A 56,360-nucleotide genomic window follows, 5' to 3' on the forward strand; every position below is an offset into this window, starting at 1 on the left:
GTCGTCCACGGTGATGGCGATCCGGATGGGGCGGCCGCACTCACGGCTGAGCGCGTCACTGATCAGTGGGGCGAGGCGGCCCTCCAGGACGCGCTTGCCCCATTCATTGGGGACGGCCAGCAGTGCGGTGTCGGCGACGAGTGCCAGGGGTTGACACCGCTCGACCCACTGCTTGTCCTTGGGCTCGATCCCCGGCTGTCCCTCTCCGAGGAGCTTTTCGAGCACCCTTGGCCACACTGCGGCAAGATCGGCAGGTACGTCAGCCACAGAGCACGCTCTCTCACAGGGGTCCCACGAATGTGTGGTTCTTTGGGACGGTCGGGACAAAAAATCCGGGGTCAGGCAACGGTAGTCAGGCCAGCGGGTACGGTTCAAGTCGTTGTCCACAGCCTGTGCACAGTGTGGGGCCCCGCCGGCTCGGTTTGACCGGATGGCGTAGCCGCGCGTACCGTAACGAGGTCGAGTTGTCGATGGCTGCTGCCGCCTGCCTACCGATGGGCGAAGGTCACTGATAGTGATCATTTAGCGGTGCCACTCGGGCGAACACGCGAGTTTCCTCGTGGGCGCACGGTGACAGCCAGGCGATGTCCCGCCACAACGATTCATTCTCTGGAGCCCCCGAGTGAGCAAGCGCACCTTCCAGCCGAACAACCGCCGTCGTGCCAAGACCCACGGCTTCCGCCTGCGGATGCGTACCCGTGCCGGTCGCGCGATCCTCGCGAACCGTCGTGGCAAGGGCCGCGCCGCCCTTTCCGCGTAACAACACGCAGGTCGTGACGTCGTGCTGTCTCCCGAGAATCGGCTGAGGCGGCGCGAGGACTTCGCGAGCGCGGTACGTCGAGGTCGTCGGGCTGGTCGCCCGCTCCTCGTCGTCCATCTACGTACAAGCGGTGCAACGGACCCGCACGAGTCGGGGGAGATCGATCCCTCGTCGCGTGCGGGTTTCGTCGTCAGCAAGGCTGTCGGCAACGCCGTCGTACGTAACCGGGTCAAGCGCCGTCTCCGCCATCTGGTCCGCGAGCGGCTGTCCCAGCTGCCCGCCGGTAGCCTGGTGGTGGTACGCGCGTTGCCCGGAGCGGGTGATGCCGGCCCCGACGAGCTGGCCCGGGACCTGGATGCCGCTCTGGTGCGGCTCCTGGGAGGCGTGGCTCGATGAAGTACCCGCTGCTCGCTTTGATCAAGCTGTACCAGTGGACGATCAGTCCGCTGCTCGGGCCGGTGTGCCGCTACTACCCGTCGTGTTCGCACTACGGGTACACGGCCATCGACCGGCATGGTGCGGTGAAGGGGACGGTCCTGACCGCCTGGCGGATCCTGCGGTGCAATCCGTGGTCCCCGGGTGGCGTGGACCATGTCCCACCCCGTAAACGCCCGCGTTGGCACGAGCAGCTGCGCAGTGCGTTGCGTAGATCTCGCAATGCTCAAGGAGCCTGATTAGTGGACACGATTGCCAGTCTGTTCAGCTTTATCACTTACCCCGTCTCGTGGATCATCGTCCAGTTCCACTCGATGTACGGGGCGATCTTCGGTGAGTCGAGTGGGTGGGCCTGGGGCCTGTCCATCGTGTCCCTTGTGATCTTGATCCGTATCTGTCTGATCCCGCTCTTCGTGAAGCAGATCAAGGCGACGCGGGGTATGCAGGCGCTCCAGCCGAAGATGAAGGCGATCCAGGAGCGCTACAAGAACGACAAGCAGCGCCAGTCCGAAGAGATGATGAAGCTGTACAAGGAGACGGGTACCAACCCGCTCTCCTCGTGCCTGCCCATCCTGGCGCAGTCCCCGTTCTTCTTCGCGCTGTACCACGTGCTGTCGAACATCGCCGACGGCAAGGCGGTCGGCGCGATGGACCAGCAGCTGGTCGACAGCGCCCGCGCGGCCAAGATCTTCGGTGCCCCGATCGCCGCGAAGTTCATGGACAGCCCGGAGAAGGTCGCCGCTCTCGGTGCCACCCTGACGGACGTCCGGATCGTGACCGCAGTCATGATCATCATGATGTCGCTGTCGCAGTTCTACACCCAGCGTCAGCTGATGCAGAAGAACGTCGACCTCTCGGTCAAGACGCCGTTCATGCAGCAGCAGAAGATGCTGATGTACATCTTCCCGGTGATCTTCGCGGTCATGGGCATCAACTTCCCCGTCGGTGTTCTCGTCTACTGGCTGACCACGAACGTGTGGACCATGGGCCAGCAGATGTACGTGATCAACCAGAACCCGACGCCGGGCAGCAAGGCGCAGGACCAGTACCTGACCCGCCTGCTGAAGCAGATCACCTCGCACGGTGAGCTCAAGGGCCGGGGCAAGAAGCGGGTCGTCTCGGCGATCGTCGCCAAGGGCCCGGACCGCAACGACAACGAGCGCAAGTTCATCGCCGCCCTCAGCAAGCAGGGCATGGCCGCCCAGGCCGACGGCTCCGTGATCAAGAGTGTCGAGGCCACGGCAGACTCGGATGCGGCGAGCGGTGGTGCCGCGAAGCGGCAGCAGCCGAAGCGCCAGTCGAAGTCGCAGCGTCAGACTCCCAGCAAGCCCGCTCCCAAGAAGTAAGAAGGAGTCCCTCCCGTGACGGAAGGCACCACCACCGCCGCCGCTGAGAGTGGCGACACCCTGACCCGCCTCGAACAGGAGGGTGAGATCGCGGCCGACTACCTCGAGGGTCTGCTGGACATCGCCGACCTGGACGGTGACATCGACATGGACGTCGAGGCCGACCGGGCTGCGGTGTCGATCGTCAGTGACTCCGCCGGCCGTGATCTGCAGAAGCTCGTGGGCCGCGACGGTGAGGTCCTGGAGGCTCTGCAGGAGCTGACCCGCCTCGCCGTGCACCGGGAGACCGGGGACCGCAGCCGGCTCATGCTGGACATCGCCGGGTTCCGCGCGAAGAAGCGTGAGGAGCTGGCGGCGCTGGGCGCCCAGGCCGCGGCGGACGTGAAGGCGTCCGGCGAGCCGCTGAAGCTGGCTCCGATGACCCCGTTCGAGCGGAAGGTCGTCCACGACGCCGTGGCGGCCGCCGGTCTGCGCAGCGAGTCCGAGGGCGAGGAGCCGCAGCGCTTCGTCGTTGTGCTCCCGGCCTGATCGTCGACGCGAGTTGTTTCGGCCCCGTCTGTGTCGCAGGCGGGGCCGATGTTTGTCAGCCTGGCCTGACAGGTGAACGACGCCTCATCTTGAAGACGTGGTTTTTTCAGAACCATGCGGTACGGAAGGACGGTCCCCGTGACGGAGGCAGCTGAGCTTCCCCCGGCGCCTGAAGAGGCGCGCGCGGTGTTCGGTGAGTTTTTCCCGGAAGCTGTGCGGTATGCGGAGCTGCTGGCGGACGCAGGAGTCAAGCGGGGCCTGATCGGGCCGCGTGAGGTGCCGCGCCTGTGGGAGCGGCACCTGCTGAACTGCGCTGTGCTGTCGGAGGTGGTGCCGCAGGGCGTCACCGTGTGCGACGTGGGCTCGGGTGCGGGTCTGCCCGGTATCCCGCTCGCCCTGGTGCGTCGGGATCTCAAGATCACGCTGCTCGAACCGCTGCTGCGGCGTACGACCTTCCTCCAGGAGGCCGTGGAGCTGCTGGGCCTCGACCACGTGACGGTGGTGCGCGGGCGGGCCGAGGAGGTCCTGGGCAAGCTGCAGCCGGTGCATGTGGTGACCGCGCGGGCGGTGGCTCCGCTGGACCGGCTGGCCGGCTGGGGCGTGCCCCTGCTGCGGCCGTACGGCGAGATGCTGGCCCTGAAGGGCGACACCGCGGACGACGAACTGGTGTCGGCGAAGACCGCGCTGGCGAAGCTGGGTGTGGTGAAGACCTCGGTGCTGCACGTGGGCGAGGGTCTGGTGGATCCTCTGTCGACGGTCGTGCGGGTCGAGGTCGGAGAGAGCCCCGGAGGGGTGAGGTTCGCGGCCAAGCGGGCTAAGGCGGCGCGGGTGGGGCGTACCCGCCGACGCCGGTGATCTTCCGCTGATTCGCCGAAAGCCGGGGCCCACACGGGAGATTTCATCCGTGTTGGGCCCTATAGGTATGGATTTCGGAGTGTCGTAGGGGCCGGGAGACTCCCTCCGGGCATCGTGTTTCACGTGAAACGTCGCTCTCTGCTGCACGGAATCATCAGCCGCGGTCGTGCGGCTGCGTCCCCCCTCCAGCGCAAGGACGCAAGGGGGACAGAGTTGTCCACAACGGTGGATTCATCCACAGGAGTACGGGCCCCGCTGGTTCGCGACCCGGGTGACATGGGAGGCTCTGTTCATCGCGAGCCTGATGTCGAGGAGAGTGACACCGTGCGGTCCGACGCCAACCTCGCGGGGCCGATGGCCGATCCGGTCCCCGGTCCCCGCTCTGAATCAGCGGGTGAGGATGTTTCACGTGAAACATCCCCTCCGCCTCTTGTGGACAACGACACCCCCATCGGCCGGGCTGCCCAGCAGGCGGTCGAGGCAATGGGGCGTGCCGGTGAGAGGCTGCCCCGGCCGAATCAGACCCGGGTGATCGTGGTCGCCAACCAGAAGGGCGGCGTGGGTAAGACCACGACGACCGTGAACCTGGCGGCCTCACTCGCGCTGCACGGTGCACGGGTCCTGGTCGTCGACCTCGATCCGCAGGGCAACGCGTCCACGGCGCTGGGTATCGACCACCACGCCGATGTGCCGTCCATCTACGACGTGCTCGTGGACAGCCGGCCCCTGCTGGAGGTCGTCCAGCCGGTGGTGGACGTGGAGGGGCTCTTCTGCGCCCCGGCCACGATCGACCTGGCGGGCGCCGAGATCGAGCTGGTGTCGCTCGTGGCGCGGGAGAGCCGCCTGCAGCGGGCGATCCAGGCGTATGACCAGCCCCTCGACTACATCCTGATCGACTGCCCTCCCTCGCTGGGGCTGCTGACGGTGAACGCACTGGTGGCCGGCGCGGAGGTGCTGATCCCGATCCAGTGCGAGTACTACGCGCTGGAGGGCCTGGGGCAGCTGCTGCGCAATGTCGATCTGGTGCGGGCCCACCTCAACCCGAGCCTCCACGTGTCGACCATCCTGCTGACGATGTACGACGGCAGGACGCGGCTGGCCTCGCAGGTGGCGGAGGAGGTGCGCAGCCACTTCGGCAACGAGGTGCTGCGGACGAGCATCCCCCGGTCGGTGCGCATCTCCGAGGCACCGAGCTATGGGCAGACGGTGCTCACGTACGACCCGGGTTCCAGTGGTTCCCTCTCCTACCTGGAGGCAGCGCGAGAGATCGCGTATCGGGGGGTCGGTATTCAGTACGAGGCTCGGCATGCCCATCTGGGCCCGGGCACGAACAGCACGCACAGTGTGGCGGAGGGGATCCAGTGAGTGAGCGACGTAGGGGTCTGGGGCGGGGGCTCGGTGCGCTGATTCCCGCGGCTCCGCAGGAGAAGACGCCCCCGGTGATCGGTGCCGGTTCGACGTCTCCGTCGGCGGTGCCGACGCTGGCTTCGGAGCGGGGGGTGGCGGCGGCGAAGCTCGCTGCGCTCGTACAGGCCGATGTTTCACGTGAAACATCGCTCGCGATCGTTCCGGAGGCCGATCCGGAGCCTCGGCCCGAGAACGAGACCGAGAGCAACACGGTCGCGGGGGCGACGTTCGCCGAGCTCCCGATGGACGCGATCACGCCGAACCCGCGCCAGCCGCGCGAGGTGTTCGACGAGGACGCGCTCGCCGAGCTGGTGACCTCCATCCAGGAGGTGGGCCTGCTTCAGCCGGTGGTGGTGCGGCAGTCGGCCCCCGGTCGCTATGAGCTGATCATGGGTGAGCGGCGCTGGCGTGCCTGCCGTGAGGCCGGACTGGAGGCCATCCCGGCGATCATCCGGGCGACGGACGACGAGAAGCTGCTGCTGGACGCGCTGCTGGAGAACCTGCACCGGGCTCAGCTGAACCCGCTGGAAGAAGCCGCGGCCTACGACCAGCTGCTGCGTGACTTCAAGTGCACCCACGACCAGCTGGCCGACCGGATCGGGCGCTCGCGTCCTCAGGTGTCGAACACGCTGCGACTGCTGAAGCTGTCCCCCTCGGTGCAGCGGCGGGTGGCCGCCGGCGTGCTGTCGGCGGGGCACGCGCGTGCGCTGCTCTCGGTGGACGACTCCGAGGCGCAGGACAAGCTGGCGCACCGGATCGTGGCCGAGGGGCTGTCGGTGCGCGCGGTCGAGGAGATCGTGACGCTGATGGCCTCGGAGCCGTCGAGCGTGGTGAAGCCGAAGGGTCCGCGTGCGGGTGCGCGGGTGGCTCCGGCGCTCAACGAACTGGCGACGCGGCTGTCGGACCGGTTCGAGACGCGGGTGAAGGTGGATCTGGGCCAGAAGAAGGGCAAGATCACCGTCGAGTTCGCCTCGATGGAGGATCTGGAGCGGATTCTGGGGACGCTGGCGCCGGGCGAGGGCCGGGTGCTGGATCAGGGTCTTGCCGGGGAGTGATTCCCGGGCCGCCGAGGGGCGGATCGCATCGGTGTGAACCGGCGCGATCCGCCCCTTCGCTTTGCTGTCGAAGAACGATGGGCCAGTGGATACGATGCGGTCATGGGTCGTCGGCTGGTACCGCTCACGCTGGACAACCTCCAGGACCTGCCGCGTCGTTGCCGGTCCTGTGTCTTCTGGGAATTGGACCCGGTCAGCGGCGAGGCCGCCGTGAAGGCCGGTACTCCGGCACAGGAGAAGGAAGCCTGGATCTCCGCCGTCCTGCTGGAGTGGGGATCCTGCGGCCGAGTGGTCTACGTGGACGAGGTGCCGGTGGGCTTCGTCCTCTACGCGCCACCGGCGTACGTTCCTCGGGCCACTTCGTTTCCGACCAGCCCGGTCTCGCCCGATGCCGTGCAGCTGATCACCGCCTGGATCATGCCGGGGTATCAGGGACAGGGGCTGGGGCGGGTCATGGTCCAGACGGTGGCCAAGGATCTGCTGCGGCGTGGATTCCGGGCGATCGAGGCGTTCGGGGACGCGCACTGGGAGGGCCCGGCCTGTCTGCTGCCGGCGGACCATCTCCTGGCGGTGGGCTTCAAGACCGTACGGCCGCATCCGGTGCATCCACGGCTGCGGCTGGAGCTCCGCTCGACGTTGTCCTGGAAGGAAGACGTGGAGCTGGCGCTGGATCGGCTGCTGGGCGCGGCGCGCAAGGAACCCGCGCTGCGGCCGCTGTGAGCACGAGACGCGGAACGGGGCCACCCCCTGGAGGGGCGGCCCCGTTTCACGTGAAACGTCGAGCGTGTCAGGCGGTCTTGACCTCGATGAACTCGGAGAGGTCGCGCAGGATGGCGGCCTTCGGCTTCGCACCGACGATGGTCTTGGCGACCTCGCCGCCTTGGTAGACGTTCAGGGTCGGGATGGACATGACGCCGTACTTGGCTGCCGTGGCCGGGTTCTCGTCGATGTTGAGCTTGACGATCTCGATGTCGTCGCCGTACTCGGCGGCGATGGCCTCGAGCGACGGCGCGATCTGGCGGCAGGGTCCGCACCAGGCGGCCCAGAAGTCCACCAGTACGGGCTTGTCGCTCCTGAGGACCTGCTCGTCGAAGTCAGCGTCGGTCACGTTCTTGAGGGTGCCGGCCACAGCGGCCTCCTTCTTCATTCCTGCGGGGTGTGGGGTGGGGCAGTGTGGGGGTCAGACCGGTCAGACCGCTGCGTGGACCTTCTCGGCGTCCGCGAGCGCCGCGAGGAAGCGCTCGGCGTCGAGGGCGGCGGAGCAGCCGGTGCCCGCAGCGGTGATGGCCTGACGGTAGGTGTGGTCCACGACGTCGCCGGCGCCGAACACGCCGGTGGCGCTGGTTCGGGTGGAGGGGGCCTCGACCTTGAGGTAACCCTCCTCGTCGAGGTCGAGCTGGCCCTTGAAGAGCTCGGTGCGCGGGTCGTGTCCGACGGCGATGAAGAGGCCGGTCACGGGCAGCTCGGAGGTCTCACCGGTCTTGGTGTTGCGCAGGGTGAGGCCGGAGAGCTTCTGGTCGCCGTGGATCTCCGCGACCTCGCTGTCCCAGGCGAACTTGATCTTCGGGTCGGCGAAGGCGCGGTCCTGCATGGCCTTCGAGGCACGCAGGCTGTCGCGGCGGTGGACGATCGTGACGGACTTGGCGAAGCGCGAGAGGAAGGTGGCCTCCTCGATCGCGGTGTCGCCGCCGCCGACGACGGCGATGTCGTGGTCCTTGAAGAAGAACCCGTCGCAGGTGGCGCACCAGGAGACACCGCGGCCGGAGAGGGCGTCCTCGTTGGGCAGGCCGAGCTTGCGGTGCTGCGAACCGGTGGTGACGATGACGGCCTTGGCGCGGTGCACGGTGCCGGCGGTGTCGGTGACGGTCTTGATCTCACCGCTGAGGTCCACGGCCACGACGTCGTCCGAGATCAGCTCGGCGCCGAAGCGCTCGGCCTGGGCGCGCATGTTGTCCATGAGGTCGGGGCCCATGATGCCGTCCTGGAAACCGGGGAAGTTCTCCACCTCGGTGGTGTTCATCAGGGCACCACCGGCGGTGACGGCTCCTTCGAAGACCAGCGGCTTGAGCGAAGCGCGTGCGGTGTACAGGGCGGCGGTGTAACCGGCCGGCCCGGAGCCGATGATGATCACGTTTCGAACGTCGCTCACGGGTTTCTTCCTCGTCTCTGCGGACTGCGTACTGCCTACCGGGGGCCGGTGCGGACTCTCACCCCACCCAACGGATCCTACGGCGCATGCATTCCCCGCCTGGCCCACCACGGCCCTGAACGCCTCGGCTACCGCGCGTAGGTGTGCGTCAGAAGGACCTTTCCGGGGCCGTCCGAACCGCTCTGCTCGCATGTGGTGTCGACGAGGTAGGCGTCCACGCGGGCGGAGTCGGCAGGGTGCGGCAGGACAAGGAGGTAGACGGGGGTGCCCTGGTAGCTGCCGCGTTCTGCGGCGAGCGGTGTGTCGGGCCGGCCGGTGGCCTGCTGGACACAGACGGGGACGGAGGCCGCTCCCCGCTTGTCACCCGGGGCGGGGGCGGTGTTCTCCAGACCGAGGGTGTTGTTCTGTTCCCCAGGAACGTTCTTGGCCCCTTGGCCGCCCGCGATGAGCTGCCGGACGCTGTCCTGAAGCCCCTGAGCGGTGTACGTGTCCTCGCCCGAGGCAGCGGCGGACGGCCGCGCGGCGGAATCGGACGCCTGGCCACTCGTGGCGGTCTCGTGGGTCGACGTGCCCGAGAAGTCGCCGAACAGGAAGACACCCAGGGCGCAGGCCGCGGCTCCGACCAGACCGGTGAGGACGGCGATCCGGCGACGCGCGCGGCGTCGCCCGGGCCCGGTTGGGCCGGTCGGGTGACCGGCGGGCGCGGTTCCACGTGAAACATCGCGGTCCGGCGTGCGGGGCCGGTCGGCGGGCGCGTCCTTGACCCGCGGCTGGGTGGAGTCGAGAAGGGCCTCCGCGGCGAGGGCCGCGTCGATGCGTCCGGCGATGTCGGCGGGCATCCGGGCCGGGCCGGGCAGGGTGCCGAGGAGCGAGCGGATCTCCTCCAGGGAGGCACGGACATCGGCGCACAGGGCGCAGTCGTCGAGATGGCGCCGGATCTCGGAGGTACGGGACGGGGAGAGGAGGCCTTCGGTCAGGTCGGAGATCTCCGAGACGTCCGGGTGCCGGATCGTGCCGGTCGTGCCGGACATGCCAGTGGGCGGGGTCATGATCGTCCACCTCCGCCCTTCACAGCGTCTGGGTCTGGATGCCTGGGTTCTGCCGCTGGTGGGACGGGTGGGCCCGGCGTCCGGTTCCTTCCCCGCTCGACGGCGGTGTTATCCCCGGCATTCGTGCGCAGATGAGTGAGGAGCGGCACGAGTTTCGCGCGGCCGCGCGCACACCGGCTCTTGACGGTGCCGGTGGGCACGTCGAGGACCCGGGCGGCCTCGGCGACGGGGTATCCCTGCATGTCGACGAGGACCAGCGCGGCCCGCTGGTCGGCCGGGAGGGTGCTCAGAGCGGCCAGGAGCTGGCGATGGAGGTCTTGGCGCTCCGCAGGGGCCTCCGCGGACTCGTGGGGCTCCAGAAGGCGCTCCAGGCGGTCCGTGTCGTCGATCGGCGAGGTCCGGCGTGAGGCGGCCTTGCGGGCCCGGTCCAGACAGGCATTGACAGTGATCCGGTGCAGCCAGGTGGTGACGGCTGAATCCCCGCGGAAGGTGTGGGCGGCCCGATAGGCGGAGACCAGGGCGTCCTGGACGGCGTCCGCGGCCTCCTCCCGATCCCCGAGGGTCCGCAGCGCCACGGCCCACAACCGGTCCCGGTGCCGCCGCACGAGCTCACCGAAGGCCTCGGGATCCCCGGCCACGTGCTGCGCCAGGAGCTCCTGGTCGCTGCGGCCCTCCGTGGTTCCTTCTCGCATCACACCCCTGCTTCCTCCCCGGACGGAGCCTAGGCGCGCCGGGCGGGCCGCGTAAAGAATCACGCGGCCCGCCCGGCGAGCGGGCCGCGCGCGGCCGATGGGAGTGCACTCAGGAAGACGAGCCGAGCACCTTGATCTCGTTGATCCCGCCCCGGTAGCCGCCGCCGGAAGAGGGCAGCTCGGTGATGTGGATCAGCACGTAGCGGGCACGGATCGGGGTGTCGAGCGTGGTCTGGATCTTCTTGTCGGTGCGCTTCAGCTCGGTGATCCGCTGGGCGAAGGCGGAGACGGAGCTGGGGGCGGCGCTGTCCGGGGAGGCGGCGAGGATCTCGACCGTCTGACCGGGCAGATACATGTCGATGTCGAGCCCGGACACATACCGGACCTCACCCAGGTCGACGATGATCCCGCTGCCGTCGTTCTCCGTCTCCAGACGGCCGAAGTTGGCGTAGTTGTAGTACTCGGGGGTGATCCAGGCGGATCCGGGGTCCCCATCGACGGTCTTCGGAGCCAAGGCGGGTTTCACCGAACCCCCGAGCACGGAGACGTCCCGGATCTTCAGTTCCTTGCCGGGTTCGGGCTGCTTCGGGTTGTCCCCGGTACCGGTCTGCGGGTTGTTGTTGGTGCCGCTGTTGCCCTGCTGGCCGCTGTGGTCCAGGAGGGTGTCGGCCAGCTGCCAGCTGCCCAGGCCGAGGGCGGCGATGAGCAGGGCGGCGACGCCCCACTTGAGGGCCCGGCCGGTACGGCTCTGCAGCGGGGGCGGCGGGGGCGCGACGGGCCGACTCTGGGTCGGGTTCACGCCAGGAGGCGTGGGACGGCCGTAGATCCCCTGCTGGTAGGTGGTGTGCTGGTACTCCGGCGGGGCGGTGAAGGCCGGCTCCGGCGGCCGGATGCGGGGCATCGCGGCCACGGCCTTGGCCAGCTCGTCAGGAGTGGTGCAGGCGGGCTCCTGACGGGAGGCGGTGGCCCCGTCGTTGGCGAGCGCGCGCATGGCGAGCTCGCCCAGGCCCCGGTGGACACCGGCGCGTACCTGGTCGGGGGCGATCAGGCCGACGCCCTTGGGCAGCCCGGTGAGGCCGTACGCGTCGCTCTCGTACGGCCAGCGCTGGGTGAGAGCGGCGTACAGCAGGGCGCCGATGGCCTCGGTGTCGGCCCGCTGCGGGGTCTCGCTGGTGATGCCGCGCAGGGCGGCGTTCACGGCGAGGCCACGGATCCGGTACTGACCCGTGGACGTGCGCAGTATCGCGCTGGGCGTCAGCCGCAGATGGGCGAGACCCTCACGGTGCGCGGCGGCCATCGCCTGGGAGACCTGGCTGACGAGCTGGTAGGCCTCGTGGGCCTCCAGGGGGCCGACGGCGAGCAGCGCGGTGAGTTCGGTGGCGTCGGGCAGCCACTCGTGGACGACGTAGACGAGGTCGTTCTCCTCCACGGCGTCCAGGACCTGGACGAACCGTGGGTCGCCGAGCAGGGCGGAGGACCGTGCGGCGGCCAGGACGGAGCGAGCGCGCGCGTGGTCGGCAGGCATCAGGTGCACACCCACGGCCCGGCGCAGCTTCTCGTCCATCGCGCGCCAACTGCTGAATCCGTCCACACGGGTGACGCACTCTTCCAGCCGATAGCGTCTGGCGAGCTTGTGTCCGCTGTGGAGTTCGGGTGCGGCCGCAGGGGCCGGGTTGGTGCGTTCGCCGTCCTTGTCGGGCATGGGTCCGTCCGCGGCTCGTCCGTTCTGGGTGTCCACCCCGTCGGACGTGGCCTGTGCCGCCTGAGCGGTCAGCGGCTCATTGCCGCTGTTGTCGGCCACGTCGACGGCAGCCGTGCTACGTTCCGCCACCGTCGTTCCCGCCTCCCCATCCGTTGCGCGCTGTCGGCCAGTCTGCGAAGCCATGCCAATTGTGCCCACAGTCCGACGCTAAGCACGACACACGAAAGGGGGCGACGGTTGTGCGCATCAGCGCCCCAAACGTCCGCGGACCATTCCGACCATCGCGTTGAGCTCCTCGATCCGCATCCGCTTGGCGGCGATGAGGAACACCGCTGCCAGGGCGATCCCACCGGCGACGAGGGCCGCGGCGGAGCCGGTGACTCCGCTGCCCAGCCACTGGGTGACCCCGTAGGCGGCCGCGCCGCCCACGGCGGCAGCGGGGACGCAGGCACCGGTGAGACGGGCGTAGGTGCGCATCACGTGCGCTCCGTCGAGGTCGCCACCGAGCCGGGCACGCAGTCGGCGCCAGGCGACGCCGACACCGACGGCGTAACCGAGGCCGTAGGCCGCGGCCATGCCGACCACCGCCCACCGGGCGGGGAGCACGAAGAACGACAGCGTGGAGACGGCCGCGTTGACGGCGGCGACGATCACGGTGTTGTAGAAGGGCGTGCGGGTGTCCTCGTAGGCGTAGAAGCCGCGCAGGACCACGTACTGGATGGAGTACGGGATCAGGCCGAGGCCGAACGCCATCAGGATGTAGCCGATGTTCTGGGCGCCCGAACCCGAGCCGGCGTAGAGCAGGGTGGCCATCGGGACGCCGAGGGCGAGGAACGCGAAGGCGCAGGGCACGATCGCGACGGCCGAGGTGCGCAGCCCGTAGGAGATGTCGTCGCGGACCGCGGCGGCGTCGCCGTCGTGCGCGGAGCGGGAGATGCGGGGCAGGACGGCCGTCATGACGGAGACGGTGATGATGGCCTGCGGCATCTGCCACAGCAGCAGCGCGTAGTTGTAGGCGGTGATACCGGTACCGGGGTGACCCTGCTTCTCGGCCACGGACCCGGCCCAGGTGGCGAGCTGGGTGACGACCACGAGGCCGACCTGGTTGGCGAGGACGAAGAAGAACGTCCACTTGGCCAGGCGGGCGGCCTTGCCGAGGCCGTGGCCCCGCCAGTCGAAGCGCAGGCGCGGCTTGAAGCCCGCGTCGCGCAGGTACGGCAGCATCGCGAGGGCCTGGACGGTGAGGCCGAGCAGGGTGCCCAGGCCCAGCAGGCGCACGCCCTCGGGGGTCACGGTGGTGGCATTGACACCGGAGGTGGTGAAGCCGCCGAAGGCCCAGATGAAGGCGCCGAAGGTGGCGATGACCACGATGTTGTTGAGGACCGGGGTCCACATCATCGCGCCGAAGCGACCACGGGCGTTGAGGATCTGGCCCAGGACCACGTGGATGCCCATGAAGAACATGGTGGGCAGGCAGTAGCGGGCGAAGGCGACCGCGACGTCCATCTGTTGGGGGTCGGAGGCGATCTTCGGCGACATCATCGTGATGAACACCGGTGCGGCCAGGACGCAGATGGTGGTGATGCCCGCCAGCAGCACCACGACGAGGGTGAGCAGCCGGTTGGCGTAGGCCTGCCCGCCGTCGCTGTCGTTCTTCATGGCCCGGACGAGCTGCGGGATGAAGACGGCGTTCAGGGCGCCGCCGCCGACCAGCACGTAGATCATCGTGGGCAGGGTGTTGGCGATCTGGTACGTGTCGTTGAAGGTGCCGACACCGATGGCACCGGCGATGACCAGGGTCCGCAGGAAGCCGGTGATGCGGGAGACGATCGTGCCCGCGGCCATCAGCGCGCTGGACTTCAGCAGGCTGGAGGCCCGCCCGGCGGGCTTGCTCGGCGCCGGTGCGGCGACGGGCGCCTCCTCGGCGGGGGTGCGGGGCGCCGCCTCCTGGTCCCGGTACAGGTGCGCGAAGGCGTCCGGTTCGGGCTGCTCGTCCGAGGCATTGGTGACGAGGGAGTCCACGCCGACGAACTGGGTGGTGGTGGCGTGGTCGCCGTACGGCAGGTGGCGCGAGGGCCCGTCGGGCTCGGGCGGCGGGGTCTGGGCCCAGACGCGCGGGTCGGGAGAGTACGAGGGCGCGGTCGGCGCGGCGTAGAGCGGACCGGGCTCCTGGTAGGTGCCGGGCGGCGGCGGCGGGTGCGAGGCCCGGTCGTAGAGCACCTCGGCGACGGGGTCCTGGGCCGACAGGTCCTGGGACCGGTACGGGTCGTGGTCGTAGGCGTCCTGGACATACGGGTCACGCTCCGGCGCGGGCGCAGGCGCGGGAACCTGCCCGGGCACCGGGGTGCCCGGGGCAGTGCCCTGGGAGGGCGCAGGCCCACCAGTGCCCTGCGCGCGGTCACCGTCGTACGGCGCGTTCATCGAAACCCCACCTCATCGTCCCCAGGCCGACCGGCCACGGCGTCAATCAACGGTCCACTGTCTCACTCGTGCCGGACCCCTCGGTGCTTTGCGCTCCGGTGTCCGGGGACTCGTCACTCGGCTGCGTGCTCTCCTCGGCGGCCGCGCGTGCTGCGACGCGCTTGCGACTGGCGTACATCTTGATGCCTGCCAGGACCAGGAGGAGCACACCGCCGGCGATGACGAGCATCACGGTGGGCGTGACCTCGGTCGCCTCGACGGTGAACTTGCGTTCCTTGCCGTAGGGGATGCCGTCCTTGGTGAACAGCTGCGCCGTGACCTCGACGGGGCCGCTCGCCGTGGCGTTGGCGGTGAACTTGACCGTCTGGGTGTGGTCGCCCTGGACGGTGACCTGCTGTTCGGCCTCGCCCTTGTCGCCGAACATCAGGCGGGTCGGGTTGGCGGACTTCACGCGCAGGACGAGGTCGTGGACGTCCTGGACCAGGCTGTTCTGCACGCTGACCGGGATGGTGGCGCTGTGTCCGGACAAGGTGGCGTCGGACTTGGGGATGACCTTGACCTTCTCGGTGAGACCGATCAGGTAGTCCTGCACCTCGTCCCGGTAGAGGCGGGCCTCGTCGGGGCGGCCGCGCCAGGACGTGGACATCTCCCGGTTGGTGGTGTTGCCGAAGGGGATCTCCACGCGGTCGGGCGCGGCGAGGATCACCTTGAAGCGGTCGAGCGTGTTCTGCGTGGTGCGGATCTTCTCGAACGCCGACACCGGCAGCTCCTGCTTGCGCAGGGCCTCGGGGTACTGGCCGGCGCCCGGCACCTGGGTGGTGGCTCCGGGGTCGGGCTTGGCGGCGGCCGCGGCTTCGAGGTCCGCCGGCTGGGTCCAGCGGCCCGCCTGGAGGCCGCGTACGGCTGCGGCCATCGACTGGACCTGGCTGACGCTGGGCGTCCGCTGCGGGGCGACCACGAAGCTGCGCGGCTCGTCGGTCCCCTGCAGGTTCAGGGCGAGGCTGTGGGCGAGGAACCGCTGCACGGCGAGCGTGGAGGTCCCGGCGTTCAGCATGTCGCCCTCGAAGGCGGTGGACAGGTCGGCGTCGGCGACGACGGCGGTGGTGCCGGCGCCGATGGGCCGGGCGGCCGAGGGGGTGTAGCCGAGGGCGCCGCTCTCCACGAGGCTGTCACTGCGGGTGAGGACGTTGTGGGCGCCGGCCGAGGTGGCGACGTTCACGATCGAGGGATCGATGGCGCCGTCCACGGGCCAGGAGAAGTCGGTGGACGCGGGGACGTGCAGGACCGTCTCGACGGCCTGCTTCGCTTTGTCGGTGGCGGGGCGCAGCTGACCCAGGGTGCCCGAGACGTCCTTGCCGTGGTGGGCGAGGGAGGCGAGGTCCGGGTCGGCGAACGGCAGGGCGACGACCTTCTTGCCCTGGACGGCCGCCTCCAAGGAACTCAGCCACTGCTCGGCGATGGCCTTGCTCTTGCCCTGGACGGGCTTGCCGCCCGGGCTGCGGACCCGGTAGCCCTTGGTCATCGCGTCGACCGTGTAGAGCAGGTCGGGGTCGATGACCCAGGTGATCGGCAGGTCCTTGCCGAGGGTGACCATCTGCTCCAGGCGCCCGCCCGGCCGCAGCTCGTCGGCGAGGGAGTCGTCGAGGAAGACGGGGGTCTGGAGCTCGTCGGAGCCGGTCTCCGCCGTCACACGGGTGCGGGAGATCAGCGGCCAGGCGTAGGTGAGCTGGGAGCGCTTGGCGGCGGCTTCCGGCTGCCAGGGCAGGAAGGTCCGCTTGATGCCCATCACCTGCTCGGACGGCCTGCTGTCGGTCACCCCGGACAGGGAGACTCCGAGCGGGTAGACGCCGTCCTTGTCCAGCTCCAGCTTGTTCACCGGGATGGTGAGCGTGAACTCCTGGCTGACCTTCGACGGCAGGGAGTCGATCTTCACCGCGTAGGCCGGGTCGATCTCGCCCGGGTCGGCGCCGGCCCGGAAGCCGGTCCGCTCCGCCGTCTCGTCGATGGACGAGCGGTCCGCGAGCGCCGGCCCGACCCGCAGGCCGACATGCGCACCGGTGATCTTCTCGGGACCGGTGTTGAGGACGGTGCCCTTGATGGTCAGGGTGTCGCCCTTGACCGGTGCCGTGGGGGCCATGGAGGTCAGCTGGACGTCCACGGACGAGGCCTGGGCGGCCTCGGCCCGGGGGGCGGGCGAGTAGATCAGGGCAGCCAGCACGGGCGTCCCGGCGAGCAGGACGATCGCCCGCCGCAGCCACCTACGCGGGGCAGGAGCGGGGGACGCCCCCTGGTTTTCTGCCGCCTCGGCCACGCGCTAGCCCGTCCCTCGAAGTGTCAGTGGTCGTCTTTTGTGCGTCCACGCATGGTAACGAGGCCCGCTGTGTGCGAGTGCCGCGCCTTGCTCCACATGATCGGCTCAGGGGCCCGGTGGCCGGGTACCGGGGTGGCCGCAAAACGGGGCGGCCCCTGGGGGGACGGGCACGTACCCTTTTCAGTTGTGCCGAACGCCAACGAAGACAACCCCAGTGCCCTGAGTCAGGTGCAGCGCCGCGCGGTCAGTGAACTGCTGCGGGTCGCTCCTGTCGCCGACGAGCTCGGCCGCCGTTTCCAGGAGGCGGGCTTCCGCCTCGCCCTGGTCGGTGGGTCCGTCCGCGACGCGCTGCTGGGGCGTCTCGGCAACGATCTCGACTTCACCACCGATGCCCGGCCCGAGGACGTACTGAAGATCGTCCGGCCGTGGGCGGACTCGGTGTGGGACGTCGGTATCGCTTTCGGCACCGTCGGGGCGCAGAAGAGCGCCCGCTCCGGCGACGCCGTACGGAATTTCCAGATCGAGGTGACGACGTACCGCTCGGAGGCCTACGACCGTACGTCCCGCAAGCCCGAGGTCTCCTACGGCGACTCGATCGACGAGGACCTCGTCCGGCGTGACTTCACGGTCAACGCCATGGCCCTGGCTCTGCCCGAGCAGGAGTTCATCGACCCGCACGGCGGTCTGGAGGACCTGGCCGCCGGCGTGCTGCGTACGCCCGGAACGCCGGAGGAATCTTTCTCCGACGACCCGCTGCGGATGCTGCGGGCGGCACGGTTCGCCGCGCAGCTGGACTTCGAGGTCGCTCCCGAGGTCGTCGCGGCCATGAAGGCGATGTCCGAGCGGATCGAGATCGTTTCCGCGGAGCGGATCCAGGGTGAGCTGAACAAGCTGATCCTGTCCGCCCACCCGCGCAAGGGTCTGGGTCTGCTGGTGGACACGGGACTGGCCGACCGGGTGCTCCCCGAGCTGCCCGCGCTGCGGCTGGAGAGTGATGAGCACCACCGGCACAAGGACGTCTACGACCACTCGCTGATCGTGCTGGAGCAGGCGATCGCGCTGGAGGAGGACGGCCCGGACCTGGTCCTGCGGCTCGCGGCCCTGCTGCACGACATCGGCAAGCCCCGCACCCGCCGGTTCGAGAGCGACGGCCGGGTCTCCTTCCACCACCACGAGGTGGTGGGCGCGAAGATGACCAAGAAGCGGCTCACCGCCCTGAAGTACTCCAACGACATGATCAAGGACGTGTCCCGGCTGGTGGAGCTGCACCTGCGCTTCCACGGCTACGGCGACGGGGAGTGGACCGACTCCGCGGTCCGGCGCTACGTCCGCGACGCGGGTCCGCTGCTGGAGCGTCTGCACAAACTGACCCGATCCGACTGCACCACCCGCAACAAGCGCAAGGCCAATGCGCTCTCCCGGACTTACGACGGGTTGGAGGAGCGCATCGCGCAGCTGCAGGAGCAGGAGGAGCTGGACGCGATCCGGCCCGATCTGGACGGCAACGAGATCATGCAGGTGCTCGACGTGGGCCCCGGCCCGGTGATCGGCAAGGCCTACGCCTTCCTGCTGGAGCTGAGGCTGGAGAACGGCCCGATGGGCCGCGACGCCGCTGTGGTCGCGCTGAAGGAGTGGTGGGCCGCACAGGCCTGACGCACGAAGCGAAGGGGGCGATGTTTCACGTGAAACATCGCCCCCTTCGCTTCGTCAGCGCTGATGTTTCACGTGAAACGTCGTTCGCCCCGGGCCAGGAACACGGCGGTCGCGGCGTAGAGGGCGGACACGATGAGGACCAGGGCCACGGACCGCCCGTCGGTGGGGAGCATCAGGGAGGCCACCGCTGCCGCGCCGACGAACGCGACGTTGAAGAGCACGTCGTAGACGGAGAAGACACGGCCGCGGTAGTCGTCGTCCACCCGGGACTGCACTTCGGTATCGGTGGCGATCTTGGCGCCCTGGGTGGCGAGGCCGAGTACGAAGGCGGCGGCCAGCATCGGTCCCGGGGCGAAGAACAGACCGAGGGCTGGTACCAGGACCGCGGCGCCCGCGGAGCAGGCGGTGATCCAGCCGAGCGGGCCCAGCCGGCCCACCAGCCAGGGGGTCACCACGGCGGCGGCGAAGAATCCGGCGCCGGAGGCGCCGACGGCGATGCCCAGCAGGGCCAACCCGTCGGATTCGTTGTCCGACCAGGCGTACCGGCAGAGCATCAGCAGCATCACGAACAGGGCCCCGTAGCAGAACCGCATCATGGTCATCGCGACGAGCGCCCGGGCGGCCTCGCGCCGGGAGGCGAGGTGGCGCAGGCCCTCGGCCATCCCCCCCACCGTGAGGGCGACCCCTTCGACGACCGAGGGATGGGTCCGGCCGGCGGGGTGGTCCGGCCCGAGCAGGCCGATGGCCAGCTGCAGGGAGACGAGGGCCGCGGACAGGTAGAGCCCGGCGCCCAGGAGCACCACGAGGGCGTTGGAGTCGGAGGCCAGCAGCCGGACGAGGAAGGCCAGCCCTCCGCCCGCCACCGCCGCGAGGGTTCCGGCGGTGGGGGAGAGAGCGTTCGCGGTGACCAGCTGATCGGGTCCGACGACATGGGGCAGCGAGGCGGCGAGCCCGGAGAGCACGAAGCGGTTGACGGCGGTCACGGACAGGGCCGAGGCGTAGAACAGCCAGTCGGGCACCTGCGCGACGATCAGCATTCCGGTGACGCAGGCGAGGAAGGCTCGCAGGAGATTGCCGTAGAGGAAGACCTGGCGGCGCCGCCAGCGGTCGAGCAGCACCCCGGCGAAGGGACCGATCGCCGAATACGGCAGCAGCAGTACCGCCATGGCGGAGGCGATGGCCGCCGGTGAGGTCTGCTTCTCCGGGGAGAAGATCACGTAGGTGGCGAGTGCGACCTGGTAGACGCCGTCGGCCGCTTGGGAGAGCAGTCGTACGGCGAGCAGGTTGCGGAAATCCCTCAGGCGCAGGAGTACGCGCAGATCACGTACGACAGGCATGAGGGCAAGGGTCACATACGCGGAGGGTCCCCGGGCACATTGCCCGGGGACCCTCCGCGGAAGAACTGCCGAAGTCCAGGTGTCGTGACGACCCTTGGGTTCGGTTAGCGCTCGACCTCGCCCTTGATGAACTTCTCGACGTTGGCCAGGGCCTCGTCGTCGAAGTACTGCACCGGCGGGGACTTCATGAAGTAGCTGGACGCCGACAGGATCGGGCCGCCGATACCGCGGTCCTTGGCGATCTTCGCAGCGCGCAGGGCGTCGATGATGACACCGGCCGAGTTCGGGGAGTCCCACACCTCGAGCTTGTACTCAAGGTTCAGCGGGACGTCGCCGAAGGCGCGACCCTCAAGGCGGACGTAGGCCCACTTGCGGTCGTCGAGCCACGCGACGTAGTCGGACGGGCCGATGTGGACGTTCTTCTCGCCGAGCTCACGGTCGGGGATCTGCGAGGTGACGGCCTGCGTCTTGGAGATCTTCTTCGACTCGAGGCGGTCGCGCTCGAGCATGTTCTTGAAGTCCATGTTGCCGCCGACGTTGAGCTGCATGGTGCGCTCGAGACGGACACCGCGGTCTTCGAACAGCTTCGCCATCACGCGGTGCGTGATGGTGGCGCCGACCTGCGACTTGATGTCGTCGCCGACGATCGGGACACCGGCCTCGGTGAACTTGTCGGCCCACTCCTTGGTGCCGGCGATGAAGACCGGGAGGGCGTTGACGAAGGCGACCTTGGCGTCGATGGCGCACTGGGCGTAGAACTTCGCCGCGTCCTCGGAACCGACGGGCAGGTAGCAGATCAGGACGTCGACCTCGCGGTCCTTGAGGACCTGGACCACGTCGACCGGAGCCTCGGCGGACTCCTCGATCGTCATGCGGTAGTACTTGCCCAGGCCGTCGTAGGTGTGGCCGCGCTGGACGGTCACACCGGCGTTCGGGACGTCGCAGATCTTGATGGTGTTGTTCTCGCTGGCGCCGATGGCGTCCGAAAGGTCGAGGCCGACCTTCTTCGCGTCGACGTCGAACGCGGCGACGAACTCGATGTCACGCACGTGGTAGTCGCCGAACTGGACGTGCATCAGACCGGGGACCTTGGCCGCCGGGTCGGCGTCCTTGTAGTACTCGACGCCCTGCACCAGCGAGGCGGCGCAGTTGCCTACGCCGACGATGGCTACGCGAACCGAACCCATTCCGGTTGCTCCCTGTTTGTTCTCGGACGAGGTCTGCGAGATGCAGGCCTCATTTTTCAGTTTCGTCGGACGGGCCGGATCGTCTGCGATCCCGTCCCGCCCGCTCACTCTCGATGAGCTCGTTCAGCCAGCGCACTTCGCGCTCCACGGACTCCATGCCGTGCCGCTGCAGCTCGAGCGTGTAGTCGTCGAGGCGCTCCCGCGTCCGGGCGATCGAGGCGCGCATCTTTTCCAGCCGCTCTTCCAGCCGGCTGCGGCGGCCCTCCAGCACCCGCATGCGGACGTCCCGTTCGGTCTGGCCGAAGAAGGCGAAGCGAGCGGCGAAGGACTCGTCCTCCCAGGTATCCGGGCCCGTGTGGGAGAGCAATTCCTCGAAATGCTCCTTACCCGCGGCCGTCAACCGGTAGACGATCTTGGCGCGGCGCCCTGCGAGTGAAGCGGCGAGCGCGTCCTCCGGGGCGTTGCCCGGTTCCTCGATCAACCAGCCGTTGGCGACCAGCGTCTTGAGGCAGGGGTAGAGCGTCCCGTAGCTGAAGGCTCTGAACACCCCCAGCGAGGTATTGAGCCGCTTGCGCAGCTCATAGCCGTGCATGGGGGATTCACGGAGCAGGCCGAGGACGGCGAACTCGAGGATGCCTGAGCGTCTGCTCATCCGCCTGCCTCTCCTCCGCCCCTGAGTCTTTATACCGAGCTGATGTATCGACTCGATACATCCAGACGATAGAACGGGGCGCTCTGATCGACAAGGGGAGACGTAGTGACCGGTGTCACATCACCAATTCGCACCAGGCAGGTTGCCTGATTTGGGGTGAACTTCGGCACTGGGCGCGTTTTGAGCGTGCGTAGTCTGTGCGCCAGGACACCGGGGGGGACCGGAAATGATCTGCCGCTTCCAGGCCACTCGCCTGCCCGAGGAGTAGTCGTTCGATGAGCGAGCACCGTCGCAAACCGCCGCAGCCCGAGGGCGGTGGGCGCGCCTCAGCCCGCCGCGCTGCCCAGCCGCGCCCTGGAAGGGGCGCGGCCGGACATGACGTCCCCACGGCGTCGTACAGCGGCTCGTACGCACCGCAGCCCTCGGGCAGCCGTGCCGAGGCCCGCCGGGCCGCCCAGAGAGGCAGCGGCCGCGGGAGAGGAACCGGCACCGCCACGCGCGGCACCGGGCGCCCGGACAAGCGGCTCATCAACTACCCGCGGTCGGACAGGGACGGCTGGAAGCGCTTCGTGCCGTCCTGGAAGTTCGTCGCCGGTACGGCTCTGGGCTTCTTCGCCGTCATCACGGCCGGCGCCGGCATCGGCATCGCCATGGTGAGCACGCCTGACCCGAACAAGGCGGCCCAGGCGCAGAACAACGTCTTCTACTGGGCCGACGGCAGCCAGATGGTGGCGACGGGCGGTTCGATGAACCGGCAGATCGTGCCCATCTCCAGCATCCCCCGGTCGATGAGGGACGCCGTGATCGCGGCGGAGAACGAGTCCTTCGAGACCGACAAGGGCGTGGACCCGATGGGTGTCGCCCGCGCCGTGTACAACATGGCCACGGGCGGCTCCACCCAGGGCGGCTCGACCATCACCCAGCAGTACGTGAAGAACACCTACCTCGACTCGGACCAGACGCTCAAGCGCAAGGCCACCGAGCTCTTCATCGCGATAAGGCTGGGCGTCACCGAGGAGAAGGACAAGGTCCTCGCGGGCTACCTGAACACCGCCTACTACGGTCGCGACGCCTACGGGATCCAGGCCGCCGCCCGCGCCTACTTCGGCAAGGACAGCCAGAACCTGAACCCTTCCGAGTGCGCCTTCCTGGCCGCCGTGCTGAAGGGCCCCAACCTCTACAACCCGGACGGTGGCATCGGTGCCGCCGCCACCCCCGCCCTCAACGAGAAGCGGGCCCGTGAGCGCTGGTCCTGGGTGCTGGACCGCGAGGTCGTGGTCGGCCGGATGGACAAGGCCGAGCGGGCCAAGTACACCGACGCGGACTTCCCGCCGCGCGTGGAGTCGGAGCAGGCCCGTGGCATGACCGGCCAGATCGGCTACCTGGTCGACACCGCCAAGGCCTACGTGATGAAGACCAAGGGCATCACCCCCGAACAGATGGCCCTGGGCGGCTACCGGATCAAGACCACCTTCCAGAAGCCGAGGGTGGACGCCATGGTCAAGGCGGTCGAGGACACCCGCAACGGGTTCATCGACGAGAAGGGCCGCCCCGAGACGGACACCTTCGTGCAGTTCGGCGCGGCCTCCGTGGACGTCAAGACCGGGGCCCTCGTCGCCCTGTACGGCGGCCCGGGCTGGGATCACAAGTACTTCAGCAACAACGCCAACACCAGCGGTGTCCCGGTCGGCTCGACCTGGAAGCCGTACGTGCTGGCGGCGGCCATGGAGTACGGCACCCAGAACTCCAAGGGCAAGGGCATCTCGGCCGACAGCAAGTACATGGCCAACGACCTCACCGTGATCAACAACCGTGAGGGCAGGCCCCTGCGCGACGCGTCGGGCGCGCCGTTCAAGCAGAAGAACGAGAGCCCCACCCCCTTCGGGTACGTGACCCTCAACGAGGCGATGGAGAAGTCCATCAACGTCCCGTTCGCCCAGCTCGTCTTCGATGTCGGCCACGACAAGGTCAGGGCCGTGGCCAAGTCCACGGGCATCCTGGAGGAGTCGATCAACCCGAACACCGACGCCTCCTTCGCCCTCGGTACCTCCACCCCGAGCGCCATCCGCATGGCCGACTCGTACGCGACCTTCGCCGCGTCCGGCACGCACCGCGAGCCGTTCTCCGTGACCGAGGTCGAGAAGAACGGCGAGAAACTGTCCGGCTTCGAGGCCCCCAAGGACCAGCGGGCCATGGACAGCGACGTCGCCGACAACATCACCAAGGTGCTGGAGAACGTCGTCGAGAACGGCACCGGCAAGAAGGTCAAGAAGCTGGGCCGGCCCGCCGCGGGCAAGACCGGTACCACGGACGAGAACAAGTCGGCGTGGTTCGTCGGCTACACCCCGGAGCTGTCGACCTCGGTGGTCCTCTTCCGAACCGACCCCAACTCGGCGGACAAGAAGCTGATCTCCATGAAGGGTGTGGGAAACATCCCCTCCCTCCACGGTGGTGACATCCCGGCCGAGATCTGGACCGAGTACATGGGCGAAGCGCTCAAGGGCCAGCCGGTCAAGGAGTTCCCGGAGGCCGAGGACATCGGCGTGACCGCCGACTCCGCCGGCGCCCCCTCCCCCACGCCCTCGGCCGTCGTCTTGCCGTCCCCCTCCCCGTCGACGCAGCCGTCGACCTCCCCGTCCCCGTCCCCGTCCCCGTCGAAGGGCGGCCGGCCCTCCTGCCCGCCGTGGAAGCTGTACTGCGACCCGGACACCACGCGCGGGACCACCAACGGAGGTACGGACAGCGGCACCACGGCCGGCAACACCTCGGGGAATACGTCCGGCAACACGTCCGGCACCAACTCCGGGGTGATCGGCGGACCCAGCGGCTCGCCGACCCAGAGCGGCAAACCGGGCCGCCCGGGCGGCATCACCGGCGGGTTCGACGACCCCGGCTCCGAGTGACCCGTAGCACCGCTCCCTGAGCACACGAAGGCCGTCGCACGCACCGTGCGACGGCCTTCTCCCGTGTCCGGTCCCGTACGGCAGGATGACCCCCATGACCAAGGTGCACGAGGACAGCCCCGTACTGCCCACACAGCAGGACGAGGTCGCCGCAGCCGGCAGTGAGCTCATCGGCGGCCCGCTCGGCCGCTACGCCCGCCTCGGCGGGCACTGGCTGGGGCCGGTCCGGGTCGTGGCGCTCATCGCCATCGGCATGTTCGCGCTCGGCATGGTCCAGAAGCTGCCCTGCTACGACTGGGCGTGGTTCCGGGGGGCGGGCTCGCAGTACACCCACGCCTGCTACTCCGACATCCCGCACCTGTACGCGGTGCGCGGCTTCGCCGACAACCTGACGCCCTACTTCGACCGGCTCCCCGGCGACATGGAGTACCTGGAGTACCCGGTGCTCACCGGGCTCTTCATGGAGATCGCCTCCTGGCTGACCCCCGGTAGCGGCTCCATGCAGCACCGCGAACAGATGTACTGGATGGTCAACGCGGGCATGCTGATGGCCTGCGCGGCCGTCATCGCCGTGTGCGTCGCCCGCACGCACCGCCGCCGCCCCTGGGACGCCCTGCTCTTCGCCCTGGCGCCGGCCTTCGCCCTGACGGCGACGATCAACTGGGACCTGCTGGCCATCGCCCTGACCGCCGCCGGGATGCTCATGTGGTCCCGCGGCCGGACGGTCCTCTTCGGCGTCCTCATCGGCCTGGCCACCGCGGCCAAGCTCTACCCGGTCCTGCTGCTCGGCGCGCTGTTCGTGCTCTGCTGGCGGGCCGGGAAGTGGCGCGCCTTCGGCGCCGCGGTACTCGGCGCGGCCGGAGCCTGGCTCGTGGTCAACCTGCCGGTCATGCTGTTCGCCTGGGACGGCTGGAAGAAGTTCTACACCTTCAGCCAGGAACGGCCCATCGACTTCGGTTCGGTGTGGCTGCTGATCTCCCAGCGCTCGGGCAACTCGCTGGACGGCGCCAACACGTACGCGACCGGCCTGACGCTCCTGCTGTGCGGGGCCGTCGGACTGCTCACCCTGACCGCCCCCCGCCGGCCCCGCTTCGCCCAGCTGGCCTTCCTCGTCGTCGCCGCGTTCATCCTGTGCAACAAGGTCTACTCACCGCAGTACGTGCTGTGGCTGATCCCGCTCGCGGCGCTGGCCCGGCCGCGCTGGCGGGACTTCCTGATCTGGCAGGCCGGCGAGGTCGTCTACTTCCTCGGGATCTGGTTCTACCTCGCCTACACCTCCAGCGCCGACAAGCACCAGGGCCTGCCCGTGGAGGGGTACCAGCTGGCGATCACCGCCCACCTGCTGACGACCCTCTACCTGTGCGCGGTCATCGTCCGGGACATCCTGATGCCCGAGCGGGACGCCGTACGACGGGACGGTTCGGACGACCCCTCCGGCGGCGTCCTGGACGGCGCGGAGGACGTGTTCGTGCTGTCGGACGCGGCGAGGGCGCCGCAGAACGCGACGCCCTCGGAGGGACAGCGGGTCGCCTGGGGCACGAGCCCCCAGGACTGACCGGTCGGACTCAGGCGTCGAGCACCCGGTCGAACTGGGTGGTGGTGTGCCGCAGGTGAGCCACCAGCTCGTCGCCGACCTTCGGCTCGGTCGCGTCCGAGGGCACGAACAGGATCGACACCTGCATGTGCGGCGGCTCCGCGAACCAGCGCTGCTTGCCCGCCCACACGAAAGGCGAAAGGTTCCGGTTGACCGTCGCCAGACCCGCACGGGCGACACCCTTGGCGCGCGGCATCACACCGTGGAGCGCCTTGGGGGCCTCCAGGCCCACGCCGTGCGAGGTGCCACCGGCGACCACGACCAGCCAGCCGTCGGAGGCGGCCTTCTGCTGGCGGTAGCCGAACCGGTCGCCCTTGGCCACGCGTGTGACGTCGAGGACCGCGCCGCGGTACTCGGTGGCCTCGTGGTCGCCCAGCCACAGCCGGGTGCCGATGCGGGCCCGGAAGCGGGTCTGCGGGAACTGCTGCTGCAGCCGCGCGAGCTCCGCGGCCCGCAGGTGGCTGACGAACATGGTGTGCAGCGGCAGCCGGGCCGCGCGCAGCCGGTCCATCCAGCCGATGACCTCCTCGACGGCGTCCGAGCCGTCGGGGCGGTCCAGGGGCAGGTGCAGCGCGAAGCCCTCCAGCCGGACGTCCTCGATCGCGGCGTGCAGCTGGCCGAGGTCCTGCTCGGAGATGCCGTGACGGCGCATCGAGCTCATGCACTCGATGACCACCCTGGCTCCGACCAGACCGCGCACCCCGTCCAGGGAGGCGACCGAACGGATCACCCGGTCCGGCAGCGGCACCGGGTCCTCGCCCCGCCGGAACGGGGTGAGGACGAGCAGGTCGCCGCCGAACCAGTCCTTGATGCTGGAGGCCTCGTACGTCGTTCCCACGGCCAGGATGTCGGCGCCCATGCGGGTCGCCTCCTCGCAGAGCCGCTCGTGACCGAAGCCGTATCCGTTGCCCTTGCAGACCGGGATCAGCCCGGGGAACTGGTCCTGGATCTGCTTCTGGTGCGCACGCCAGCGCGCGGTGTCGACGTAGAGCGTGAGCGCCATGCCCGTCCGGAACCTCTCCTGAGAAGCTGCGTGGTGCAGCGGTGCTGTGTGTGCGGTGGGGTGGGGCCGGTCAGCGGCGCGACATGTAGATGTCGAGGGCCTTGTGCAGCACCTTGTTGAGCGGGAAGTCCCACTCGCCGACGTACTCCACGGCCTCGCCGCCCGTACCGACCTTGAACTGGATCAGACCGAACAGGTGATCGTTCTCGTCCAGGGTGTCAGAGATGCCGCGCAGGTCGTAGACGCTTGCGCCGAGCGCGTACGAGTCGCGCAGCATGCGCCACTGCATCGCGTTCGAGGGGCGGACCTCGCGCTTGTGGTTGGCGGAGGCGCCGTACGAGTACCAGACGTGCTGGCCGACGGTGAGCATCGTGGCGGCGGCCAGCGGCTCTCCCTCGTGCGTGGCGATGTAGAGCCGCATCCGGTTGGGGTCCTCGGAGTTGAGGGCCGTCCACTGGCGCTGGAAGTAGCTGAGCGGCCGCGGGCGGAACTTGTCGCGCTCGGCCGTGATCTCGTACAGGTGCTGCCAGGTCGGCAGGTCGTCGTAGCCGCCCTGGACGACCTCGACACCGGCCTTCTCGGCCTTCTTGATGTTGCGGCGCCACAGCTGGTTGAAACCCTTGAGGACATCGTCCAGCGAGCGGTTGGCCAGCGGCACCTGGAAGACGTAGCGCGGCTGGACGTCACCGAAGCCGGCGCCACCGTCCTCGGCCTGCTGCCAGCCCATGCGGCGCAGCTTGTCCGACACCTCGAAGGCGCGGGGCTCGATGACCGAGGCCTCCACGTCGCGCAGGCGCTTCACGTTCGGGTCCTGGATACCGGCCTTGATGGCGGTCGAGTTCCAGCGGCGGATGACGACGGGCGGGCCCATCTTCACGGTGAAGGCGCCCTGGTGCTTGAGGTGGGCCAGCATCGGCTGGAGCCATTCCTCCAGATTCGGGGCGTACCAGTTGATGACCGGGCCCTCGGGGAGGTACGCGAGGTACCGCTTCACCTTGGGCAGCTGCCGGTACAACACGAGGGCCGCACCGACGAGTTCGTCGGACTCGTTGAACCATCCGAGGTTCTCGGAACGCCACTCGTTCTTCACGTCGGCCCACGCCGGGACCTGGCAGTGGCTCGCCGAGGGCAGGCTCTGGAGGTATCCCAGATGCTGCTCTCGGCTGATGGTCCTCAGGGACAGGCTCATGCGGGGCGTCTCCTCCGGCGGCTTCGCTGCTATGGCGCGAAGCCTACTGCGACAAGGGCGCCACCCTTCTGGGGGACGGGCCGTGAGCCCGGGCCGGTGCGTGGCCGGCGCCCTGCCGAGGAGGTGTCCCGGCCGGTCCGCTCAGCCCCCGAAGAGGCCGCCGTGGAACATGCCGAGGTAGAAGCCGATGGCAGACGCGCCAAGGCCGATGATCAGCGCGAAGCGCTCGCGTGTCGTGACGGAGACGAACTGTCCGTACGCGCCGGTCAGGATTCCGATCAGCCCGGCCCACGAGCTGATCAGGTGAAGGTTGTGGAAGAAGGCCGTGACGAACGCCACGGCGCCGAGGGTCAGAGTGACCGCCATCAGGGTGTCCTGCAGCGGATGGGGCTTGCCGTCGGTGGAGAGCAGCGAGATCTGAGGGGGCCGCATTGCCTGTGCCATCGGAAGGGCACCTCCTGGCTGAAGCTGGCGGTGCTGCGGGCTGCCTCCGGCAGGGGGCCGAGGGCATAGCACCGAGCACACCCGATGGATACAGATTGTGGTCCTCTCTCGGCGGATTTCAACCGGAAGGACGCGACCAGGTAGTCTGTACAGCTGCGCGGTGTCTGCTTCACGGACACCGTGCTCACGCATCACGACCCTCCTGCCACGGAACGACCGTGGCCGCTGAGTCCAAAGGAGGTGGGTTCCACATGCGTCACTACGAAGTGATGGTCATCCTCGACCCCGATCTCGAGGAGCGCGCTGTCTCCCCGCTGATCGAGAACTTCCTCTCCGTCGTCCGTGAGGGCAACGGAAAGGTCGAGAAGGTCGACACCTGGGGCCGTCGTCGTCTCGCTTACGAGATCAAGAAGAAGCCCGAGGGCATCTACTCGGTCATCGACCTTCAGGCCGAGCCTGCGGTCGTCAAGGAGCTTGACCGACAGATGAACCTGAACGAGTCGGTTCTCCGGACCAAGGTCCTTCGCCCCGAGACCCACTGAACTTCGGTTCAGCGGTAATCGGGATCGAGTAGCACAGCAGCCCAGCAGCAATCCCCGCCGAGAGGTTCATCCATGGCAGGCGAGACCGTCATCACGGTCGTCGGCAATCTCGTCGACGACCCCGAGCTGCGCTTCACCCCCTCGGGTGCGGCGGTCGCGAAGTTCCGTGTCGCGTCCACCCCCCGCACCTTCGACCGTCAGACCAATGAGTGGAAGGACGGCGAGAGCCTGTTCCTGACCTGCTCGGTGTGGCGGCAGGCGGCGGAGAACGTCGCCGAGTCCCTTCAGCGAGGCATGCGCGTCATCGTGCAGGGCCGGCTGAAGCAGCGGTCGTACGAGGACCGTGAGGGTGTCAAGCGCACGGTCTACGAGCTGGACGTCGAGGAAGTCGGCCCCAGCCTGAAGAACGCCACGGCCAAGGTCGCCAAGACCACCGGTCGCGGTGGCCAGGGTGGATACGGCGGCGGCGGTCAGCAGCAGGGCGGCGGCGGTGGCAACTGGGGCGGAGCCCCCGGTGGCCAGCAGCAGGGCGGCGGAGCTCCCTCCGACGACCCGTGGGCGTCCAGCGCGCCGGCCGGTGGCCAGCAGCAGGGCGGCGGCGGGGGCGGTTGGGGCGGAAGCTCCGGCGGCTCCGGCGGTGGCTACTCGGACGAGCCGCCCTTCTAGGGCAGCTCGCATCCCCACTTCTTGATCACACAGGAGAGACACAATGGCGAAGCCGCCTGTGCGCAAGCCTAAGAAGAAGGTCTGCGCGTTCTGCAAGGACAAGACCGCGTACGTGGACTACAAGGACACGAACATGCTGCGGAAGTTCATTTCCGACCGTGGCAAGATCCGTGCCCGCCGCGTTACCGGCAACTGCACGCAGCACCAGCGTGACGTCGCCACGGCCGTCAAGAACAGCCGTGAGATGGCGCTGCTGCCCTACACGTCCACCGCACGATAAGGAAAGGGTGACCGACTAATGAAGATCATCCTGACCCACGAGGTTTCTGGCCTCGGTGCCGCCGGCGATGTCGTCGACGTCAAGGACGGTTACGCTCGCAACTACCTGGTCCCGCGTGGTTTCGCGATCCGCTGGACCAAGGGTGGCGAGAAGGACGTGGCGCAGATCCGCCGCGCCCGCAAGATCCACGAGATCGCGACCATCGAGCAGGCCAACGAGGTCAAGGCCAAGCTCGAAGGTGTGAAGGTCCGTCTGGCCACCCGCGCGGGTGACGCCGGTCGTCTCTTCGGTTCCGTGACCCCGGCCGACATCGCCACGGCGATCGAGTCCTCGGGTGGCCCGAAGGTCGACAAGCGCCGCGTCGAGCTCGGCTCCCCGATCAAGACCCTCGGTTCGTACCAGGTCTCCGTGCGTCTGCACGCCGACGTGGCCGCGAACGTGGGCATCGAGGTCGTCGCCGCCTAAGGGCTGCGCACGGAGGGGCCGCACCCCTCAGGGGGTGCGGCCCTTCGTCGTTGTCGGGCGGTGTTTCACGTGAAACACCGCCCGCCGGGACACGGCCTCGGATGTTTCACGTGAAACACGATCGGGGCCGGCCGGCACACCCCTCAGCGGGTGGCCCCCGCGATCAGCCATCGGCCCGAGCCGGCGCGCAGCCGCAGCGTGATCATCCGGACCACCATCATCAGCGTCATGGCCCACCAGAGTGCCGTCAGGCCGCCTCCGAGGATCGGTACGAGCAGCGCCGCCGGGGCGAAGGCCGCCAGGGTCAGGAGCATGGCCCGGGCCAGGTAGCGGCCGTCTCCGGCGCCCATCAGGACCCCGTCGAGCACGAAGACGATGCCGGACACGGGCTGCGAGAGGGCCACGACCAGCAGGGCCGGTAGCAGGGCCGCCTCGACGGCCGGGTCACTGGTGAACAGCGGGATGAACACCGGGCGGGCCAGGACGACCAGCAGTCCGAGCACGACGCCCGAGGCGATCCCCCACTGCACCATGCGGCGACAGACGGCCTTGGCGCCGTCGGTGTCGCCCGCGCCCAGGTAGCGGCCGATGATCGCCTGTCCGGCGATGGCTATGGCGTCCAGGGCGAAGGCGAGCAGGCTCCACAGGGAGAGCAGGATCTGATGGGCGGCGACATCGGCGTCGCCGAGCCGGGCGGCCACGGCGGTGGCGATCATCAGGATCGCGCGCAGTGACAGGGTGCGGACCAGCAGCGGGGCGCCCGCCTGGGCGCAGGCACGGATGCCCACGGCGTCGGGGCGCAGCGAGGCACCGTGGCGCCGGGCGCCACGGACGACCACGACGAGGTAGGCGGCGGCCATGGCGCACTGGGCGATGACCGTGCCCCAGGCGGAGCCGGCGATGCCGAGGCCCGCACCGTAGACCAGGGCGACGTTCAGGCCCGCGTTGAGGGCGAAGCCGCCGATGGCGACGTAGAGCGGCGTACGGGTGTCCTGGAGGCCGCGGATGACCCCTGTGGCTGCCAGGACCATGAGCATGGCCGGGATACCGAGGGTGGAGATCCGCAGATAGGTGATCGCGTACGGGGCGACGGTGTCGGAGGCCCCGAAGAGCGAGACCAGTGCGGGGGTGGCGGGCAGCACCACGGCGACGACGGCCGCGCCCAGCAGGAGGGCGAGCCAGATACCGTCGATCCCCTGCCGGATGGCCGCCTGGAGGTCTCCGGCGCCGACGCGGCGGGAGACGGCCGCGGTGGTGGCGTAGGCGAGGAAGACGAAGACGCTCACGGCGGTGGTGAGGACCGCTGCGGCGATGCCGAGGCCGGCCAACTGGGGGGTGCCGAGGTGTCCCACGATGGCGCTGTCTGCCATCACGAAGAGGGGCTCGGCGACGAGCGCGCCGAAGGCGGGGAGAGCGAGTGCGAAGATCTCTCGGTCATGCCGTCCCGGCCCTGCCTTGGGTGCTGCGAGAGCCTGTGTCATGCGCTCAATCTAATCTTCCACAGGTAATGGATGCAACACCCTTTGGATCCTTACTGGCGCGTTGACTTGGGCGTTCCTCGCACCTCGTTGGAGGCGATCTTGAGACAGTGGCCAAGAATTTTCTCCACCGTTGCGGCTGGAGGTGGAAATCGCAGGTCAGAGTGGGTGACAGGGTGGCGCGGGTGATTTTGTCCACAGCGTCGTCCCCCGGTCCGTACACAGCTTCCGGCGAGTTACCCACAGCATTGGCGCCGTCATCCACATGTCATCCACACAGCCTGTGGATAACAAGATTGGCTGACGCCGCTCTCGGGCCTACCGTGGTTCGTTGCCCGACTCGCCGACGGCGGTTTCGGGTGCCCCAAATGTCAGAGCCGTGTCGTAGAAAGAGTGACACGGCGAGGTCCGCGTTGCGGACGGGAGGAGGCGGCCCGGTGAGCATGCCCGAGCCCATGGACGACCCTTGGGCCGACAGCGGTCCGGGTGACCGTCTGCCCGCCCGTCCGCGCCGTAACAGCGAAGGCCGTGGCCGCGGGGACGAACAGCACGACCGGGGCCGCGAGGGCGGCTCCTGGGACTCCGGCGGTGGCGGCGGCTTCGAGCGCGTCCCGCCCCAGGACCTCGACGCCGAGCAGTCGGTGCTCGGCGGCATGCTGCTCTCCAAGGACGCCATCGCGGATGTCGTCGAGGTCCTCAAAGGCCATGACTTCTACCGGCCCTCCCACGAGACGATCTACCAGGCCATCCTCGACCTGTACGCCAAGGGCGAGCCGGCCGACCCGATCACCGTCGGCGCCGAGCTGACCCGTCGCGGCGAGATCAGCAAGGTGGGCGGGGCCTCGTACCTGCACACCCTGGTGCAGTCCGTGCCGACCGCGGCGAACGCCGAGTACTACGCGGAGATCGTCCACGAGCGAGCCGTCCTGCGACGTCTCGTCGCCGCCGGCACGAAGATCACGCAGATGGGCTACGCGGCCGACGGCGACGTCGACGAGATCGTCAACAGCGCCCAGGCCGAGATCTACGCCGTCACCGAGCAGCGGACCTCCGAGGACTACCTGCCGCTCGGCGACATCATGGAGGGCGCCCTCGACGAGATCGAGGCGATCGGCTCCCGCAGCGGCCAGATGTCGGGCGTTCCCACCGGCTTCACGGACCTGGACTCGCTCACCAACGGCCTGCACCCGGGCCAGATGATCGTCATCGCCGCCCGCCCCGCCATGGGTAAGTCCACGCTCGCGCTGGACTTCGCCCGGGCCTGCTCCATCAAGAGCAACCTGCCGAGCGTGATCTTCTCCCTCGAAATGGGGCGCAACGAGATCGCCATGCGCCTGCTCTCGGCGGAAGCCCGGGTGGCGCTCCACCACATGCGCTCCGGCACGATGACGGACGACGACTGGACCCGGCTCGCCCGCCGCATGCCGGACGTCTCCGCGGCCCCGCTCTACATCGACGACTCCCCCAACCTGTCGATGATGGAGATCCGGGCCAAATGCCGTCGGCTCAAGCAGCGCAACGACCTCTCGCTCGTGGTCATCGACTACCTCCAGCTGATGCAGTCGGGCGGCTCGCGCCGTCCCGAGAGCCGTCAGCAGGAGGTCTCGGACATGTCCCGAAACCTCAAGCTGCTGGCGAAGGAGCTGGAGGTCCCCGTGATCGCGCTCTCCCAGCTGAACCGTGGTCCGGAACAGCGCACCGACAAGAAGCCGATGGTCTCCGACCTCCGTGAATCGGGTTCGATCGAGCAGGACGCGGACATGGTGATCCTGCTGCACCGTGAGGACGCGTACGAGAAGGAGTCCCCCCGTGCGGGTGAGGCGGACCTGATCGTGGCCAAGCACCGTAACGGCCCCACGGCCACGATCACGGTGGCCTTCCAGGGCCACTACTCACGCTTCGTGGACATGGCCAACACGTAGCATCCGACCATGGATGAGCTTGCTGAGGACCTGGAACTTCTCCCCTCCACCCGACGTGCGTTGAGGCACCGGATCGCCGTCGCGCAGAGCGAAGGGCGGGCGCCGTCCGTGGTGGCGACCGTCCTGCGTGGCGGTGAAGTGGTCTGGGAGGGCTCCCGGACCTCGGTCGAGGGGCACGGCCCGGACGGCGACGTGCAGTACCGGATCGGGTCGATCACCAAGACGTTCACGGCGGTCCTCGTGATGCGGCTGCGGGACGAGGGTCTGATCTCGCTCGCCGATCCGTTGGAGAAACACCTGACGGGAACTGCTGCCGGTCAGGTGACCATCGGCCAACTTCTCTGCCACACCAGTGGGTTGGCGGCGGAAACACCCGGCGAGTGGTGGGAGCGCACCCCCGGCGCGCAGCGGCCCGAGCTCGGCGACGTGCTGGGGGAGGAGCCCTTCAAACTGACGCCGGGAACCAGGCACCACTACTCCAACCCCGGTTACACCCTGCTGGGTTCGCTGGTGGAGGCGGTGCGTGGACGGTCCTGGGAAGAGGCGCTGCGCGCCGAGGTGCTGGAGCCGCTGGGGCTGGAGCGCACGAGCGGACAGCCGCAGGCTCCGCACGCGGGCGGCTGGGCGGTGCACCCCTGGGCCGACGTGATGATGCCCGAACCCCTGGAGGACCTCGGGCTGATGGCCGCGGCCGGCCGGCTGTGGTCCACGACCCGGGACCTGGCACGGTTCGCCGCCTTCCTGCTGCGCGGTGACGAGCGCGTCCTGTGCGCCGAGTCCGTACGGGAGATGCGTACGGCGGCCTCGCCCCCGGAGCCCGGGACCGCCGAGCAGGGATACGGGCTGGGCCTGCAACTGGCCTCCGTCGGAGGGCGCAAGCTCGTGGGGCACAGCGGATCGCTGCCCGGCTTCGTCGCGGGGCTGTGGCTGAGCGAGGCGGACGACCTGGCGGCCGTGGTGCTGGCGAACTGCACCTCGGGACTTCCTGCCTCGACGGTGGCTGCGGATCTCGTGGGGATCGTGGCGGACGCCGAACCGCGTTTCCCGCGGCCGTGGCGGCCGTTCCTGGAGTCGGACCACGTGCCGCTCGAACTGTGCGGTCCCTGGTACTGGGGGACTTCGCCCCAAGTGGTGCGCCTGACGGCGGACGGGCTGCTGGAACTGGGCCCGGTGGGCGTGAGCGGGCGCACGGCCCGGTTCCGGGCGGAGCCGGACGGCAGCTGGACCGGGCTTTCCGGCTACTACGCCGGTGAGACGCTGCGGGCGGTGCGCCGTGCCGACGGCTCGGTGAGCCATCTCGACCTGGCGTCCTTCGTGTTCACCCGGGAGCCGTACGATCCCGACGCCCCGGTGCCGGGCGGGGTGGACCCGCAGGGCTGGCGGGGCATCGGCTGACGGTCCGGGTACGGTCCGGTCCGGGGCCTCGTCGGCCGCGGACCGGTGAACGGATCAGGCTACGAGTTCACGTTCCAGCGGCGTACGGAAGCGCGGGGTGATCCGGGCCTCTCCCACCCATGTGGCGAGTCGCCCGGCCTCGGCGGTGATCGCCTGCTCGGCGGCCCGGCCGGGGTTGCCCAGCAGCCGCCAGACGATCTCACCGTCGGGACGCTGCGCCCAGCCGCCCACGATCTCGCCGTTCCACCACACGGTGGGGCCGATGTTGCCGGCGTAGTCGAACAGGGCGCTCCGGTGGGCGGGGTCGAGGTGGAAACCGCGGTCGGCCCATCCCATACCGGTGGGGTCGAGTCCGGGCAGCAGCGCCGCCCAGGGCTCCGGCGCCGGTTCCTGCCCCGTGTCCCCCGGGCCGACCAGGGCGGTGCTCCCGTCCTCCAGGCGGACCTGGTCGGGGCCCACGGCGACGAGCGCCTTGCGGACCTCCGTGAGGGTCCACCCGGTCCACCACTTGAGGTCGGCCTCGGTGGCGGAGCCGTAGGCGTGCAGCCATCGGCGGGCGATCTCGGCGCGGGCCTCGGCGGCGGGTACGGCGGGCCAGGGCTCGGTGTGGACCCAGCGGTACTGGCTGGAGGTCCATGAGCCGCGTGGTCGGTCACGGCGGATCCGGCCGTCGGCGGCGAGCAGTCGGATGACCCGGGTGGCGACCCCCTGCTCGGTCTCGTACTTCTTGCCACGGCTGATGGTGATCTTCTGGCGCAGCGCGGGTACGGCCGCGGACAACTGGCTTCCCGTGGAGGGGCCGTGGATGTCGAGCGCGGTGAGCGCGGCGGCTTCCGCTTCGGCGAGCCACGCGGCGTCGAGTCCCTGTCCGTCCTCGTCGAGGTGCTTGAGGAGGGTGCGGCGCTCCTTCGCGGCGATCGCGCGGGCGGTGGAGGCGTCGACGTGCGGGGCGAGCTCGGTGGAGACCGCGAAGAGCGTGTTGCGCATGCTGAGCAGGCGCACGAGGCTTACGTCCTCGTAGAGCGCCCGCTCGATCGTGTCCGGGCCGCCCGCGGTGAGCCGGGCGCGCGCCGAGAGGAAGACGGTCGCGGCGTCGGTGGCATGCAGGGCGACGACGGAGTCCGCGGCCTCCGCGGCGGTCGCGGCGTGGGCCGACGGAGCCAGGCGGTGGCGCCGGCCGAGCCGGTGGCGTCGCTCGGCGGTGGTGACGAGAGGGAGGCTCATCCTCCCGATCGTAGGCCGGGTCGCCGATGCGACGGCCCGGCCCACGGGAAGTCCGGTCAGAGCTGGAGCTTGAACCCGACGTGCGAGGCGGTGAAGCCGAGCCGTTCGTAGAAGCGGTGGGCATCGGTCCGGGTGGCGTCCGAAGTCAGCTGCACCAGCGCGCAGTTCTCGGCACGGGATTTCTCGACGGCCCATTCGATGAACCGGGTGCCCAGGCCGCCGCCACGTTCGTCGGCGTGTACGCGGACGCCCTCGATGATGGAACGGGTGGCTCCCTTGCGGGAGAGCCCCGGGACGATCGTCAGCTGGAGGGTGCCCACGACACGGTCGGCGCGGACGGCGACGACCAGATGCTGGTTCGGGTCGGATGTGAGGCGCTTCAGTGCCGCGAGGTACGGGGTGAGGTCCTCCGGGGACTCGCGGGTGGCGCCGAGCGGGTCGTCGGCCAGCATGGCGACGATGGCGGGCACATCGGCCTCGGTGGCCGGCCGGATCGTCAGCTCGGGAATGTCGGTCATGACGCGTTCTCCTCTCAGCCCGCGGCCACGGTGAGCGGCGCCCACCGGCGGGTCCAGTCGCCGGGCAGGTCGGGGATGTCCCGCGTCATGACGGCGTTGAAGGCGACGGAGGCCAGGCCCCGGTCCTTGAGCCAGGCGAGGAGTTCCTCGTGCCGTACGTCCACGTCGGTGCGTAGCTCCCGGTCGGTGCCGGTCGCCAGCGCGGTGACCAGGGACTGGGCGGTCGCGGTGTCATGGGCGATCAGCGGGCCGATGACCTGGGTGTCCATATTGGGCCAGGCCGCGGCGTAGCCGGTGAGTGTGCCGTCCCCGGAGCGGTCCTCGGCGACGACCAGCCGGTCGGCGAAGGAGGGGAGCCGGGTGATCATGTGGGTCCGGTCGGTGCCGAAGACCTCGGTGTCCAGGCGCAGGATGCGCGGCAGGTCCTCCGCGGTCGCCGGCCGGATCCGGGAGGTTCCGCTTGTGGCGGGGGCGGTCTCGTGTCGGAAGGCGCCCCTCAGCATCTCGGCGCGGCCGGTGGTCTCGAAGCCCAGTTCCTCGTACAGGGGTCGTCCGTACGGAGTGGCGTGCAAGGTGAGGGGAACGCCCTTGAGTACGCCGTCGCAGACGTGGGTCATCAGACGGCGGCCCAGACCCTGGCGGGCGAAGCGGTCGGCCACGAGGACCATCCCGATGGCGGCGAGCTCCGGACCGGCGTGCGATTCGCCGTAGCGGGTGACCACGCATGCGGCCGCGAGTCCCCGGCCGTCCGGGGCGTCGACGCCGTAGCCGCTTCCTGCGGCGAGGAGCAGACGCCACTTGTGTTCCTCGCGGAGCCATCCGCGATCTTCGGACAGGTCGGCGCAGCGGTGGAGATCATCCACGGTCAGCGCTCGGATCGGTAGATCGGTGATGTGTGGTGGTGTCACCCGGCCCAGACTGGATCATGGACCGGGAGTCGTCCAGAGGGTTTGCGGGTGGATGTTTCACGTGAAACGCCAGGCGCCGCGACACGGGGTGCCGGACGATGTTTCACGTGAAACGCGGTGTTTCACGTGAAACGGACCGGCTAGCCTCGTGGGCTATGACCCTCCTGCACCTCTTCGATCTCGACGGGACGCTGATGTACGGCTCGTCCTCGCCGGTCGAGATCTCTCGGCAGCTCGGGCTGAGCGCCGAGATCGCCGAGCTGGAACGAGCCTTCGGCGCACAGAAGATGAGGCCGCACCAGTTCTCGGTGGCCGCCCACGCGCTCTGGGCCGATCTGACGCCCGCCCACGTCCGGGCGGCGTTCGACGGGGCTCCCTGGCTCGCGGGGATCCGGGACGTGTGGCAGGAGATCCGGGAACGCGGGGACTACTGCGCGGTGATCTCCCTGTCTCCGTCGTTCTTCGTGGAGCTGCTGCTGGAGTGGGGTGCGGATGCCGCACACGGCTCGGTCTTCCCGGCGGTGCCCTTCACACGTCCCGTGGAGGAGTCCGGGATCCTCACGCCCGAGGGCAAGGTCATGGTGGCGGACCGGCTCTGCGCGCAGTTCGGTGTGAGCCGGGACGACTGTGTCGCCTACGGGGATTCGGTGACCGACGCCTTGCTCTTCGACGTGGTGCCGGTTTCGGTGGCGGTCAATGCGCGGCCTTTCCTGGCCGAGCGGGCGACCCATGTCTACGAAGGTCGGGATCTGCGAGAGGCATACCAGCTCGTGGGATTGACGCGCCCGGGAGTTGACGCATCTTAGGAGGAAAGTGGGTTCGAAACGCGGATTTTCTGCATTTCCCCGCAGGCCTCTGAGTCGGCCGGCACGCTGTGAAACCCGGAACCACGGATTCACAGGCCGTGGCGTGTGCAGACCGACCGAGATGCTCGAAGCGAGGCACCGCATGGACGCTCCGCCCACCAGATCGGCCAGACGCGAATCGGCCCGGATATCCGGCGAGGGCGGTGCGATCGAGCCCTCACCGGATGCCGTACTCATCCGCCGGACCCTCGCGGAGATCGCCCCCGTCGCCGACAAGGTGACCTCGTACTTCTACGCTCTGGTCTTCACCGGGCACCCCGAGGTGCGCGGCATGTTCCCCGTCGCCATGGACGTGCAGCGGGACCGCCTGCTGAAGGCGCTGCTGACCGCGGCCGAGCACATCGACAATCCCGCCGTCCTCGTCCCCTACCTGCGCCGACTGGGCGCCGGGCATCGCAAGTACGGCACGATGGCCGGTCATTACCCGGCGGTCGGCGAGGCCCTCGTCGGGGCACTGGCCTGCTACGCGCACCACAGCTGGGGGCCCGAGGCACAGGCCGCCTGGGTACGCGCGTACACCGCGATCTCCCAGATCATGATCGACGCGGCGGCGGAGGAGGAGGTGAAAGCCCCGGCTTGGTGGAACGCCGAGGTGGTCTCGCACGATCTGCGCACCCCGGACATCGCGGTGCTGACGGTCCGCCCCGACCAGCCCTACGCCTTCCTCGCCGGCCAGTACGCGAGCCTGGAGACCCCGTGGTGGCCGCGGGTATGGCGGCACTACTCCTTCGCCTCGGCGCCGCGCGCCGACGGACTGCTGTCCTTCCACGTCAAGGCCGTCCCCGCGGGCTGGGTCTCCAACGCGCTGGTGCGGCACGCCCGACCGGGAGACGTCCTGCGCCTGGGACCGCCGGCCGGGTCGATGGTGGTGGACCACACCACGGACAACGGCATGCTGTGCCTGGGCGGGGGCACGGGGATCGCGCCGATCAAGGCGCTCATCGAGGACGTGGCCGAGCACGGCGAGCGGCGTCCGGTCGAGGTGTTCTTCGGGGCCCGCAGCAACAGCGACCTCTACGACAAGGACACGCTGCTGGGGCTCCAGCGCTCGCATCCGTGGCTGTCGGTGCGCCCGGTGGTCGGCGACGGCCTGGCCGGACAGCTGCCGCAGGCCGTGGGTGAGCACGGGCCGTGGAGCTCGTACGACGCGTTCATCTCCGGGCCGCCCGCGATGATCCGCAACGGAGTGGACGAGCTCCTGCGGATCGGCATCCCCTGCGAGCGGATCCGGCACGACGCGGTGGAGGAGCTCGCCGGCATCGCCGGCTGAGACCGGAGGCAGCCCCGGTCTCAGGCCGGACTCAGCCCAGGTCGGGAGCGTGCATGGCGCGGACACCCTCGATGTTGCCGTCGAGATAGTGCCGCAGGGACAGCGGGACGAGGTGGACGGCGGCGATGCCCACCCTGCTGAAGGGCACGCGGACGATCTCGTACTCACCCTCGGGTTCGTCGATCTCGGGGCCGTGCCGGAGGCTCGGGTCCATCGATTCGAGGTGGCAGACGAAGAAGTGCTGCACCTTCACGCCGGTCACCCCCCTGTCGGCGATGTGCTCGACGGTGTCGACGAAGCAGGGGACCACATCGGTGATCTTCGCGCCGAGTTCTTCGTGGACCTCCCGGTGGAGCGCGTCGACGACGGTGGGGTCCGAGGGCTCCACTCCTCCGCCGGGGGTGAGCCAGTACGGGTCGACGCCGGGCCTGGTGCGTTTGATGAGGATCAGGTCGTCACCGTCGAGCAGGATCGCGCGGGCGGTGCGTTTGACCACGGGACGTTCGGTCATGGGAGAAGAGTGGCCCGCCACTCCGCTTCTGAAACGCGCCACGGTCGGAAAAGGGTCGACTCACCAGTGCGCGGCGGCGTCCAGCAGCCGGTCGTGCGCCCGGGCGAGGTGGGCGAGGGCCAGACTCCCGGTCCGTACGACCAGGAACCAGGTACGCAGCGGCGGCACCGCGGGCTCCGCCAACGCCACGATCCGACCGCTGTCGAGGGCGTCCTGGCACAGGTAGCGGGGCAGGACGGCGAGCCCGGCGCCTGCTCGGACGCATTCCAGCACGGCTCGCAGGTCCGGCACGACCACGGTGGCGGCCAGGAACCTGGCATCGGGCAGGGTGTCGAAGACGCCGGTCCAGTAGCGGGTGACGAGCGGCAGGCTCTCGTGGACCTCGACGAGGGGGATGCCGTCCAGGGCGGCGCAACCCTCCTCGCGCAGCCGGTCCATGTCGACGAGGGCCGCCCAGTACGGCGCGGCGACCAGGACGTGCTCCTCGTCGCACAGCGCGGTGGCGGTGAAGAGCCCACCCCGTGGGTGGGCGGTGGTGACGACGAGGTCGTGATGGCCGGCGGCGAGCCCGTGAAGGCTCGCCTCGGCGTCGGTCTGCGGGGTGGCGCGCAGGGTGTGCCCCTGGCCGACCAGGAGGGCGAGGGCCGGCAGCACACGCAGGCACAGGAACTCGGGGGACCCGGCGACATGGAGGGTGCGTAACGCACCGGTGGCCCCGCGCTCGGACTCGGTGATCCGCAACAGGGCGTCCAGGTGCGGGGCCGCCTTGTGGGCCAGCTCGTCGCCGACGGCGGTGGGGGTGACGCCACGGGCCCGGCGATGGAAGAGCGGGCGCCCCAACTGTCGTTCCAGGGTGCGGATCTGTGAGGTCACGGCGGGCTGCGACAGCCCGAGGAGGGTGGCTGCCCGGGTGAACGAGCCCGCCCGGTGGACGGCGACGAAGGTGCGCAGCAGGGTCAGGTCCATCGCTGCACCTCTCGGTGGGGGCCTTCAACTATAAATATGCAGATAGGTCCCTGTCGTTACCGTGATTGGACTCTGACGCAGAGTCAATTAGCCTTGTCGCGTGGTTCTTCACGCGGGAACCCGGGGCGGTCCGAGCCACCAGGGGGGAGGCTCGGACCGTTCTCCACGACGAGGCACCTGCCCGGTTCAGCCCCGGGCGCCCGCGTGGTCAAGGGCGCGCAGCACGTCCGCGACCAGGTCCTCGGTGTCCTCCGCGCCGGCGGAGAAGCGGATGAAGCCCTCCGGCACGGCGTCGCCGCCCCAGCGCCCGCGCCGCTCGGCGGTGGACCGTACCCCGCCGAAACTCGTGGCGTCCTCGACCAGGCGCAGGGCCGCCATGAACCGCTCCGCGTGTGCGCGGTCGGGCAGGGTGAAGGAGACCACCGACCCGAAGCCCCGCATCTGTCGGGCGGCCGTCTTGTGCGAGCGATCCGTGGCGAGCCCCGGATAGCGCAGTCCCCTCACGTCCGTCCGGTGCGTCAGCGCCTCGGCCACGGCCTGTGCGTTGGCCCACTGGCGCTGCGCGCGCAGCTGGATCGTGGCGAGCGAGCGGTGGGCGAGCCAGGCCTCCATGGGGCCCGGGATCGCGCCGACGATCTTGCGCCACCGCCGGACGCGGGCGGCGAGCTCCGGATCGCGGCACACGACGTACCCGAGCAGGACGTCGCCGTGGCCGGTGAGGCCCTTGGTGCCGCTCGCCACCGAGAAGTCCGCCCCCAGCTCCAAGGGGCGTTGCCCGAGCGGGGTGGCCAGGGTGTTGTCGACGGCGACCAGGGTCCGGCCGGCATGTGCCGCGTCCACGAGGCGGCGTACGTCGCACACGTCGAGCCCGGGGTTGGACGGGGTCTCGATCCACAGCAGTCGGGCCCCGTCGAGGGCCGCGAGCTGGGCGTCGTCACCGGTCGGAGCGGTGCGCACGTGGATCCCGTACGCCTCCAGCTGCTCACGCAGCAGGGGCAGCGCCTGGTAGCCGTCGTCGGGCAGGACCACGGTGTCGCCGGAGTGCGTCTGGGAGAGGAGGACGGCGGAGACCGCCGCCATGCCGGAGGCGAAGACGATGGTGTGCACGTCCTCGCCGGGAGCCTCCAGTTCCCCGATCGCGCGTTCCAGCAGCGTCCAGGTCGGGTTGGTGTCACGGCCGTACGCGTACGGACCCTCGACGTCGCCGGGGAGGTGGAAGTGGGCGGCGAAGACAGGTCCGGGCAGCGGCGGCTCGTTCTTGACGGCCTCGGGCAGTCCGGCCCGGACGGCGCGGGTGCCGTCGCTGAGCCCGGCCGCTCCGGCTCCCTGGGGGGCGTGTTCGTTCATGGGGTGGGCTCCTTCACGGCGGCGCGTACGGCATCCAGCAGGCCGGGGCTCGCGGCCTCGACCAGCTCCAGGCACTCCTCGAACCCGTCGAGCGACCCGTAGTAGGGATCCGGTACGTCGGTCTCGGTGGCCGAGGCCGCCGGATCGTAGGACCGCAGCAGCCGCACCTTCGCGGCGTCGTGCGCGGTGGGCGCGAGTGCCCGGAGGTCCCGCAGATGCCCGGCGTCGAGCGCGATGACGAGGTCCAGACGCGCGAACCAGGAGGACCGGAACCGGCGGGCCCGGTGGTCCTGCTCGTAGCCGGCCGCCTCCAGGACGGCGACGGTGCGCGGATCGGCGCCGTCCCCCTCGTGCCAGCCGCCGGTCCCGGCGCTGTCCACCTCGACCAGGGCGGCTAGTCCGTCCGCCGCCACATGGGCGCGGAAGACCGACTCGGCCATGGGGGAGCGGCATATGTTGCCCGTGCAGACGAAGCAGACGCGGTACATGGCAGGCCCGTTCAGTTCTTGTCGGGCAGGACCATGTTCATGGCCCAGGAGACGATGGAAATGATCAGGCCGCCGAGAAGGGCGGTCCAGAAGCCGTCGACATGGAAGCTGAGATCGAGCTTCGAGGCCAGCCACGAGGTCAGCAGCAGCATCAAGGCGTTCACCACGAGGGTGAACAGGCCGAGGGTGAGAATGAAAAGCGGCAGCGAGAGCAGCTTCACCAACGGCTTGACGAGCAAGTTGACGAGGCCGAAGACCAGCGCGACCAGGATCAGGGTGAGCGCCCGTCGGCCCGTGCTGCTGCCGTCGTCGAGGGTGATGCCGGAAAGCAGCCAGATGGCGACGGCCAGGGCCGCCGCGTTGGCGAGCGTCTTGACTACGAAATTCGTCATGTGTCTGATCGTGGCAGAGAAGATCCCGGTGGGACATCCGCAGATCAGCGGATGCGAGGGAACGATCGAGTACAAGGGGCACAACGACGATGAAAGCCTTCCGGCTTGACGAGCTCGAAGCGGAGCGGGCCGCGAACGACGGCGCCTATCTGCAGTTCCTGCGCGAGCGGAACATGTCGGTCGGGCTGTACGCGCTCGACGCCGGACAGATCGATCCGCAGCTTCCGCACCGGCAGGACGAGGTGTACTTCGTCGTCAGCGGCCGGGCCTCGATCACCGTCGGGGAGGAGACCACGACCGTGGCGCGCGGCAGCGTCGTCTACGTCCCGGCGGGTGTCGCGCACAAGTTCCACCACATCACCGAGGACCTGAAGGTGATGGTGGTCTTCTCCCCTCCGGAGGGCTGAGCGGCCCGGCCGGATGAGGGTCGCTGCCCTGATCCCCCTAAGGGGCGGATCAGGGGACTCCGGGGGCTCGCGGGCCCCGATACGAAGCCCTGGACTCCTAGCATCGAGAGCAGGAAGCAACGGACGAAGTCACGGACGAAGAAGAGGTCGAGGACATGGACGGCATCCGAGAGATATTCGCAGGCATGCCCTGGTGGGTGAAGTGGGTCGCGGTTCCGCTGCTGGCCCTCTTCGTCTTCGGCGGTGTGATCACCAGCATCCTGGGCGCGCTGATCGGGATCGTCTTCAAGCTCCTCCTGTTCGTCGGCCTCGTCGGCGGCCTGATCTTCGTCGTGAAGAAGTTCAGCGGTGGCGGCTCGAAGTCCTCCTCCGGCGAGTGGTGACCAGGAGCGGTCCGGTCGGATCCGGGATTGAGCCAGGTGAGGGAACCTGACCCGCTGAACGGCTCACATCCCCGGAATCGGTGGATAGAGTGGCAATCTATGCCGTTCCCTGGGCACCGAAAGCCGGTACCACCGCTCCGACCTGCCGCCCTGACCTGCGGCGACGTAAACGAGCCGCCGAGTACGACCCCCAGGAGCCACGGCACGCGCGGGGGCGGCCCCCGCAGGGCGGGCCTCCCCAAAGGCCCGCCGCCACGCCTGGGGGTGAGCTTTGTCTCCGGTTCACAATGCCGGTGTGCCGACTCTGATCGCTTCGGTGCAGCGCGCGCTGAGGCTGCTCGAAGCGGCGGGGTCCCATAGCGGGGGAGCCCCGGCGAAACAGCTGGCGCGCGAGGCCGGGCTCCCGCTTCCCACCGCGTACCACCTGCTGCGCACACTGACGCACGAGGGCTATCTGCGCAGAGTGCGCGGAGTGTTCGTACTGGGCGAGGCCGCGGCCCGGCTCGCCGGTGGGGGACTCCAGCAGAAACGTCGCAGCATGATCCTCGACTCGCTCGCGCACTTCCGCGACGTGGTCGGGGCCCCCGTCTACTTCGCGGTCTACCGCGAGGGCGAGATCGAGGTCGTGGGTGTCTCGGACACTCCGGCCAGCCCGGCCTGCGAGGAATGGGCCGACTTCCGTGAGACCGGCCACGCGCACGCCATCGGGCAGTGCCTGCTGGGGCAACTCGACGAGAAGACGCGCAAGGACTACTACGACCGTCATCCGGTCGAGGCCATCACCCCCTATACCGTCCGTGATCTGCGGTCCCTGGAAAACCGGATCGGGGCGCTCGGGCGAATGCAGCCGGTGATCGAACGTCAGGAATATGCCCTCGGCACGATCTGTGCCGCCATCCCCCTTACGGCCGGCGATACGGTCGCGACGATGGCCATTTCTCTACCCCTCCACCAAGAAGAACGATTGCTCTATGTAGTCGATCGGCTACGGAGTGAAGTAGGCGCGCTGTTGAGCACCCTCTCGTTCTCTATCAGTATCTGAAAACTCACTCCTTGTGATCTGCTACCGCTTCCACCACTCTTGTCAAGTGGGTCCTGGGGGATCATTCCTGGCCACTTCAACTACAGCGGGGTAGTCAATGCGCGAGTCGGTACAGGCAGAGGTCATGATGAGCTTCCTCGTTTCCGAGGAGCTCTCGTTCCGGATTCCGGTGGAACTCCGGTACGACGCACGCGACCCCTACGCAGTCCGCCTGACCTTCCACCTTCCCGGAGATGCGCCCGTGACCTGGGCGTTCGGCCGGGAACTCCTTCTCGACGGCATCAACAAGCCATGCGGTGACGGCGATGTGCACATCGCTCCCACCCACCCGGAGGATCTGTCCGACGTCCACATCCGCCTCCAGGTCGGCGGCGACCGGGCCCTGTTCCGCGCCAGCGCGGCGCCGCTCGTCGCGTTCCTCGACCGGACCGACCGGATCGTTCCCCTCGGACAGGAGCGCAACCTCGGAGACTTCGAGGAGAACCTCGACGAGGCCCTCGGCAAGATCCTCGCCGAAGCGCAGCAGAACGAGCAGAACGCCGGCTGACCTGCCGACCTGCCGACCTGCCGACCTGCCGACCTGCCGATCAGCCGGCCGGCTGATCGGTGATCCGGAGACCCGGAGATCAGCGCTTGCGCCGCTTCCCCCGGCCGCGGACCGGCCCTGCGGCCGGGGCGCCGGCCGGGGATCCCGGTCGGTCGGCGGAAACCACCAGCGCGGCCAGCGCCGTTGTCACGGGCACCGAGGCCACCAGGCCGATCGACCCCACGAGGGTCCGTACGATCTCCTCCGCCACCAGCTCGCTGTTGGCCACCGAACCCATGCTGCTGTTCGCGATCGAGAACAGAAGGAGCAGCGGCAGCGCGGCACCCGCGTAGGCCAGTACCAGGGTGTTGACCACCGACGCGATGTGGTCGCGACCGATCCTGATCGCCGCCCGGTAGAGGGCGCGCGGCCCCATCGAGGGGTCCGCGTGGTGCAGTTCCCACACCGCCGACGTCTGGGTGACCGTCACGTCGTCGAGCACGCCCAGCGATCCGATGATCACGCCTGCGAGCAGCAAACCACTCATGTCGATGTCCGGGTACAGCCCGTGGATCAGCCCGGTGTTGTCGTCTGTGTTGCCGCTGAGGAACGCCCAGTCGATGAACCCCGAACCGAGCAGCCCGATCAGCAACAGCGAGACGAGCGTGCCGAGGACGGCCACCGAGGTACGGGCGGTCAGCCCGTGGCACATGTAGAGCGCGATCAGCATGATGGCGCTCGCCCCGACCACCGCGACGACCAGCGGGTTCGAACCCTGCAGGATGGCCGGGAGGATGAAGAGGGTCAGCACGCCGAAGCTGACCACCAGCGCGACCAGCGCGAACAGCCCGCGCATCCGCCCGACGAGGACGACGGCGGCCGCGAAGATGCCGGCCAGCAGCGCCATCGGGAGCTTGCGGTTCACGTCGATCACCGAGTACTGGAGGTCGCGGGGCGCGTCCGGCGCGTAGGCCACCACCACCTCCTGACCGTCCTCCAACTGCCGTGGTGCGCCCGGCTGGACGACCTCCACGAAGGTGCGGCCCTTGTCCGGCCCGGTGCTGACCTCGACGGTGGCCTTCTTGCACTCACCGGTCTGCTCGGCCTGCGCCTGGCGGCCCTCCGGGGTGGAAGGAGCCGCGGTCGTCGGGACCTGAGCGGCGTTCACGGTTTTGCAGTCGACCTGTTCGAGCGCGGTGACCACGCCCTGCTGGGTCTGCCGGTCGAACCCCACCCCCGTGCGCTCGTGGCCGGGGGCGCCGCCCGGCCAGAGCACCACCATGCCGACGAAGACGGCCGCGGCGAAGGGGATCAGTACGGCGGCGATGACCTTGCGCAGGTGTTGGGAGACGGGGGCCGCCGGGCCGTGGCCATGGCCGTGTCCGTGGCCATGGCCGTGGGACCGATCCGATGGGCGCCCGCCGGAGCCGCCGCCCGCGTGCCCGCCGGAATGCGGGTCGGGATGCCCGTCGGGATGCCCGTCCGAGTGCCCGTCGGACGGTCTCGCGGACGGTCCGGGGCCCTCATGCGGGTGGCCGATGTGGCCAACGGTCTCTGTGGGCTCGATGGGGGGCTGCGGCGAGGGCGTCACCAGCAGATCATCGCAAGAGATGAGGGGGCCCACTGTTCAGCACGCCATGGATGACGCTAGCGTGGGGGCACCTTTGCACAACGCGGGAGCTCGGAGCACCGGGCTGAGAGGACGCTGATCACCGTACGGGCATCACAGATGCCTACGGGAAGAGGCTGCGTCGACCGCCGAACCTGTTACCGGGTAATGCCGGCGTAGGGAGATCAGGTCTCATGACCATTCAGGACGCACGCACGCCTGCCGTCAGCCAGGACGCCGACGGCTCGACCGAGCGCAAGCCGGGCTGGCACAAGGGCTACGTGGCGGGCTCCCGCCCCGACATCCGGGTGCCGGTCCGCCAGGTCCACCTCACCAACGGCAAGGACGTGACGCTCTACGACACGTCCGGTCCGTACACCGACCCCCAGATCGAGACCGACGTCCGCCGGGGTCTCGCGCCGCTGCGCGAGAACTGGATCATCAGCCGCGGGGACACCGAGGAGTACGCGGGCCGCCCCGTGCGCCCCGAGGACGACGGCATCAAGCACACCTCGCCGCGCGGTGGCCTCAAGAACCTCGACGCGGTCTTCCCGGGCCGTCCCCGCCAGCCCCGCCGAGGCCGCGACGGCGCCGCCGTCACACAGCTCGCGTACGCCCGCCGGGGCGAGATCACCCCGGAGATGGAGTACGTCGCGATCCGCGAGAACGTCTCCCCCGAGGTCGTCCGCGAGGAGATCGCCGCAGGTCGCGCGGTACTTCCGGCGAACGTGAACCACCCCGAGATCGAGCCGATGATCATCGGCAAGCGGTTCCTGGTGAAGGTCAACGCCAACATCGGCAACTCCGCGGTCACCTCCTCCATCGAGGAGGAGGTCGACAAGATGACCTGGGCGACCAAGTGGGGCGCCGACACGGTCATGGACCTCTCGACCGGCCGCAACATCCACACCACCCGCGAGTGGGTGCTGCGCAACTCCCCCGTCCCGATCGGCACCGTGCCGCTCTACCAGGCGCTGGAGAAGGTCGACGGCCGCGCCGAGGACCTGACCTGGGAGATCTACAAGGACACGGTGATCGAGCAGGCCGAGCAGGGCGTCGACTACATGACGGTCCACGCCGGCGTGCTGCTGCCCTACGTGCCGCTGACCGCCCGTCGCAAGACCGGCATCGTCTCGCGCGGTGGCTCGATCATGGCCGCGTGGTGCCTCGCGCACCACAAGGAGAACTTCCTCTACACGAACTTCGAGGAGCTCTGCGAGATCCTCGCGACGTACGACGTCACGTACTCCCTCGGCGACGGTCTGCGCCCCGGCTCGATCGCGGACGCCAACGACGCGGCCCAGTTCGCCGAACTGAAGACGCTGGGCGAGCTGAACACGATCGCCAAGCGTCACAACGTCCAGACGATGATCGAGGGCCCGGGCCACGTCCCGATGCACAAGATCAAGGAGAACATCGACCTCCAGCAGGAGATCTGCGAGGAGGCGCCGTTCTACACGCTCGGCCCGCTGACCACGGACGTCGCGCCCGCCTACGACCACATCACCTCGGGCATCGGCGCCGCGATGATCGCCTGGTGGGGTACCGCGATGCTCTGCTACGTGACGCCCAAGGAGCACCTGGGCCTGCCCAACCGTGACGACGTCAAGACCGGCGTCATCACGTACAAGATCGCGGCGCACGCCGCCGACCTGGCCAAGGGGCACCCGGGCGCCCAGGAGTGGGACGACGCCCTGTCGGACGCGCGGTTCGAGTTCCGCTGGGAGGACCAGTTCAACCTGGCCCTGGACCCGGACACGGCCCGCGAGTTCCACGACGAGACCCTCCCGGCGGAGCCGGCCAAGACCGCGCACTTCTGCTCCATGTGCGGTCCGAAGTTCTGCTCGATGAAGATCTCGCAGGACATCCGTCGTGAGCACGGTGGCGACCTGAAGGCGGAGGAGATCCAGGCGGGCATGGCGGAGAAGTCCGCCGAGTTCGCGGCCTCGGGCAGCCGCGTCTACCTGCCGCTGGCCGACTGACGCGGGCCGGCACGGCTGACGGAGAGGACCCGCGACCCTATGGGGGGAGTCGCGGGTCCTGAGCCGTCCCGCCGTACGGCCCGGGTTGCCCGGCGGAGGTCACTCCGGCCGGTGTTCCGGGCCGCCGAAGTCCGGGCTCGTGAAGTCCGGAGGTGTGTAGCCGGGCCGGGGACTCTCCGACGGGGACCCCGGACTGGTGAAGTCCGGCCGGCTGTATCCCAGGTTGGGGATGCGGCCGGCCGCCGGTGTGCGGGGGGTCGGAAAGCCCGGGCCGGCGCTCGGGTCGGCCAGGGCGTCCCGCAGGAACGGCACGATGCCGCGTTCCAGCAGCGCGTGCCGCCAGGCCTCGCGGGCCCGGGCGACCTCGTCGGGTATCGCCTCGGTCTCGTCCGCCGCCACCTCGGTCGAGCTGTTGCGGACGGCCGTCACCAGCAGCCCGATCACCGCGACGAGCAGGGCGGCCGCGGTCAGCCCGCCGAAGAGCCAACCCGCCGTCAGCATCGTCTCGGCGAAGGCCGGTTCGGGCTCGATCATCTTCAGGATGTAGCCGACGAGCAGGAAGATCAGCATGGCGGTGCCCGCCAGGACGGGCGCGAGGACCGCGACCACGGCGCTGATGCCCGCGCCGCCACCGCTGCCCTGGGCGTCGTCCTCGTCTCCCGTCGTGCCGGGTGAGGCCAGTGCCTCGTCGCGTCGTTCCTCGCGGACCTTCACGTAGTGGACGTACTCGGCGGCGGCCGCGGCCGCCAGCAGGGCGCTGGCGCCCTGGGCCATGGTGCGCAGCTGTTCGGCGTTCAGCCGTTCGCCGAGGGTGGCGAGCTCGGGCCGCTCGTGCGCGGCGCGCAGCGCCTCGTCGACGAGCCGATCGAACTCCGGTCGGTCTTCGGTCAGCAGGTGCGGAGCGCTGGTCATGTGCATCCCCCGATGCTCCGTAGAAGCCGGTATGCCCGCGTAGACCCGGGCGCCGGCACAAACGGAGGAGAGCCTGCTACGGATAGAGCGATGGTAGAGCGCCCACGCCACGCCGTGACAGGGGCTTTCCGGAAATACCCCTCTCCGTAAGCTCTCAGTCGCTCAGGGGGAGTTGTACGACGAGCAGTTTGCCCGCCATCGTCACCCCGCCGTCCATCGCGATGGCCAGCCCTTCCGCGTACACGTGCGGGCCGTCCACGGCCTCGGGGCCGCGCGAATCGTCGCCGTCCTCGGTGCCGACCTCGCCGAGCAGGTACGGGATGGGGCTGTGCCCGTGGACGACGCGGCTGCCGCCGTAGGTGTCGAGGAGCTCCCGTACGGCCGCCGGGCCGGTCCCCTCGTCGCGGAAGGCGAACCGCTTGGTGAACTTGCGGAAGAGGTCCCAGGTGATGTCGGCGTCGCCGCGGTTGAGGAGCTCGTGGATGGTGTCGTTGACGTCCTCGACGGAGTCGCCGTAGTCGAGGTAGGCCGTGGTGTCGGAGTGCAACAGCAGGTGGCCCTCCTCCAGGACGGCCGCGTCCAGGCGCGACATCCACTGGATGTGTACGTCCTGCAGGCGCTCCATGTCGGTGCGCTGGCCGCCGTTGAGGAGCCAGGCGGCCTGGAAGGTGGCGGTGCCGGCGCCGGAGACGACCGGGGTGTCGCCGAACCGCTTGGCGCCGATGAGCAGGAGTTCGTGATTGCCCATCAGGGCCTTGCAGTAGCCGCCGGCGGCGGCGGCCTCGGCGGAGAGCCGCATGACGAGGTCGATGACGCCGATGCCGTCGGGGCCGCGGTCGGTGAAGTCACCGAGGAACCAGAGCCGGGCGTTGCCGGCGGACCAGCGGCGCTCGGCGTCGATCAGACCCTGGGCGTGGAGTTCGGTGACGAGCTCGTCGAGGTAGCCGTGGACGTCACCGACGACGTAGAGCGGGCCGGGGCCCGCGGCCTGCTCCTGGGGCACGTACTGGACCTGGACGGTGTCGCCGGGGCCACCGAGTGCGCCGCGCCCGATGACGGGCAGGTCCCGGTAGGTCGGGGTGTAGCCCTCGGGCTCGTCCTGGTCGGGGCCCTGGGTCGACGCGTGTGCCGGTTCCACGTCGGCGTGCGGGTGGAGCCGCGTGTCGGGGTAGGCAGGCTGCTGCGCGGGCTGCTGGGGCCCGGCAGGCTGCTGCGGTACGACCGGCTGCGGTGCGACCGGCTGCTGCTGCACGGCCGGCCGCTGTGCGGGTGCCTGCGGCGGATAGCCCGGGTGCGGCGGCATGTTCGGCGCGCCGTCCTCGTAGTACGCCGGGTACTCGCCGTAGATCGGAGTCTCGCCGGGCAGCCCGGTGGACGTGGATACGGCGTACAGGGCGGGTTCGGTGACTGGAACCCGGAAGTCCCGCAGCGTGTCCGTCCGCATCGCGGGTCCCTGACCGGCCCCCTGAGTCATCGACCCCTCCACCACCGTCGCGCTGCCGTACACCTGCGGACCCTCCTGACCTCCAGGGAGGAGGGTCCGTGATGTCGTGCGCCCATCATAGGAATGCGGCTCGCGCTCTGTGACGCACCAGGGGTGGTGAATCCTTTACGGAGCGGAACGTTCCTACCGTTTTCTACCGATATCGGTGTTGCTGAAATCGTCGGCCGGTCCTCGGTCGGTGCTCGGGCGGTGTTCGGATCACCTTCGGACGGTCCTGGGTCGGCCCTTCGACAGGCCGACCGGACGGTCTGTCGGTCAGTCCTGAGCCGGCGAACGGGGCGGGCTGACGGTGGTGCGGGGCTGTCGGCGCTGCGAGGAGGTACGGATGATGAGCTCGGTCGGGACCACCTGCTCGACGGGTCGCCCGGTGTTCACTCCCTCGATCGCGTCGATGAGGAGCTGGACGACGGCGGTGCCGATGCGGCGGGGTTTGAGGGACAGGGTGGTGATGGGCGGCTCGGTGTTCGCGTAGACGGTGGACTCGCTGCAGCACACGAGCAGCAGGTCCTCGGGGACGCGCAGGCCGTAGCGGCGGGCGGCGGCGAGCAGATCGGTGCCGTTGGGGTCGAAGAGCCCGTAGACCGCGTCGGGCCGGTCGGGGCGGGCGAGGAGCCGGTCGGCGGCGACGGCGCCCGCGCACGGGTCGTGCGCGGGGTAGGACTCGTAGACCGGGTCCTGGCCGACGCGCTCGCACCAGCTGAGGTAGGCGGTGGTGGAGAGCCGGGTGTAGGTGTCGGTGGTGGTCCCGGTCAGCAGTCCGATCCGGCGGGCGCCGGCGGCGGCGAGGTGGTCGAGCAGGCCGAGTACGGCGGCTTCGTGGTCGTTGTCGACCCAGGCGGTGACGGGGAGGGAGCCTGCGGGGCGGCCGTCGGAGACCACGGGCAGACCTTGGCGGACCAGTTCGGTGACGACGGGATCGTGGTCGGAGGGATCGATGACGACGGTGCCGTCGAGGGCGACGTTGGACCACACGTCGTGGCGGGAGGTGGCGGGGAGGATGACCAAGGCGTAGCCGCGGGCGAGCGCGGCGGAGGTGGCGGCCCTGGCCATCTCGGCGAAATAGGCGAATTCGGTGAAGGTGAAAGGTTCATCCCCGTACGTCGTCACGGTCAGGCCGATGAGGCCGGACTTGCCGGTACGGAGGGTGCGGGCGGCGGCCGACGGGCGGTAGCCCAGCCGGTCGGCCACTTCGCGAACGTGGCGGCGGGTGGCGTCGGGCAGCCGTCCCTTGCCATTGAGCGCGTCGGAGACGGTTGTGATGGAGACGCCCGCCGCGGCGGCCACGTCCCTGATGCCGGCCCGGCCCTGTCGGCCGGCGGCCCGCCGGGTGGTCTCGGTCCGGCTCACCTGATGCTTCCCTGCTGCTGTCATGGCGAGCCGATAGTAGGGCTCGGTGGGGAGGGTGGTCTGGGTGCATATGCAGGCGTTGACAGGCACGTTTCTGCATGGTTCGCCACCCCCAATGACCTTGGAAATGAAGGTTTTTGGTTGCTGAGGGTGAGTGTGGAGCTTGTCGTCGGGTCCGGGCATGCCAAAACGATGCGATCTCGGGCCGTGCTCAACTCACCTGCACGAGGGATGCGCGCCACGGCGCAGGCCACCGGCGCGCGCATATATGCGTGCGCTCCCCCGCATTCCTGGCGCCCCCATTCTCGGAACGGCGGAATCCTCATAAGGTGAGCAGTATTGAGTCGACGGCGACGTCGGACGGGACGGTCGAGGAGGACCTGCGGTGAGCGAGAAGAGCCCGAAGCTGCGCGCCGAGCTGGACGGCATTCCGACATACAAGCCCGGCAAGCCGGCTGCCGCGGGAGGGCCTGTCGCGTACAAGCTGTCCTCGAACGAGAACCCGTACCCGCCGCTGTCGGGCGTGCTGGAGACCGCGGTCGCCGCGGCCGGGAACTTCAACCGGTACCCCGACATGGCCTGCACCGGCCTCGTGAACGAGCTCGCCGAGCGCTTCGGCGTGCCGGTCGAGCACATCGCCACGGGCACCGGCTCGGTCGGCGTGGCCCAGTCGCTGATCCAGTCGACCGCCGGCCCGGGCGACGAGGTGATGTACGCCTGGCGCTCCTTCGAGGCGTACCCGATCATCACGCAGATCTCGGGCGCGACCTCGGTGCGGGTTCCGCTGACCGACGGCGACGTGCACGACCTGGACGCGATGGCCGCGGCGATCACCGACCGGACCCGGCTCATTTTCGTCTGCAACCCGAACAACCCCACCGGCACGGCCGTGCGCCGCGCCGAGCTGGAGCGGTTCCTGGATCAGGTGCCCTCGGACGTCCTGGTGGTCCTGGACGAGGCGTACCGGGAGTTCGTGCGGGACACGGACGTGCCGGACGGCATCGAGCTGTACCGCAGCCGCCCGAACGTCGCCGTGCTGCGTACGTTCTCCAAGGCGTACGGGCTGGCCGGCCTGCGGGTCGGCTTCGCGGTGGCGCACGAGCCGGTGGCGGCGGCGCTGCGCAAGACGGCGGTGCCCTTCGGCGTCAGCCAGCTCGCGCAGGACGCGGCGGTGGCCTCGCTGCGCGCCGAGGACGAGCTGATGGGCCGTGTCGGGGCGCTGGTGAGCGAGCGCACCCGGGTGCACGAGGCGCTGGTGGCCCAGGGCTGGACCGTGCCGGACACGCAGGCGAACTTCGTGTGGATGCGGCTGGGGGAGCGGACCGGCGCGTTCGCGGAGGCCTGCGAGAAGGCCGGTGTGGTGGTCCGGCCCTTCGCGGGCGAGGGCCTGCGGGTCACGATCGGTGAGACCGAGGCGAACGACCTCTTCCTGCACACGGCCGAGGCGTTCTTCAAGGAGCTCTAGGCACCGGCGGCCGGTCGTCCTGGCCGTCCCGGTCGTCCGGGGCGGCCGAGGCCGCGGTGGCGGCGGAGGCAGCGTAGGTGGCTGAGGCGGCCGAGGCGGCCGAGGTGGTCAGGCGAGTTCCACCCGGACGGGATCGCCGTCACGGACGGTGGACAGCAGGCGGGGGTCGCCGTCGAAGGAGCCGAGCACGTTGCACGGGCTCGCGAGGCGGCTCTCGCCTCCGCGTGAGATCGGCGTGGGGCCGTAGGGCAGCGCGAGGGCGTCGCCCTCGGTCCAGAACGCGACCGTGCCGGGAGCGACGACCTGCTGGGCGTCGTGCTCCAGGGCGACGGAGACTCCGGTGTCGAAGTAGACCTCCTCGCCCCAGGTGTTGGCGGAGGCGGAAATCGGCAGGGCCTCGACCAGTGCCTTGCTGGTCGGGGTCTCGTCGAGGGTCGCGGTGAGCTGGCCCGCGGGCCAGGAGATTCGTATCTGCATGAGCTGAATTCAACAATCTGTTGAATCGATTGGCTAGAGGGTACCCCCCTCGACGGTGGCCGAGAGTGGTACGACATAATGCTTGTGAATGTGAACGCGTTCACAAGCGTGTCCTGCTTCCTCCCGTTATGGAAGGAACCCGCCAGGCAGACTGCGGCTGTGACCACGGCGACGACAAGGAGAAGACGACGTGGACCTAGCTTTGGCGCCGGAGACATTGGCGCGATGGCAGTTCGGCATTACGACCGTCTACCACTTCCTCTTCGTGCCCCTGACGATCTCGCTCGCCGCCCTTACGGCGGGTTTGCAGACGGCCTGGGTGCGCACCGAGAAGGAGAAGTACCTCAGGGCGACGAAGTTCTGGGGGAAGCTCTTCTTGATCAATATCGCGATGGGTGTCGTCACCGGCATCGTCCAGGAGTTCCAGTTCGGCATGAACTGGTCCGACTACTCGCGATTCGTCGGCGACATCTTCGGGGCCCCCCTGGCCTTCGAGGCACTGATCGCCTTCTTCTTCGAGTCGACCTTCATCGGTCTGTGGATCTTCGGCTGGGACAAGCTGCCGAAGAAGATCCACCTGGCGTGCATCTGGATGGTGTCCATGGGCACCGTCCTGTCCGCCTATTTCATCCTGGCGGCCAATTCCTGGATGCAGCACCCGGTCGGGTACCGCATCAACGAGGAGCGGGGCCGGGCCGAGCTCACCGACTTCTGGCTCGTGCTGACCCAGAACACCGCGCTCACCCAGTTCTTCCACACCATCACGGCCGCCTTCCTGGTCGGTGGCGCGTTCATG

Annotated in this window: 55 protein-coding genes (2 of these 55 running past the window's edge); 27 read left to right on the top strand and 28 right to left on the bottom strand. The window is 69.3% G+C overall.

Features of this window, described 5'->3' with window-relative positions; translation table 11 throughout:
- Positions 1–267 carry the 5' portion of a chromosomal replication initiator protein DnaA gene (gene dnaA, locus ACWG52_RS19060; RefSeq protein WP_389804372.1) on the bottom strand. Its footprint begins 1,512 nt before the window's first position, so the window shows 267 of its 1,779 coding nt (coding positions 1–267); the start codon lies at positions 265–267; its stop codon lies off the left edge, out of view.
- 355 nt (positions 268–622) lie between these two features.
- Between dnaA and rpmH the strand changes: the two genes are divergently transcribed.
- From rpmH to ACWG52_RS19105, 9 genes are all read left to right on the top strand, one after another.
- Complete coding sequence (rpmH, locus tag ACWG52_RS19065) at positions 623–760, top strand: 50S ribosomal protein L34 (RefSeq protein WP_008741645.1); 138 nt, start codon at positions 623–625, stop codon at positions 758–760.
- 21 nt (positions 761–781) lie between these two features.
- Positions 782–1,156: a ribonuclease P protein component gene (gene rnpA / locus ACWG52_RS19070; protein WP_078851074.1), complete on the top strand. Its 375-nt coding sequence runs from the start codon at positions 782–784 to the stop codon at positions 1,154–1,156.
- Complete coding sequence (gene yidD / locus ACWG52_RS19075; protein WP_075970728.1) at positions 1,153–1,434, top strand: membrane protein insertion efficiency factor YidD; 282 nt, start codon at positions 1,153–1,155, stop codon at positions 1,432–1,434. The genes rnpA and yidD overlap by 4 nt, the downstream gene beginning before the upstream one ends.
- Positions 1,435–1,437: 3 nt before the next feature.
- A complete protein-coding gene (gene yidC, locus ACWG52_RS19080; RefSeq protein ID WP_033214936.1) occupies positions 1,438–2,541 on the top strand; it encodes a membrane protein insertase YidC in 1,104 nt (367 codons plus the stop codon).
- A gap of 15 nt (positions 2,542–2,556) precedes the next feature.
- Positions 2,557–3,069, top strand: coding sequence for a Jag family protein (locus ACWG52_RS19085; RefSeq protein WP_030755362.1), 513 nt, complete (start codon positions 2,557–2,559; stop codon positions 3,067–3,069).
- 138 nt (positions 3,070–3,207) lie between these two features.
- Positions 3,208–3,924: a 16S rRNA (guanine(527)-N(7))-methyltransferase RsmG gene (gene rsmG / locus ACWG52_RS19090; protein ID WP_390166626.1), complete on the top strand. Its 717-nt coding sequence runs from the start codon at positions 3,208–3,210 to the stop codon at positions 3,922–3,924.
- Between the two features lie 276 nt (positions 3,925–4,200).
- A complete protein-coding gene (locus tag ACWG52_RS19095) occupies positions 4,201–5,289 on the top strand; it encodes a ParA family protein (RefSeq protein WP_389804379.1) in 1,089 nt (362 codons plus the stop codon).
- Positions 5,286–6,386 carry a ParB/RepB/Spo0J family partition protein gene (locus ACWG52_RS19100; protein WP_389804382.1) on the top strand — a complete coding sequence of 367 codons (1,101 nt, stop codon included), beginning with the start codon at positions 5,286–5,288 and terminating at the stop codon, positions 6,384–6,386. Before ACWG52_RS19095 ends, ACWG52_RS19100 begins: the two co-directional genes overlap by 4 nt.
- A gap of 102 nt (positions 6,387–6,488) precedes the next feature.
- Entirely contained in the window at positions 6,489–7,106 is a 618-nt protein-coding gene (locus ACWG52_RS19105; protein ID WP_375934786.1) for a GNAT family N-acetyltransferase, read from the top strand.
- Between the two features lie 67 nt (positions 7,107–7,173).
- Here the strand turns inward: ACWG52_RS19105 and trxA are convergent, their stop codons facing one another.
- The 7 genes from trxA to ACWG52_RS19140 form a co-directional block, all read right to left on the bottom strand.
- Positions 7,174–7,515 carry a thioredoxin gene (gene trxA, locus ACWG52_RS19110; protein ID WP_389804386.1) on the bottom strand — a complete coding sequence of 114 codons (342 nt, stop codon included), beginning with the start codon at positions 7,513–7,515 and terminating at the stop codon, positions 7,174–7,176.
- A gap of 60 nt (positions 7,516–7,575) precedes the next feature.
- Positions 7,576–8,535: a thioredoxin-disulfide reductase gene (trxB, locus tag ACWG52_RS19115; protein ID WP_033214950.1), complete on the bottom strand. Its 960-nt coding sequence runs from the start codon at positions 8,533–8,535 to the stop codon at positions 7,576–7,578.
- 128 nt (positions 8,536–8,663) lie between these two features.
- A complete protein-coding gene (locus tag ACWG52_RS19120) occupies positions 8,664–9,584 on the bottom strand; it encodes an anti-sigma factor family protein (protein WP_453129028.1) in 921 nt (306 codons plus the stop codon).
- Positions 9,581–10,276 (bottom strand): RNA polymerase sigma factor SigM, encoded by a 696-nt coding sequence (sigM, locus tag ACWG52_RS19125; RefSeq protein ID WP_161290332.1) that lies wholly within the window; start codon positions 10,274–10,276, stop codon positions 9,581–9,583. Before sigM ends, ACWG52_RS19120 begins: the two co-directional genes overlap by 4 nt.
- A gap of 109 nt (positions 10,277–10,385) precedes the next feature.
- Positions 10,386–12,107 (bottom strand): protein kinase family protein, encoded by a 1,722-nt coding sequence (locus tag ACWG52_RS19130; RefSeq protein ID WP_389804393.1) that lies wholly within the window; start codon positions 12,105–12,107, stop codon positions 10,386–10,388.
- A 117-nt stretch (positions 12,108–12,224) separates the two neighbouring features.
- Positions 12,225–14,399 (bottom strand): murein biosynthesis integral membrane protein MurJ, encoded by a 2,175-nt coding sequence (murJ, locus tag ACWG52_RS19135; RefSeq protein WP_453129029.1) that lies wholly within the window; start codon positions 14,397–14,399, stop codon positions 12,225–12,227.
- 46 nt (positions 14,400–14,445) lie between these two features.
- Positions 14,446–16,710 (bottom strand): DUF6049 family protein, encoded by a 2,265-nt coding sequence (locus tag ACWG52_RS19140; protein WP_389804399.1) that lies wholly within the window; start codon positions 16,708–16,710, stop codon positions 14,446–14,448.
- Between the two features lie 186 nt (positions 16,711–16,896).
- On the opposite strand from ACWG52_RS19140, the gene ACWG52_RS19145 reads away from it, so the two are divergent.
- A complete protein-coding gene (locus ACWG52_RS19145) occupies positions 16,897–18,363 on the top strand; it encodes a CCA tRNA nucleotidyltransferase (protein WP_389804401.1) in 1,467 nt (488 codons plus the stop codon).
- 68 nt (positions 18,364–18,431) lie between these two features.
- On the opposite strand, the gene ACWG52_RS19150 is transcribed toward ACWG52_RS19145, so the two are convergent.
- From ACWG52_RS19150 to ACWG52_RS19160, 3 genes are all read right to left on the bottom strand, one after another.
- Positions 18,432–19,700, bottom strand: a complete 1,269-nt coding sequence (locus ACWG52_RS19150; protein ID WP_389804403.1) for an MFS transporter — start codon at positions 19,698–19,700, stop codon at positions 18,432–18,434.
- 104 nt (positions 19,701–19,804) lie between these two features.
- Entirely contained in the window at positions 19,805–20,887 is a 1,083-nt protein-coding gene (locus ACWG52_RS19155) for an inositol-3-phosphate synthase (RefSeq protein ID WP_189737960.1), read from the bottom strand.
- A gap of 49 nt (positions 20,888–20,936) precedes the next feature.
- Positions 20,937–21,539, bottom strand: a complete 603-nt coding sequence (locus ACWG52_RS19160; protein WP_030008393.1) for a PadR family transcriptional regulator — start codon at positions 21,537–21,539, stop codon at positions 20,937–20,939.
- Positions 21,540–21,814: 275 nt separating this feature from the next.
- Here ACWG52_RS19160 and ACWG52_RS19165 point away from each other — a divergent pair, with 275 nt between their 5' ends.
- Together ACWG52_RS19165 and ACWG52_RS19170 are read left to right on the top strand one after the other, a co-directional pair.
- A complete protein-coding gene (locus ACWG52_RS19165) occupies positions 21,815–24,442 on the top strand; it encodes a transglycosylase domain-containing protein (protein WP_453129030.1) in 2,628 nt (875 codons plus the stop codon).
- Positions 24,443–24,536: 94 nt separating this feature from the next.
- Positions 24,537–25,997: a glycosyltransferase family 87 protein gene (locus ACWG52_RS19170; RefSeq protein WP_389804410.1), complete on the top strand. Its 1,461-nt coding sequence runs from the start codon at positions 24,537–24,539 to the stop codon at positions 25,995–25,997.
- Positions 25,998–26,007: 10 nt separating this feature from the next.
- On the opposite strand, the gene ACWG52_RS19175 is transcribed toward ACWG52_RS19170, so the two are convergent.
- The 3 genes from ACWG52_RS19175 to ACWG52_RS19185 all read right to left on the bottom strand — a co-directional run bounded on the left by ACWG52_RS19175 (position 26,008) and on the right by ACWG52_RS19185 (position 28,672).
- The gene (locus ACWG52_RS19175; protein ID WP_030008390.1) at positions 26,008–27,039 is read right to left on the bottom strand and encodes an alanine racemase; all 1,032 of its coding nucleotides are present in this window, start codon (positions 27,037–27,039) and stop codon (positions 26,008–26,010) included.
- A 70-nt stretch (positions 27,040–27,109) separates the two neighbouring features.
- Positions 27,110–28,228: a lipid II:glycine glycyltransferase FemX gene (locus ACWG52_RS19180; protein ID WP_030713907.1), complete on the bottom strand. Its 1,119-nt coding sequence runs from the start codon at positions 28,226–28,228 to the stop codon at positions 27,110–27,112.
- A 141-nt stretch (positions 28,229–28,369) separates the two neighbouring features.
- Positions 28,370–28,672 (bottom strand): hypothetical protein, encoded by a 303-nt coding sequence (locus tag ACWG52_RS19185; RefSeq protein ID WP_030008388.1) that lies wholly within the window; start codon positions 28,670–28,672, stop codon positions 28,370–28,372.
- Positions 28,673–28,923: 251 nt separating this feature from the next.
- On the opposite strand from ACWG52_RS19185, the gene rpsF reads away from it, so the two are divergent.
- The 4 genes from rpsF (at position 28,924) to rplI (ending at position 30,625) form a co-directional block, all read left to right on the top strand.
- Entirely contained in the window at positions 28,924–29,214 is a 291-nt protein-coding gene (gene rpsF / locus ACWG52_RS19190) for a 30S ribosomal protein S6 (RefSeq protein ID WP_004950685.1), read from the top strand.
- Between the two features lie 72 nt (positions 29,215–29,286).
- Positions 29,287–29,880, top strand: a complete 594-nt coding sequence (locus ACWG52_RS19195) for a single-stranded DNA-binding protein (protein ID WP_389804415.1) — start codon at positions 29,287–29,289, stop codon at positions 29,878–29,880.
- A gap of 43 nt (positions 29,881–29,923) precedes the next feature.
- Entirely contained in the window at positions 29,924–30,160 is a 237-nt protein-coding gene (gene rpsR, locus ACWG52_RS19200; RefSeq protein ID WP_005315025.1) for a 30S ribosomal protein S18, read from the top strand.
- Positions 30,161–30,178: 18 nt separating this feature from the next.
- Positions 30,179–30,625, top strand: a complete 447-nt coding sequence (gene rplI, locus ACWG52_RS19205; RefSeq protein WP_030008386.1) for a 50S ribosomal protein L9 — start codon at positions 30,179–30,181, stop codon at positions 30,623–30,625.
- Between the two features lie 143 nt (positions 30,626–30,768).
- On the opposite strand, the gene ACWG52_RS19210 is transcribed toward rplI, so the two are convergent.
- Positions 30,769–32,106 (bottom strand): MATE family efflux transporter, encoded by a 1,338-nt coding sequence (locus tag ACWG52_RS19210; protein WP_390166628.1) that lies wholly within the window; start codon positions 32,104–32,106, stop codon positions 30,769–30,771.
- A gap of 452 nt (positions 32,107–32,558) precedes the next feature.
- Between ACWG52_RS19210 and dnaB the strand changes: the two genes are divergently transcribed.
- Both dnaB and ACWG52_RS19220 read left to right on the top strand, forming a co-directional pair.
- On the top strand, positions 32,559–34,025 hold the full coding sequence (gene dnaB / locus ACWG52_RS19215) for a replicative DNA helicase (RefSeq protein ID WP_030713894.1): 1,467 nt from the start codon (positions 32,559–32,561) through the stop codon (positions 34,023–34,025).
- A gap of 9 nt (positions 34,026–34,034) precedes the next feature.
- The gene (locus tag ACWG52_RS19220) at positions 34,035–35,420 is read left to right on the top strand and encodes a serine hydrolase domain-containing protein (RefSeq protein ID WP_389804422.1); all 1,386 of its coding nucleotides are present in this window, start codon (positions 34,035–34,037) and stop codon (positions 35,418–35,420) included.
- Positions 35,421–35,474: 54 nt separating this feature from the next.
- On the opposite strand, the gene ACWG52_RS19225 is transcribed toward ACWG52_RS19220, so the two are convergent.
- The 3 genes from ACWG52_RS19225 to ACWG52_RS19235 are packed head-to-tail and all read right to left on the bottom strand — an operon-like array spanning position 35,475 to position 38,070.
- Entirely contained in the window at positions 35,475–36,644 is a 1,170-nt protein-coding gene (locus ACWG52_RS19225; protein ID WP_453129031.1) for a winged helix DNA-binding domain-containing protein, read from the bottom strand.
- Between the two features lie 56 nt (positions 36,645–36,700).
- Positions 36,701–37,153, bottom strand: a complete 453-nt coding sequence (locus tag ACWG52_RS19230) for a GNAT family N-acetyltransferase (protein ID WP_389804938.1) — start codon at positions 37,151–37,153, stop codon at positions 36,701–36,703.
- A gap of 23 nt (positions 37,154–37,176) precedes the next feature.
- Positions 37,177–38,070 (bottom strand): GNAT family N-acetyltransferase, encoded by an 894-nt coding sequence (locus ACWG52_RS19235; RefSeq protein WP_390139357.1) that lies wholly within the window; start codon positions 38,068–38,070, stop codon positions 37,177–37,179.
- 155 nt (positions 38,071–38,225) lie between these two features.
- On the opposite strand from ACWG52_RS19235, the gene ACWG52_RS19240 reads away from it, so the two are divergent.
- Together ACWG52_RS19240 and ACWG52_RS19245 are read left to right on the top strand one after the other, a co-directional pair.
- Entirely contained in the window at positions 38,226–38,876 is a 651-nt protein-coding gene (locus ACWG52_RS19240; RefSeq protein WP_389804430.1) for an HAD family hydrolase, read from the top strand.
- 142 nt (positions 38,877–39,018) lie between these two features.
- Complete coding sequence (locus tag ACWG52_RS19245) at positions 39,019–40,206, top strand: globin domain-containing protein (protein ID WP_390139359.1); 1,188 nt, start codon at positions 39,019–39,021, stop codon at positions 40,204–40,206.
- A 31-nt stretch (positions 40,207–40,237) separates the two neighbouring features.
- On the opposite strand, the gene ACWG52_RS19250 is transcribed toward ACWG52_RS19245, so the two are convergent.
- From ACWG52_RS19250 to ACWG52_RS19270, 5 genes are all read right to left on the bottom strand, one after another.
- Positions 40,238–40,717 carry an NUDIX domain-containing protein gene (locus ACWG52_RS19250; protein ID WP_389804436.1) on the bottom strand — a complete coding sequence of 160 codons (480 nt, stop codon included), beginning with the start codon at positions 40,715–40,717 and terminating at the stop codon, positions 40,238–40,240.
- Positions 40,718–40,777: 60 nt separating this feature from the next.
- Positions 40,778–41,683, bottom strand: a complete 906-nt coding sequence (locus ACWG52_RS19255) for a LysR family transcriptional regulator (RefSeq protein ID WP_453129032.1) — start codon at positions 41,681–41,683, stop codon at positions 40,778–40,780.
- 186 nt (positions 41,684–41,869) lie between these two features.
- Entirely contained in the window at positions 41,870–43,030 is a 1,161-nt protein-coding gene (locus ACWG52_RS19260) for a cystathionine gamma-lyase (protein WP_453129033.1), read from the bottom strand.
- The gene (locus tag ACWG52_RS19265; RefSeq protein WP_390139366.1) at positions 43,027–43,518 is read right to left on the bottom strand and encodes a low molecular weight protein-tyrosine-phosphatase; all 492 of its coding nucleotides are present in this window, start codon (positions 43,516–43,518) and stop codon (positions 43,027–43,029) included. The genes ACWG52_RS19260 and ACWG52_RS19265 overlap by 4 nt, the downstream gene beginning before the upstream one ends.
- Before the next feature lie 11 nt (positions 43,519–43,529).
- Positions 43,530–43,910: a phage holin family protein gene (locus ACWG52_RS19270; protein ID WP_030713863.1), complete on the bottom strand. Its 381-nt coding sequence runs from the start codon at positions 43,908–43,910 to the stop codon at positions 43,530–43,532.
- An 89-nt stretch (positions 43,911–43,999) separates the two neighbouring features.
- Here ACWG52_RS19270 and ACWG52_RS19275 point away from each other — a divergent pair, with 89 nt between their 5' ends.
- The 4 genes from ACWG52_RS19275 (at position 44,000) to ACWG52_RS19290 (ending at position 46,289) form a co-directional block, all read left to right on the top strand.
- On the top strand, positions 44,000–44,317 hold the full coding sequence (locus ACWG52_RS19275; RefSeq protein ID WP_030008372.1) for a cupin domain-containing protein: 318 nt from the start codon (positions 44,000–44,002) through the stop codon (positions 44,315–44,317).
- Between the two features lie 155 nt (positions 44,318–44,472).
- Positions 44,473–44,700: a DUF5326 family protein gene (locus ACWG52_RS19280; protein ID WP_371588099.1), complete on the top strand. Its 228-nt coding sequence runs from the start codon at positions 44,473–44,475 to the stop codon at positions 44,698–44,700.
- 295 nt (positions 44,701–44,995) lie between these two features.
- A complete protein-coding gene (locus ACWG52_RS19285; protein WP_386022904.1) occupies positions 44,996–45,742 on the top strand; it encodes an IclR family transcriptional regulator in 747 nt (248 codons plus the stop codon).
- Between the two features lie 97 nt (positions 45,743–45,839).
- The gene (locus ACWG52_RS19290) at positions 45,840–46,289 is read left to right on the top strand and encodes an SsgA family sporulation/cell division regulator (protein WP_033215002.1); all 450 of its coding nucleotides are present in this window, start codon (positions 45,840–45,842) and stop codon (positions 46,287–46,289) included.
- A gap of 79 nt (positions 46,290–46,368) precedes the next feature.
- Here the strand turns inward: ACWG52_RS19290 and ACWG52_RS19295 are convergent, their stop codons facing one another.
- Positions 46,369–47,859, bottom strand: a complete 1,491-nt coding sequence (locus tag ACWG52_RS19295) for a YibE/F family protein (protein ID WP_390166631.1) — start codon at positions 47,857–47,859, stop codon at positions 46,369–46,371.
- Positions 47,860–48,071: 212 nt separating this feature from the next.
- On the opposite strand from ACWG52_RS19295, the gene thiC reads away from it, so the two are divergent.
- Positions 48,072–49,859 carry a phosphomethylpyrimidine synthase ThiC gene (gene thiC, locus ACWG52_RS19300; RefSeq protein WP_389804452.1) on the top strand — a complete coding sequence of 596 codons (1,788 nt, stop codon included), beginning with the start codon at positions 48,072–48,074 and terminating at the stop codon, positions 49,857–49,859.
- A gap of 99 nt (positions 49,860–49,958) precedes the next feature.
- Here the strand turns inward: thiC and ACWG52_RS19305 are convergent, their stop codons facing one another.
- The 3 genes from ACWG52_RS19305 to ACWG52_RS19315 all read right to left on the bottom strand — a co-directional run bounded on the left by ACWG52_RS19305 (position 49,959) and on the right by ACWG52_RS19315 (position 53,646).
- Positions 49,959–50,777, bottom strand: a complete 819-nt coding sequence (locus tag ACWG52_RS19305) for a hypothetical protein (protein WP_389804455.1) — start codon at positions 50,775–50,777, stop codon at positions 49,959–49,961.
- 148 nt (positions 50,778–50,925) lie between these two features.
- A complete protein-coding gene (locus ACWG52_RS19310; RefSeq protein WP_389804941.1) occupies positions 50,926–52,260 on the bottom strand; it encodes a metallophosphoesterase in 1,335 nt (444 codons plus the stop codon).
- A 270-nt stretch (positions 52,261–52,530) separates the two neighbouring features.
- Entirely contained in the window at positions 52,531–53,646 is a 1,116-nt protein-coding gene (locus ACWG52_RS19315; RefSeq protein ID WP_030010171.1) for a LacI family DNA-binding transcriptional regulator, read from the bottom strand.
- 361 nt (positions 53,647–54,007) lie between these two features.
- Between ACWG52_RS19315 and hisC the strand changes: the two genes are divergently transcribed.
- Positions 54,008–55,087, top strand: a complete 1,080-nt coding sequence (gene hisC, locus ACWG52_RS19320) for a histidinol-phosphate transaminase (protein ID WP_390139370.1) — start codon at positions 54,008–54,010, stop codon at positions 55,085–55,087.
- 108 nt (positions 55,088–55,195) lie between these two features.
- Here hisC and ACWG52_RS19325 read toward each other — a convergent pair whose 3' ends face one another.
- Entirely contained in the window at positions 55,196–55,564 is a 369-nt protein-coding gene (locus ACWG52_RS19325; RefSeq protein WP_033215011.1) for a cyclophilin-like fold protein, read from the bottom strand.
- Between the two features lie 190 nt (positions 55,565–55,754).
- Here ACWG52_RS19325 and ACWG52_RS19330 point away from each other — a divergent pair, with 190 nt between their 5' ends.
- A protein-coding gene (locus ACWG52_RS19330; protein WP_390139372.1) for a cytochrome ubiquinol oxidase subunit I crosses the window boundary here: on the top strand, positions 55,755–56,360 show its start. It continues 900 nt past the right edge of the window; only the first 606 of its 1,506 coding nucleotides appear in the window; the start codon lies at positions 55,755–55,757; its stop codon lies off the right edge, out of view.

The sequence above is a fragment of the Streptomyces sp. CLCI03 genome, assembly GCF_053615355.1.

Excerpts from the sequence above, each read along its gene's own strand:
- ACWG52_RS19225 (WP_453129031.1), bottom strand. The coding sequence starts at position 36,644 with ATGAGCCTCCCTCTCGTCACCACCGCCGAGCGACGCCACCGGCTCGGC.
- ACWG52_RS19185 (WP_030008388.1), bottom strand. The coding sequence starts at position 28,672 with ATGGCACAGGCAATGCGGCCCCCTCAGATCTCGCTGCTCTCCACCGAC.
- ACWG52_RS19195 (WP_389804415.1), top strand. The coding sequence starts at position 29,287 with ATGGCAGGCGAGACCGTCATCACGGTCGTCGGCAATCTCGTCGACGAC.
- rpsF (WP_004950685.1), top strand. The coding sequence starts at position 28,924 with ATGCGTCACTACGAAGTGATGGTCATCCTCGACCCCGATCTCGAGGAG.
- dnaB (WP_030713894.1), top strand. The coding sequence starts at position 32,559 with ATGGACGACCCTTGGGCCGACAGCGGTCCGGGTGACCGTCTGCCCGCC.
- ACWG52_RS19315 (WP_030010171.1), bottom strand. The coding sequence starts at position 53,646 with ATGACAGCAGCAGGGAAGCATCAGGTGAGCCGGACCGAGACCACCCGG.
- ACWG52_RS19250 (WP_389804436.1), bottom strand. The coding sequence starts at position 40,717 with ATGACCGAACGTCCCGTGGTCAAACGCACCGCCCGCGCGATCCTGCTC.
- ACWG52_RS19265 (WP_390139366.1), bottom strand. The coding sequence starts at position 43,518 with ATGTACCGCGTCTGCTTCGTCTGCACGGGCAACATATGCCGCTCCCCC.
- ACWG52_RS19220 (WP_389804422.1), top strand. The coding sequence starts at position 34,035 with ATGGATGAGCTTGCTGAGGACCTGGAACTTCTCCCCTCCACCCGACGT.
- ACWG52_RS19275 (WP_030008372.1), top strand. The coding sequence starts at position 44,000 with ATGAAAGCCTTCCGGCTTGACGAGCTCGAAGCGGAGCGGGCCGCGAAC.
- ACWG52_RS19105 (WP_375934786.1), top strand. The coding sequence starts at position 6,489 with ATGGGTCGTCGGCTGGTACCGCTCACGCTGGACAACCTCCAGGACCTG.
- rplI (WP_030008386.1), top strand. The coding sequence starts at position 30,179 with ATGAAGATCATCCTGACCCACGAGGTTTCTGGCCTCGGTGCCGCCGGC.
- yidD (WP_075970728.1), top strand. The coding sequence starts at position 1,153 with ATGAAGTACCCGCTGCTCGCTTTGATCAAGCTGTACCAGTGGACGATC.
- sigM (WP_161290332.1), bottom strand. The coding sequence starts at position 10,276 with ATGCGAGAAGGAACCACGGAGGGCCGCAGCGACCAGGAGCTCCTGGCG.
- ACWG52_RS19280 (WP_371588099.1), top strand. The coding sequence starts at position 44,473 with ATGGACGGCATCCGAGAGATATTCGCAGGCATGCCCTGGTGGGTGAAG.
- ACWG52_RS19180 (WP_030713907.1), bottom strand. The coding sequence starts at position 28,228 with ATGAGCCTGTCCCTGAGGACCATCAGCCGAGAGCAGCATCTGGGATAC.
- ACWG52_RS19245 (WP_390139359.1), top strand. The coding sequence starts at position 39,019 with ATGGACGCTCCGCCCACCAGATCGGCCAGACGCGAATCGGCCCGGATA.
- ACWG52_RS19160 (WP_030008393.1), bottom strand. The coding sequence starts at position 21,539 with ATGAGCAGACGCTCAGGCATCCTCGAGTTCGCCGTCCTCGGCCTGCTC.
- ACWG52_RS19165 (WP_453129030.1), top strand. The coding sequence starts at position 21,815 with ATGAGCGAGCACCGTCGCAAACCGCCGCAGCCCGAGGGCGGTGGGCGC.
- ACWG52_RS19120 (WP_453129028.1), bottom strand. The coding sequence starts at position 9,584 with ATGACCCCGCCCACTGGCATGTCCGGCACGACCGGCACGATCCGGCAC.
- ACWG52_RS19175 (WP_030008390.1), bottom strand. The coding sequence starts at position 27,039 with ATGGCGCTCACGCTCTACGTCGACACCGCGCGCTGGCGTGCGCACCAG.
- rpsR (WP_005315025.1), top strand. The coding sequence starts at position 29,924 with ATGGCGAAGCCGCCTGTGCGCAAGCCTAAGAAGAAGGTCTGCGCGTTC.
- ACWG52_RS19150 (WP_389804403.1), bottom strand. The coding sequence starts at position 19,700 with ATGCCTGTCGTACGTGATCTGCGCGTACTCCTGCGCCTGAGGGATTTC.
- ACWG52_RS19210 (WP_390166628.1), bottom strand. The coding sequence starts at position 32,106 with ATGACACAGGCTCTCGCAGCACCCAAGGCAGGGCCGGGACGGCATGAC.
- ACWG52_RS19305 (WP_389804455.1), bottom strand. The coding sequence starts at position 50,777 with ATGCACATGACCAGCGCTCCGCACCTGCTGACCGAAGACCGACCGGAG.
- ACWG52_RS19260 (WP_453129033.1), bottom strand. The coding sequence starts at position 43,030 with ATGAACGAACACGCCCCCCAGGGAGCCGGAGCGGCCGGGCTCAGCGAC.
- murJ (WP_453129029.1), bottom strand. The coding sequence starts at position 14,399 with ATGAACGCGCCGTACGACGGTGACCGCGCGCAGGGCACTGGTGGGCCT.
- ACWG52_RS19095 (WP_389804379.1), top strand. The coding sequence starts at position 4,201 with ATGGGAGGCTCTGTTCATCGCGAGCCTGATGTCGAGGAGAGTGACACC.
- thiC (WP_389804452.1), top strand. The coding sequence starts at position 48,072 with ATGACCATTCAGGACGCACGCACGCCTGCCGTCAGCCAGGACGCCGAC.
- ACWG52_RS19240 (WP_389804430.1), top strand. The coding sequence starts at position 38,226 with ATGACCCTCCTGCACCTCTTCGATCTCGACGGGACGCTGATGTACGGC.
- ACWG52_RS19325 (WP_033215011.1), bottom strand. The coding sequence starts at position 55,564 with ATGCAGATACGAATCTCCTGGCCCGCGGGCCAGCTCACCGCGACCCTC.
- ACWG52_RS19290 (WP_033215002.1), top strand. The coding sequence starts at position 45,840 with ATGCGCGAGTCGGTACAGGCAGAGGTCATGATGAGCTTCCTCGTTTCC.
- ACWG52_RS19255 (WP_453129032.1), bottom strand. The coding sequence starts at position 41,683 with ATGGACCTGACCCTGCTGCGCACCTTCGTCGCCGTCCACCGGGCGGGC.
- ACWG52_RS19270 (WP_030713863.1), bottom strand. The coding sequence starts at position 43,910 with ATGACGAATTTCGTAGTCAAGACGCTCGCCAACGCGGCGGCCCTGGCC.
- ACWG52_RS19155 (WP_189737960.1), bottom strand. The coding sequence starts at position 20,887 with ATGGGTTCGGTTCGCGTAGCCATCGTCGGCGTAGGCAACTGCGCCGCC.
- ACWG52_RS19170 (WP_389804410.1), top strand. The coding sequence starts at position 24,537 with ATGACCAAGGTGCACGAGGACAGCCCCGTACTGCCCACACAGCAGGAC.